At 72.8% G+C, this 56,960-nt stretch carries 48 protein-coding genes and 1 pseudogene (2 of these 49 cut by a window edge); 26 read left to right on the top strand and 23 right to left on the bottom strand.

Translation table 11 applies throughout. The annotated features are described in order from the left end of the window. A protein-coding gene (locus tag AQJ58_RS44850) for an NlpC/P60 family protein (RefSeq protein ID WP_067254954.1) crosses the window boundary here: on the top strand, positions 1–277 show its final stretch. It extends 2,219 nt beyond the left edge of the window; 277 of the gene's 2,496 nt are visible here — the last part of the coding sequence; the start codon falls outside the window, past its left edge; it ends in the stop codon at positions 275–277. 263 nt (positions 278–540) lie between these two features. Here AQJ58_RS44850 and AQJ58_RS43975 read toward each other — a convergent pair whose 3' ends face one another. Further along, positions 541–714: a hypothetical protein gene (locus tag AQJ58_RS43975; RefSeq protein ID WP_199844690.1), complete on the bottom strand. Its 174-nt coding sequence runs from the start codon at positions 712–714 to the stop codon at positions 541–543. 254 nt (positions 715–968) lie between these two features. Here AQJ58_RS43975 and AQJ58_RS41600 point away from each other — a divergent pair. Continuing rightward, positions 969–1,146, top strand: a pseudogene (locus AQJ58_RS41600) (class I SAM-dependent methyltransferase); the annotation flags it as partial. Positions 1,147–1,277: 131 nt separating this feature from the next. On the opposite strand, the gene AQJ58_RS27635 reads toward AQJ58_RS41600, so the two are convergent. The 5 genes from AQJ58_RS27635 to AQJ58_RS27615 form a co-directional block, all read right to left on the bottom strand. Further along, positions 1,278–1,850, bottom strand: a complete 573-nt coding sequence (locus tag AQJ58_RS27635; protein ID WP_067254951.1) for a phosphatase PAP2 family protein — start codon at positions 1,848–1,850, stop codon at positions 1,278–1,280. Continuing rightward, on the bottom strand, positions 1,843–3,189 hold the full coding sequence (locus AQJ58_RS27630) for a diacylglycerol/lipid kinase family protein (RefSeq protein WP_067254948.1): 1,347 nt from the start codon (positions 3,187–3,189) through the stop codon (positions 1,843–1,845). The genes AQJ58_RS27635 and AQJ58_RS27630 overlap by 8 nt, the downstream gene beginning before the upstream one ends. Positions 3,190–3,272: 83 nt before the next feature. Next, entirely contained in the window at positions 3,273–4,973 is a 1,701-nt protein-coding gene (locus tag AQJ58_RS27625) for a hypothetical protein (RefSeq protein WP_067254946.1), read from the bottom strand. A gap of 143 nt (positions 4,974–5,116) precedes the next feature. Next, a complete protein-coding gene (locus tag AQJ58_RS27620) occupies positions 5,117–7,207 on the bottom strand; it encodes a DUF1996 domain-containing protein (RefSeq protein WP_067255183.1) in 2,091 nt (696 codons plus the stop codon). Between the two features lie 198 nt (positions 7,208–7,405). Then, entirely contained in the window at positions 7,406–8,122 is a 717-nt protein-coding gene (locus AQJ58_RS27615; RefSeq protein WP_234360319.1) for a hypothetical protein, read from the bottom strand. Positions 8,123–8,505: 383 nt separating this feature from the next. Here AQJ58_RS27615 and AQJ58_RS27610 point away from each other — a divergent pair, with 383 nt between their 5' ends. From AQJ58_RS27610 to AQJ58_RS27590, 5 genes are all read left to right on the top strand, one after another. Then, a complete protein-coding gene (locus AQJ58_RS27610) occupies positions 8,506–9,168 on the top strand; it encodes a lipoprotein (RefSeq protein ID WP_067254943.1) in 663 nt (220 codons plus the stop codon). 495 nt (positions 9,169–9,663) lie between these two features. Beyond that, positions 9,664–12,156, top strand: coding sequence for a SpoIIE family protein phosphatase (locus tag AQJ58_RS27605; protein WP_079079270.1), 2,493 nt, complete (start codon positions 9,664–9,666; stop codon positions 12,154–12,156). Between the two features lie 102 nt (positions 12,157–12,258). Next, positions 12,259–14,967, top strand: coding sequence for a SpoIIE family protein phosphatase (locus AQJ58_RS27600; protein ID WP_234360315.1), 2,709 nt, complete (start codon positions 12,259–12,261; stop codon positions 14,965–14,967). A gap of 144 nt (positions 14,968–15,111) precedes the next feature. Further along, positions 15,112–16,476: an FAD-dependent oxidoreductase gene (locus tag AQJ58_RS27595; RefSeq protein ID WP_067254937.1), complete on the top strand. Its 1,365-nt coding sequence runs from the start codon at positions 15,112–15,114 to the stop codon at positions 16,474–16,476. Positions 16,477–16,543: 67 nt separating this feature from the next. Next, positions 16,544–17,509, top strand: coding sequence for a DUF1152 domain-containing protein (locus AQJ58_RS27590; RefSeq protein ID WP_067254934.1), 966 nt, complete (start codon positions 16,544–16,546; stop codon positions 17,507–17,509). 22 nt (positions 17,510–17,531) lie between these two features. Here AQJ58_RS27590 and AQJ58_RS27585 read toward each other — a convergent pair whose 3' ends face one another. Next, positions 17,532–19,307 carry a serine/threonine-protein kinase gene (locus tag AQJ58_RS27585; protein WP_067254933.1) on the bottom strand — a complete coding sequence of 592 codons (1,776 nt, stop codon included), beginning with the start codon at positions 19,305–19,307 and terminating at the stop codon, positions 17,532–17,534. Positions 19,308–19,487: 180 nt separating this feature from the next. On the opposite strand from AQJ58_RS27585, the gene AQJ58_RS27580 reads away from it, so the two are divergent. Beyond that, positions 19,488–20,096 carry a hypothetical protein gene (locus AQJ58_RS27580; RefSeq protein ID WP_067254930.1) on the top strand — a complete coding sequence of 203 codons (609 nt, stop codon included), beginning with the start codon at positions 19,488–19,490 and terminating at the stop codon, positions 20,094–20,096. Between the two features lie 90 nt (positions 20,097–20,186). On the opposite strand, the gene AQJ58_RS27575 is transcribed toward AQJ58_RS27580, so the two are convergent. Both AQJ58_RS27575 and AQJ58_RS27570 read right to left on the bottom strand, forming a co-directional pair. Then, entirely contained in the window at positions 20,187–20,669 is a 483-nt protein-coding gene (locus AQJ58_RS27575; RefSeq protein ID WP_067254927.1) for a roadblock/LC7 domain-containing protein, read from the bottom strand. A 198-nt stretch (positions 20,670–20,867) separates the two neighbouring features. Next, positions 20,868–21,293, bottom strand: a complete 426-nt coding sequence (locus AQJ58_RS27570; protein WP_067254925.1) for an ATP-binding protein — start codon at positions 21,291–21,293, stop codon at positions 20,868–20,870. 195 nt (positions 21,294–21,488) lie between these two features. Here AQJ58_RS27570 and AQJ58_RS27565 point away from each other — a divergent pair, with 195 nt between their 5' ends. The 4 genes from AQJ58_RS27565 (at position 21,489) to AQJ58_RS27550 (ending at position 26,003) form a co-directional block, all read left to right on the top strand. Continuing rightward, positions 21,489–22,256, top strand: coding sequence for an IclR family transcriptional regulator (locus tag AQJ58_RS27565; RefSeq protein WP_067254921.1), 768 nt, complete (start codon positions 21,489–21,491; stop codon positions 22,254–22,256). A 76-nt stretch (positions 22,257–22,332) separates the two neighbouring features. Further along, positions 22,333–23,847, top strand: a complete 1,515-nt coding sequence (gene glpK, locus AQJ58_RS27560) for a glycerol kinase GlpK (protein ID WP_067254918.1) — start codon at positions 22,333–22,335, stop codon at positions 23,845–23,847. Between the two features lie 143 nt (positions 23,848–23,990). Then, entirely contained in the window at positions 23,991–25,220 is a 1,230-nt protein-coding gene (locus AQJ58_RS27555) for a PP2C family protein-serine/threonine phosphatase (RefSeq protein WP_067255179.1), read from the top strand. Positions 25,221–25,319: 99 nt separating this feature from the next. Next, positions 25,320–26,003 carry a DUF4389 domain-containing protein gene (locus AQJ58_RS27550; protein ID WP_067254915.1) on the top strand — a complete coding sequence of 228 codons (684 nt, stop codon included), beginning with the start codon at positions 25,320–25,322 and terminating at the stop codon, positions 26,001–26,003. Between the two features lie 12 nt (positions 26,004–26,015). On the opposite strand, the gene AQJ58_RS27545 is transcribed toward AQJ58_RS27550, so the two are convergent. The 3 genes from AQJ58_RS27545 to AQJ58_RS27535 form a co-directional block, all read right to left on the bottom strand. Then, the gene (locus AQJ58_RS27545; RefSeq protein WP_067254912.1) at positions 26,016–26,849 is read right to left on the bottom strand and encodes a carbohydrate ABC transporter permease; all 834 of its coding nucleotides are present in this window, start codon (positions 26,847–26,849) and stop codon (positions 26,016–26,018) included. Continuing rightward, complete coding sequence (locus AQJ58_RS27540; protein WP_067254911.1) at positions 26,846–27,772, bottom strand: carbohydrate ABC transporter permease; 927 nt, start codon at positions 27,770–27,772, stop codon at positions 26,846–26,848. Before AQJ58_RS27540 ends, AQJ58_RS27545 begins: the two co-directional genes overlap by 4 nt. A 130-nt stretch (positions 27,773–27,902) precedes the next feature. Next, on the bottom strand, positions 27,903–29,180 hold the full coding sequence (locus AQJ58_RS27535; protein WP_067254910.1) for an extracellular solute-binding protein: 1,278 nt from the start codon (positions 29,178–29,180) through the stop codon (positions 27,903–27,905). Positions 29,181–29,539: 359 nt separating this feature from the next. Between AQJ58_RS27535 and AQJ58_RS27530 the strand changes: the two genes are divergently transcribed. From AQJ58_RS27530 to tgmB, 6 genes are all read left to right on the top strand, one after another. Then, the gene (locus tag AQJ58_RS27530) at positions 29,540–30,292 is read left to right on the top strand and encodes a DeoR/GlpR family DNA-binding transcription regulator (protein WP_067255178.1); all 753 of its coding nucleotides are present in this window, start codon (positions 29,540–29,542) and stop codon (positions 30,290–30,292) included. A gap of 36 nt (positions 30,293–30,328) precedes the next feature. Next, the gene (locus AQJ58_RS27525; protein WP_067254908.1) at positions 30,329–31,693 is read left to right on the top strand and encodes a 6-phospho-beta-glucosidase; all 1,365 of its coding nucleotides are present in this window, start codon (positions 30,329–30,331) and stop codon (positions 31,691–31,693) included. Positions 31,694–32,001: 308 nt separating this feature from the next. Further along, positions 32,002–33,201, top strand: a complete 1,200-nt coding sequence (locus AQJ58_RS27520; protein ID WP_067255176.1) for a hypothetical protein — start codon at positions 32,002–32,004, stop codon at positions 33,199–33,201. A gap of 94 nt (positions 33,202–33,295) precedes the next feature. Then, complete coding sequence (locus AQJ58_RS27515) at positions 33,296–33,586, top strand: DUF1232 domain-containing protein (RefSeq protein WP_067254906.1); 291 nt, start codon at positions 33,296–33,298, stop codon at positions 33,584–33,586. 204 nt (positions 33,587–33,790) lie between these two features. Further along, entirely contained in the window at positions 33,791–33,982 is a 192-nt protein-coding gene (gene tgmA, locus AQJ58_RS27510; protein WP_055632657.1) for a putative ATP-grasp-modified RiPP, read from the top strand. Positions 33,983–33,998: 16 nt separating this feature from the next. Beyond that, on the top strand, positions 33,999–34,985 hold the full coding sequence (gene tgmB, locus AQJ58_RS27505; RefSeq protein ID WP_067254903.1) for an ATP-grasp ribosomal peptide maturase: 987 nt from the start codon (positions 33,999–34,001) through the stop codon (positions 34,983–34,985). A 63-nt stretch (positions 34,986–35,048) separates the two neighbouring features. Here tgmB and AQJ58_RS27500 read toward each other — a convergent pair whose 3' ends face one another. Next, positions 35,049–35,279: a DUF5133 domain-containing protein gene (locus AQJ58_RS27500; RefSeq protein WP_067254900.1), complete on the bottom strand. Its 231-nt coding sequence runs from the start codon at positions 35,277–35,279 to the stop codon at positions 35,049–35,051. Between the two features lie 248 nt (positions 35,280–35,527). Between AQJ58_RS27500 and AQJ58_RS27495 the strand changes: the two genes are divergently transcribed. Both AQJ58_RS27495 and AQJ58_RS27490 read left to right on the top strand, forming a co-directional pair. Beyond that, on the top strand, positions 35,528–36,931 hold the full coding sequence (locus AQJ58_RS27495; protein WP_067254897.1) for a type III PLP-dependent enzyme domain-containing protein: 1,404 nt from the start codon (positions 35,528–35,530) through the stop codon (positions 36,929–36,931). Between the two features lie 84 nt (positions 36,932–37,015). Next, entirely contained in the window at positions 37,016–37,915 is a 900-nt protein-coding gene (locus AQJ58_RS27490; protein WP_067254896.1) for a Gfo/Idh/MocA family protein, read from the top strand. Here the strand turns inward: AQJ58_RS27490 and AQJ58_RS27485 are convergent, their stop codons facing one another. Beyond that, positions 37,916–38,803, bottom strand: coding sequence for a GNAT family N-acetyltransferase (locus AQJ58_RS27485; protein WP_067254893.1), 888 nt, complete (start codon positions 38,801–38,803; stop codon positions 37,916–37,918). A 234-nt stretch (positions 38,804–39,037) separates the two neighbouring features. Here AQJ58_RS27485 and AQJ58_RS27480 point away from each other — a divergent pair, with 234 nt between their 5' ends. After that, a complete protein-coding gene (locus AQJ58_RS27480; protein ID WP_234360314.1) occupies positions 39,038–40,126 on the top strand; it encodes a PP2C family protein-serine/threonine phosphatase in 1,089 nt (362 codons plus the stop codon). On the opposite strand, the gene AQJ58_RS27475 is transcribed toward AQJ58_RS27480, so the two are convergent. Then, the gene (locus AQJ58_RS27475; protein WP_067254889.1) at positions 40,086–42,326 is read right to left on the bottom strand and encodes an MMPL family transporter; all 2,241 of its coding nucleotides are present in this window, start codon (positions 42,324–42,326) and stop codon (positions 40,086–40,088) included. The two genes, AQJ58_RS27480 and AQJ58_RS27475, sit on opposite strands and share 41 nt — an antisense overlap. Before the next feature lie 131 nt (positions 42,327–42,457). On the opposite strand from AQJ58_RS27475, the gene AQJ58_RS27470 reads away from it, so the two are divergent. The 4 genes from AQJ58_RS27470 (at position 42,458) to AQJ58_RS27455 (ending at position 46,774) form a co-directional block, all read left to right on the top strand. After that, positions 42,458–42,664 (top strand): hypothetical protein, encoded by a 207-nt coding sequence (locus AQJ58_RS27470; protein WP_067254886.1) that lies wholly within the window; start codon positions 42,458–42,460, stop codon positions 42,662–42,664. A gap of 51 nt (positions 42,665–42,715) precedes the next feature. Continuing rightward, positions 42,716–44,122, top strand: a complete 1,407-nt coding sequence (gene sthA / locus AQJ58_RS27465; RefSeq protein WP_067254883.1) for a Si-specific NAD(P)(+) transhydrogenase — start codon at positions 42,716–42,718, stop codon at positions 44,120–44,122. Between the two features lie 202 nt (positions 44,123–44,324). After that, entirely contained in the window at positions 44,325–45,800 is a 1,476-nt protein-coding gene (locus AQJ58_RS27460) for an APC family permease (protein ID WP_067254882.1), read from the top strand. 14 nt (positions 45,801–45,814) lie between these two features. After that, positions 45,815–46,774, top strand: a complete 960-nt coding sequence (locus AQJ58_RS27455) for a hypothetical protein (RefSeq protein ID WP_067254879.1) — start codon at positions 45,815–45,817, stop codon at positions 46,772–46,774. Positions 46,775–46,781: 7 nt separating this feature from the next. On the opposite strand, the gene prcB is transcribed toward AQJ58_RS27455, so the two are convergent. From prcB to AQJ58_RS27435, 4 genes are all read right to left on the bottom strand, one after another. After that, positions 46,782–47,639 carry a proteasome subunit beta gene (prcB, locus tag AQJ58_RS27450; RefSeq protein WP_067254876.1) on the bottom strand — a complete coding sequence of 286 codons (858 nt, stop codon included), beginning with the start codon at positions 47,637–47,639 and terminating at the stop codon, positions 46,782–46,784. Positions 47,640–47,717: 78 nt separating this feature from the next. Then, positions 47,718–50,060: a glycoside hydrolase family 65 protein gene (locus AQJ58_RS27445; protein WP_067254874.1), complete on the bottom strand. Its 2,343-nt coding sequence runs from the start codon at positions 50,058–50,060 to the stop codon at positions 47,718–47,720. After that, positions 50,057–50,797: an HAD family hydrolase gene (locus tag AQJ58_RS27440; protein ID WP_067254871.1), complete on the bottom strand. Its 741-nt coding sequence runs from the start codon at positions 50,795–50,797 to the stop codon at positions 50,057–50,059. Before AQJ58_RS27440 ends, AQJ58_RS27445 begins: the two co-directional genes overlap by 4 nt. A 38-nt stretch (positions 50,798–50,835) precedes the next feature. Continuing rightward, a complete protein-coding gene (locus AQJ58_RS27435; RefSeq protein WP_420712187.1) occupies positions 50,836–51,264 on the bottom strand; it encodes a YybH family protein in 429 nt (142 codons plus the stop codon). 35 nt (positions 51,265–51,299) lie between these two features. On the opposite strand from AQJ58_RS27435, the gene AQJ58_RS27430 reads away from it, so the two are divergent. Continuing rightward, positions 51,300–51,947, top strand: a complete 648-nt coding sequence (locus AQJ58_RS27430) for a nucleoside/nucleotide kinase family protein (protein ID WP_067254869.1) — start codon at positions 51,300–51,302, stop codon at positions 51,945–51,947. A 32-nt stretch (positions 51,948–51,979) separates the two neighbouring features. Here the strand turns inward: AQJ58_RS27430 and AQJ58_RS27425 are convergent, their stop codons facing one another. The 4 genes in view from AQJ58_RS27425 to AQJ58_RS27410 are tightly spaced (at most 57 nt apart) and all read right to left on the bottom strand, a layout consistent with a single transcriptional unit that may run on beyond the window. Next, on the bottom strand, positions 51,980–53,815 hold the full coding sequence (locus tag AQJ58_RS27425) for a hypothetical protein (protein WP_067254866.1): 1,836 nt from the start codon (positions 53,813–53,815) through the stop codon (positions 51,980–51,982). 57 nt (positions 53,816–53,872) lie between these two features. Continuing rightward, the gene (locus tag AQJ58_RS27420; RefSeq protein ID WP_067254863.1) at positions 53,873–55,591 is read right to left on the bottom strand and encodes a hypothetical protein; all 1,719 of its coding nucleotides are present in this window, start codon (positions 55,589–55,591) and stop codon (positions 53,873–53,875) included. A 2-nt stretch (positions 55,592–55,593) separates the two neighbouring features. Next, positions 55,594–56,490: a carbohydrate ABC transporter permease gene (locus AQJ58_RS27415; protein ID WP_067254860.1), complete on the bottom strand. Its 897-nt coding sequence runs from the start codon at positions 56,488–56,490 to the stop codon at positions 55,594–55,596. Next, a protein-coding gene (locus tag AQJ58_RS27410) for a carbohydrate ABC transporter permease (RefSeq protein ID WP_067254858.1) crosses the window boundary here: on the bottom strand, positions 56,487–56,960 show its 3' portion. It continues 438 nt past the right edge of the window; only the last 474 of its 912 coding nucleotides appear in the window; its start codon lies off the right edge, out of view; its stop codon occupies positions 56,487–56,489. Before AQJ58_RS27410 ends, AQJ58_RS27415 begins: the two co-directional genes overlap by 4 nt.

Raw genomic sequence — 56,960 nt, 5'->3', positions numbered from 1 at the left:
GTACGACTGCTCCAGCCTCACCCAGGCCGCCTGGCGGGCCGCCGGGGTGACCCTGCCGCGGGCCGCGATCGACCAGGCGAAGGACTTCACCCGGGTCGGCCTCGACGCGCTCCGCCCCGGTGACCTCGTGTTCTTCCACGACGACCTCAGCCATGTCGGCCTGTGCACGGACGGCGGCATGATGATCCACGCCCCGGGTCCCGGCGCGACCATCCGCGAGGAGCCGATCACGGCCGTCGGCGAGGGCACGGTCCGGGGCGCCGTACGGCCCGCGTGACATGAGGTGACGGACCCCGGCGCGCGGCTTGGCCGGAAGAAGGCCCTCGTGCCCGCGGCCGCCCCGTCACACTGGCGTGGCCGTGTGCGCGAAGGGGGTCCGGTGGCAGACGTACCGGAGAGCGTGCCTCCGCCGTGCCGGCGTTCGGGGCGCTGGAGGGTCAGGACATCCGCCGGAGACTCCTCCCGTTCGGGAGGTCCATCCTGTGGGCCGCGTCCGCTGATCAGCTTGAAGCGGCGGGTTTCTCACATCTCCACTTCGGGTCAGCGCAGCGCGGAGCCGGTGCGCCCCTGTGCCCTGCGGGCGTTGTTGTAGGCGCGCAGGAGGAGCTTGGAGACCGCGCACGGCGACCGGTCGACATGGCACTGCCGGCAGGTGCGGGTGTGCGCCTCGTAGGCGGCTCGGGCCTGGTGCAGGGCGTCCTCGGGAGAGGGCATGGGGGTCCTCCGAACGGGATGACGGGTGGTCGGGGGCGGACCTACTGGCGAGTAGGTCCTACGTCGAAGGAAAGTGGATCATGTTACTCACGGTAGCGGAAAATGGGATTCCGGCCGTTTCGGGACCGGTCCGTGCTCACCTGGCGTGAACCGGCCGCCCCCGTACGGCGCATTCGCCGGTCCGACCCCGCCCGAAGTGCGACGATGCCCCGGATTCGCTCACCACGGGACACACGAGGCGAAGGGGCCGACTCGGCACGGGGCGCCCGACGGACGCGACCCTCGTGCGGGCGGGCCACGAGGTCCGCGGTGTCGACGTGTCCCCGGTCATGGTCCCCGGTCATGGTCGCGCTCGCCGAGCGGCAGGTGCCCGGCGCCGGGTTCCGGTGCGCCGACGTACGGGACCTGCCGCTGGAGGAGGGGCGGGCGGACCTGGGCGAGGTGGTCCGGCCGCGGGACTGACCGTGCCGGCCGGGGTGGCCACGCCGTTCACCGCCCGACCATCGGGACGCCGGGCCCGACCCCACCCCTTCCTGTACTGCGGCTGCTGCGGCAGCCGGTGATCAGCGTTCCGCGCGGGCGGCGAGGGAGAGCACCAGGGCCGCCGAGCCCGTGCCGAGGAGCGCGCCGGCGATGACGTCCCCGGGGTAGTGCACGCCGGTGTGGACCCGGGAGTAGCCGACGGCGCAGGCGAGCGCGCCCAGCGGGACGGCGGCGGCCGGGAGCGCCGGGCCGACCGCGGCGGCGAACGCGACGGCCGAGGCGGTGTGCCCGGACGGGAAGGACGCCGACGCCGGCATGGGCACATGACGGCCCGGGAACGGCGAGTCCTCGGCCCGGTGCGGCCGCCGGCGCCGCACCAGCCGCTTGCCGACCAGGTTCGCGGTCGCCGAGGCCACCCCGATGGCGGCCACGCCCAGGACGGCGGCGCGGCGCGAGCGGCCGCCGCACAGGGCCAGGCCGGCGGCGACCGCGAAGGACAGCTTGGAGTGGTCGGCGGCCGCGGACAGCCGGCGCAGCGCGGTGTCCAGGGTGGGGGTCCGGGTGATGGTGACCGTCTCGTAGAGCGCCTGGTCGAGGGTGGCGAGGTCGTGGACCAGGTCCGGGGTGGTGAGCTTCGGCAGGCGGTCAGACATCGTAGGCATCCTTGATCGTCTTGGGGTCGTGATGGCCGAGGGCGAGACGCACGATGCGCCGCCAGTCGACCGTCGGTGGCGCGTAGGCGGCGCCGGGGCGGTGCCGGGGCACCCGCACCCGGAGCACACTGGGCCGTACGGTGCACACCACCGGGGTGGGCAGTTCGAGCGCCTCGCCGTCGACGGCCACCGATATGCGGTCCCGGTCGGCCTCGACGACCACGCGGTGGGCTGTGAGCGTGGTGATGCCGCTGGCCCGTTCGCCGAGCACGGCGAGTTCGGCGGCATGGGCGGCGCCCTCCACGCGGACGCCGATCACGCCGAGCAGGCCGGCGTCCAGCCGGGGGCGGCGGCCGCCGCCGAACGGGTCGGCGCGGGCGTAGGCGTTGTTGCTGACCAGGAGGGCCTGCGGGGCGTGCAGCAGGGTGTCGTCGGCGCGGACGTCGAGGGTCGGCCCGGCGCCGCCCTGGAGCAGGTCGGGCAGGTGCTCCAGGGCGGTGGCGGCCTTGGCGTCGCGGTACTCGGGGTTCTGCACGATCTCGGCGTACGCCCCGAAGGAGACGGTGTTGACGAAGGGCCGCCCGTCGACGTCCCCGAGGTCCACGCGGAGTTCGACACCCTGGGTGAGGGCGCCGAGGCTGAGCGCGGGGTCGGCGCGGTCCAGGCCGAGATCCATCGCGAAGTGGTTGCGGGTGCCGGCCGCGATGACCACGAAGGGCACGTCGTGCTCGGCGGCCACGGCGGCGACGAGCGCCTGGGTGCCGTCGCCGCCCGCGACGCCGAGCAGGTCAGCGCCCTCGGCGACGGCCTTGCGGGCCTCCTCGGCCGGGTCGGTCCAGCCCTCGCCGGTGCCGAGCAGCACGACCTTGGCGCCCAGCGCCTCGGCGCGCGCGACCAGGCCGAACTTCTCGACCTTCCCGCCGCCCGACCGCACGTTCATGATCAGGACGGGGTGGCGGGGCGGTGGGACGCGGTGGCCGTGGGTGCCCTTGGGACGGCGCAGACTGCGCAGCGACTGACGGGCCGAGGCCAGGGCGGCTCCCCACAGGGCGACGGCGCCGATCGCGACCACCCAGAGTCCGGAGGTGGCGTACAGGACCAGGACGCCCACGGGCGCGAGGAGGGCGATCACCCCGCCCAGGAACCGGGCACCGCCGCGGTGGGCGAGCATCCACCACACGCCGGCCCCGGCGAGGGCGAGACCGGCGAGGCCGGTGAGCAGGACGACCCAGCCCCCGGACCCGGCGCCGCCCGCCACCACCGCCGCGCAGCCGAGGACGAGGACCAGGGCGAGGCGGGCCCATCTGCGTGCGCGGGCGACGGCGTCCTTGGCCGTCATCCCCACGGTCCACTTCGAAAGCGTCTCGTTCACCGTGCGCCCGCCATGCTCCGGGTCCCCTCGAGTATCTGGACAGCAGTCGGTCAATTGTCCATGGCACAGCAATCCGGAGTCGCCGCCGGGTCGTTGGAAGGCTCCAGACGGCAGAAGCAGGACGCCCGGACGGGTACGTCGGCCAGCGCGGCCGCGAGCTTCAGCTGCTGGGCGACGATCCGGGCCTCGGCGTCCTTGCCCCGGCGGACCAGACATTCGTGGAAGCCGTGCAGGGACCAGACGTTGCCCGGGTGCTGGGAGGGCCGCGGCAGGGTGTCGTCGAGCCCGAGATCGGCACGGTAGACGGCCTCCGCCTCGGCGACCCGGCCCTGTTCCAGGAGCAGCGCGCCGTAGGCGTGCCGGGTGGGCTGCATCCAGCCCCACGGCTCGTCGTACGGCAGCCCGTCGTCGAGGGCGATCGACCGTTCGAGGGCGGCGAAGGCGAGGTCGTGTCGGCCCTTGCGGTACTCCAACTCGCCGTCCAGCATCGCGTCGGCGATCGCGAGGATGTCCGCGCAGGTGTTGTTGAACAGCATGCGGGTCTCCTGGACCCGTCCGGCCGCCGCCCGGAACAGCCCGCGTTCCGTCTCGGCCTGCGGCACCCGGCCGGTGGCCGAGAGGGCGACCCCGCGGGCGTAGTGCAGCAGGGCCGTGGTGAAGCTGTAGAGGCCGGCGTCGGCGGGGAACGGCAGGGCGAGGATGTCGTCCCAGCGGCCGAAGCGGATCAGGACGTGGAACCGCATGCCGAGGAAGGCCTCCAGCCAGTCGGCCATGGGCGGGCTCTCCACCCGCAGCAGTTCCTCCGGGACGGTGGCCTCCAGACGGTCCACGGTCTCCAGGGCCGTCCCGCACTGGCCGAGGAACATCGCGCCGTAGATCTTGAAGTGGAGGTTGTGGCACCGGTACAGCGTGTAGAAGTTCATCGGGCCGGACCGGGCGAGCACCTTCGCGTCGGCGGCGATCGCGGCGCTGTTGTCGGTGACGACCCGCCGGTAGTCGCCGCAGAGCACGTCCAGGTGCGAGGGCATGTGCTGGAGGTGCCCGGCGTCCGGCACCAGTCCGCGCAGCCGGTCGGCGACCCGCAGGGCGGCCTCGGGGGTGGGCGACATCTCCATGAGGTGGACGTAGAAGTGCAGCAGTCCGGGGTGCGCGGCCGACGCCGGATCGGCGAGCGCCCGGTCGAGCACCTCCTGGGCCTGCCGGGTGCGGGCGCCTTCGGCGGGGCGGCCGGTGCGCACGTCCCACAGCTGCCAGGGGGTCAGGTTCATCAGGGCGTCGGCGTAGAGGGCGGCCACGTCGAGATCGCCGGGGGCCAGCTCGTGGACGGCGCGCATGGCGTCGGCGTACGGCTCGTTCCACACCGCGCAGTCCGGGGCGGGCCGGGTCTGCGGATAGCGGGCGCGCAGGGCACCGATCAGTGCCCGCTCCACGGGAGTCGCCCCGGCCGCCTTGTCGTGGGCGAGCTCCACGGCGGCGTGGGTACGGGCCACGGTCCGCTCCAGGTCCCGGTCGTCGAAGAACTCCCACGGCTTGTTGTAGTTGGGGCCGAGGGCGTAGGCGATGCCCCAGTACGCCATCGCGCAGTCGGGGTCGGCCCGGGCCGCCGCCTCGAAGCAGACCACGGCCTCCTCGTGGTGGAAGGCGTACGACCACACCAGTCCGCGGTCGAACCACAGCTGCGCCTTGGGCGAGGAGGTCGTCACGGGCCGGCCGTGGCTGCCGAGGTCGTAGTAGTGGTCCACGGATTCCATGGTGCTCCCCTCGTCGCGCGGCGGCTCGATCGACGTATACCGCGCGGACCGGTGCCGCGGCGGTGGGGCGGGGGCGGGAGCACCCGTACGGGGTGAGGGGCCCGTCGGCGCAACGACGGACCCCTCTGCCGTGACGCGGTGTCTCAGGCGGTGCGGCGGACGTTCCGGTAGAGCACGACGAACCCGGCGATCACCAGGAGGCCACCGGCGGCCGCGGGCCACAGGGAGCCGCCGGTCTCGGCGAGGCTGCCCGAGACGGCCTGGGGCTCGGTCACGTTGCCGGTGCCGCCGGGGGGCTGGGCGCCGCTGCCGGCGGGCGCCTGGGTGGCGCTGTCGGCCGGGGTCTGGGGAGCGCTGCCGGCCGGGGCCGCCGTGCCGGTGTCGTCGTCGCCCGTGTCCACCGGGGCCCGGGGCCGGTCCGGCGTCGTGGCGGCGGTGCCGACCTCGCCGACCGGCTCGGCGGCGGGGGCGGAGGTGGCCGCCTTGGGAGCGTCGGCGCCGGGCCTGGTGTCGGCACGGGTGTCCGTGCCGGCCGGGGCGCCTGCGTTGCCGGAGTTCCCCTTCTGGGGCTCCGTGCCGGCCGGCTCGGTCGCCGGGGACTCGGGGGCCTGGGACTCGGCGGGGGGCTGGGACTCGGCGGGGGGCTGCTGTCCTTCGCCACCCGAGGCGCCGTCCGAGCCGCCGGTGGATCCGCCGACGGAGCCGCCGTTCGCACCGCCGTCGGAACCGTTGCCGGAGCCGCCGTCGGAACCGTTGCCGGAGCCGTTGTCCCCGCCGGTGCCGGAACCGCCGTCCGAGCCGTTGCCGCCGGCCCCGTCGTCGCCCGGTCCCGCGCCGCAGTCGCGGCCCTCGTTAATGCAGTCGACCATCTGCTTCATCAGGCCCTCGTCGAAGACGTTGATGAAGTCGCCGTGGTCCGTCACCGGCTTGTGCAACTGCTCGGGGAAGGAGTCCACGGCGAACAGCGGCGTCGTACGGCCGCCGTCGTCGAGGCTCGGCGCGTCCACGTCGTAGACGATGCGCTGCACCAGCTGCGGGATGGCCTTGAAGCCGGTCGGGCAGGTGCCGTCGGGGGCGGCGAAGGCCACGTGGGTGCGGTGGTTGGCGCTGTCGATGTTGCTGCCGTCCCAGCAGCTCTGGAAGCGGAAGGTGCGCACCACGTCGCTGCCGGACGGGCACAGCGGGTACTTGTCCTTCAGCTGCCGGTCCTCGAAGCCGGTGCAGCTCCAGGAGGCGTTGGCGTTGCCCGGGCCGTTGACGAAGGCCTTGGCGTCACCGGTGATGATGCGCAGCAACCGGGGCATCTCGGTGACCTGGGAGACCGGGTTGCCGACGAAGGTCAGTGTCACCTCCTTCGGGGTGACGATCTCACCCGCGTTGCCCTCGATGCCGCCGCCGGGGCTCTTGGCGTCCTTTTCCTCGGTGCCGTTCTGGAGCCGCAGGACCGGCCAGTAGTACGTGGACTTGTCGCCCGGGTCCACACAGCTCGTCTCGGCGTTCGCCAGGTCGTCGTCGGAGGCGAAGGCGGTGTTGGACTGGTTGCCGACGTAGTCGTGGAAGTGGTGGGCGCCGTTGCTGACGCCGGGGGCCACGATGACGTTGTCCGAGTTGAACAGGCCGTTCTCGTTCACTCCGCAGCTGGTGACGAAGGTGCCGCGGGAGGGGCCGGAGCGGGGGTCGAGCGGGAGTGAGGCCGGGACGGTCCTGATGTCGACGTAGTCCCCGGCGACGGGACCGTTGCCGGCCTGCCCGCCGTTGCCCTGTTGGCCGTTCTGACCGGGCTCCTGAGCCGAGCCCTGTCCCTGGCCTGCGTTCTGCCCCTGCCCCTGTCCCTGTCCCTGCTGCTGGCCCTGCTGGTTCTGTTCGTCGGTGACGCGCAGGGAGCAGGCGGCGAGCGCGTCCAGGCCGTCCGGGCGGTCGCCGTCGCGGGCGACGGCCTCCGCGATCCGGCCGATCGTCGCGGCCCGCTTCTCCTTCAGCGGGTTCATCACCGCGTTGTCGGCGAAGCCCCGGTCCTGCCGTACCGCCTGCGCCTGGTCCTGGAGTTGCTGGTAGGCGGCGGCTATCTGCTGGTCCAGGGCGGCGAGTTCGCGGTCGACCTCGGAGCGGGCGCCGTCGGGGACGGAGGTGAGGCTGTTGCCGACGTCGGGACAGTCGATGGTGACCGAGCCTCCCCCGGTCAGTTCCACCGTGTCGCCGTTGGAGGTGGCCGAGGCGTAGACGTTCACCGCCATCAGCCCACCGCCGCCGAGGATCAGGGCGACGGCGGCGAAGGTGGCCCGCCGTCCGCCCGTCGGGCGTCTGCGTCTGTTCTGTACCAAGGAGTGCTCCTACGCGAATTCGTCGTCGGCCACCTGGACATGGAAATCCCCCGGCCCATACGCAGCCGGAGGCACAAGTGTTCAACCGACGCACGAATTCATAGCAAGATCTCAGGCGGAGCGCGTCGGCGGCCCCTCGGGAGCCGTGGCGGACAGCAGCGCGGGCGCCCTGAACAACCGCCGGAGGTGGGCTCGTTCGTGGTACAGGCCGAGCACCACGGCGGCGGCGACGGCTATCAGATGCTCACGGCCGGCCAGGTTGGGCTTGGCGATCGACTCGACGACCATCGAACCGCCGGTGAGGAAGAACACGACGGGGGCGCGGCGCACCACCGACAGGTAGGTGAACAGGCCCACGACGGCGGCGGAGGGGCCGGTGTCGAGCACCTGGCCCGCCTCGGGCGGCAGTCCGAGGCCCCACCAGCCGGGCCCCATCGCGATCATCACCCGCACGCTGAGGGTGCCGGCCAGGGTGGCGGCGTAGGCGACGGCGAGGGTCCTGAGCCGGCCGAGGGCGAGTTCGGCCAGGGCGAAGGCCAGGAAGAGCTGGGTGATGCCGGCCCATACCGGCAGGTCGAGGGCGGGGACGTAGAGGGAGACGGGGGTGCGCAGGAGGGCCAGCCACAGCGGGAGGTCGCCCTGGACGCCGCCGAGGATCCGCACGGCGGTGGCACCGGTCGGGTTCTGGGCGATGGCGTGGAAGAAGATCACCCCGCCGCAGGCCACGCACGCGAGGAGCAGCGCCTTGGGGCCGCGTCGCCGGAGCTGGCGGAGGGGGTCGACGACGATGCCGTACAGCTCGTCGCGCAGGGTGCGCCAGACGAACACGGCCGCCCGCAGGGGGAGGCTGCGGCGCGGCTTCCGCTCGCCGTCCCCGGCACGGCCGGTGCGGCGTCCCTCCACCTCTGGACGCAGGATCACCAAGGGGTCCCCCAAGAAACTCGTCGCACGGACGTCCGTGTCCGGGCCGGTCGGAACAACTCCCCCAGCGGTGCGCGGCGGGATCGGCGCACGTCACCGACGGGGGACGCCACCGGCGGGTCGGCCGGTGTCGCCCTTGTGAAGACGCAATGAAGGCCTGCCAGGATCACTCCGACGCCGGTCGCGACTGCTCGCACCCAAACGGCGACAGAGTGTTACGTCTTTTCCGCTGCGGGACCGTCGACCTCGCGCGTTACAGTGCACCGCCTGCATCGAGAGGAGATCGCGGAGTGCGCCACGGGGTGGGGAACGGACGGCGGGGGCTGGTCCTGGCGGTCATGCTGACGGCGCTGGTCGGCGGCTGTTCGACGGGGGACGGGGAATCCGCTCCGGCCGGGGACGGGCCGTCGTCCCGGGCCGGCGTAGAGGTCGCGCGGCGCGGGGCGCGTGTGGGTCCGGCGGGGTCGGCCTGCGAGCTGCCGGTCACCTTCGACGTCGCCGAGCCCTGGAAGCCGAAGGCGGTCGACGCCGAGGCGTTGCCGGCGGGCGTGAGCGAGGACCTTGCGGATCTGGCCGACGCGTTCCTGCGCCAGGGGCCGGTCACCTTGGCCTGCGAGATCGACGCCAAGCCCGCGGGTTACATCGGCTTCCTCCGGGTGTGGACCGGCGAGCCGGGGGACGCCGATGCCCGGGCCGTGCTGGAGGACTTCGTCACCGCCGAGAAGGGTGCGGCGCGGGAGGAGTACCGCGCCTTCGAGGCGGGCGGCCTGCCCGCCACCGAGGTCGAGTACACCACGCCCGGCGGCGGGGAGTCCCGGACGGCCCACGCCTTCGCCGTGGTCACCCCCGACGGCCCGGTCGTCCTGCACCTCGGCGGCCTGGACGACGAGGAACACGAGGCGATGCTCCCGGCGTACGAACTGGCGAAGGCGACCCTGCACACCACGACCTGACCCTGCCGGCAGGCCCTCGGCGCCGGGCCGAGGGCCCGACACCCCTCCGGCGCGCAGGCCCCGCACCACCACAGGCACCCCCGGGCCCGCGCACCACCCCTCCGGCACGCCGGCACCCCGGGGCAGGCACCCCACGTCACCGACCCGCCCCGGCCCGACGCCGCCGGACGGGGGCCGCCCCTGCCCCACGACAGCCCGGCATCTCCCGCCGACCCACGCCACGAACCGCCCGAGCGCCGGTCAGCCCGCCTCCGCCCGCTCCCACCACCACACGCGGTACCCGCCCCTGCCGACGAGCCCGCCCCACCACCGGCCCCACGCCCCGCACCACGTCGTCACGCCGCCCGCCCCCGCCCGGCCCGTCCCGGCCCGCCGAGCGCCGGACTCCGCCCGTTCGCACCACCCCAATCGCCCCCGCCCGGATGCACAGCACCGCAGGTGTGGCGCATTCTTGCTGTGTCGACCACGCGGCGGCGCACGGACGAGGTAGGGCCGATGACTGGGAGCGCCGGGGACGAGCGGAGGCAGTCCGGGCCGCCGCCCGCGCCGCTGGTCGCGGCCTCGGTCGACGCGCTGCGGGCGGCGGACGGGCGGGCCTCCGGCGTGTACCTGCGCTCGCGAGCCCCCGGGATCATGCGGCTCGCGGTGATCGCCGGGCTGCCCGGCCGGCTGTTCCGGCCCTGGTGGCGGGTGCACGCGGAGCGGCCGTTCCCGGTGGTGGACGTCCAGCGGACGGGCGTACCGGTGGTGCTGGCGAACGCCACGGAGGCGATGCGCCGCTATCCGCAGCTCGCGGCGGGGCTGCCGTTCCCGTTCGGCTCGCTGTACCTCCCGGTCGCGGCGCAGGGCCGGTCCTTCGGGGTGCTGATCGTGCTGCGGGCGGCTGTCGCCGACGCGGCGGCGGTGCTGTCCGAGCAGGAGCGGCTGGCGCGGGTGGCGGACCGTCTCGCGGCGGAACTGGTGCGGCTGGAGGCCGAGGGCACGCCTGTCACCTGGGACGACGCCCCCGTGTGCGTGCGGCCGCCGGCGGCCGGGCCCGCGCCGGGCCGGGTCGGCCGGTTCTCGTGGGACCCGGTGTCCGACACCGTCCACGCCGACGACCGGGCGCGGGCGCTGTTCGGTCTGCCGCCGGGGGGCGTCCCCGGCACGCTGGGGGAGCTGGCGCGGGCCGTCGACCCGACGGACGCCCACCGCCTTCCCGACCTGCTGCGGGAGACGGCGCGGGGCAGCCCGCCGCCGCTGCCCCTGGAGGTGCGCACCACCGAGGGCGGGCTGCGGCTGCTGGAGCTGTGGGCGGCGGCCGAGGCGCCGGCCGGGTCCGTCACCGGCGTCCTGCTCGACCCGGGGGCCGGCGCCCTCGCCGACGGCGCGGCGGACCTGCTGCCGGAGGGCGTGTTCTGCCTCGACCGGCTGGGCCTGGTCGTGTACGCCAACGCGCGCGCCGCGCACTTCCTGGGCGTGGACCGCGAGGAGCTGGTCGGCCGGCCGCTGTGGGAGGCCGTACCGTGGCTGAACCAGCCGGCCGGCGAGGAGCATCTGCGGGGCGCCCTGCTGTCGCCGGAACCGGTGCACTTCCATGTGCGGCGGCCCGCCGACGGCCCGCGGGTGTTCGAGGGCGACTGGCTGAGGATGTCCGTCTACCCCGGCCCCGACCTGCTGACCTGCACCGCCGTCCCGGCGAGCCGGGTCCCGCCCGAAGCGGCCCCCGAACCGGTGGACACCGAGACACCGGCGCCGGACCCGGCCGCGCAGACCGCGCCGCTGTACCGGCCGATCGTGCTGGCGATCGCGCTCACCGAGGCGGTGACCGCCCGCCAGGTGTCGGAGGTGGTGATGCATGAGCTGCTCCCCGCCTTCGGCGGCCGTCGGCTCGCGATCTACCTGCTCCAGGAGCGGCATCTGTACCTGGCGTGGGAGAGCGGGTTCCCGGACGGGTTCCTCTCGGCGTTCGAGGGGGTGGGCCTGGACGCCCGGCTGCCCGGCGTGGAGACGCTGACGACGGGCCGTCCGCTGTTCTTCGACTCGATGCCGCAGCTGGCGGCCGCCTACCCGGGCATCGAGCTCGACGCGAGGGAGGGTGCCCGCGCCTTCCTCCCGCTGATCGCCTCGGGCCGCCCGGTCGGCTCCTGCATCCTCGGTTTCGACGGCCCGCGCACTTTCAGCCAGAAGGAGCGCACCGTGCTGACGGCGCTCGCCGGGCTGATCGCCCACGCCATGGAGAAGGCCCAGCGCTACGACACGGAGGCGGCCCTCGCGCGCGGTCTCCAGCAGGCCCTGCTCCCCCGGCGGCTGTCGCAGCACGCACGCGTGGAGACCGCGGGGCGCTACCTGCCGGGCACCGAGGGAATGGACGTGGGCGGCGACTGGTACGACGTGGTGGAGGCGGGCGACGGGCTCGCGCTGGTCATCGGGGACGTCCAGGGGCACGGGGTGCAGGCCGCGGCCACCATGGGACAGCTGCGCAGCGCGGTGCGGGCGTTCGCGCTCAGCGACCGTCCGCCGCAGGAGGTCCTGTCGGGCACGAACCGTCTCCTCATCGACCTCGACCCCGGCCAGTTCGCCAGTTGCTGCTACGTCCGGCTCGACCCGGCGACGGGCCGGGCGCGGGCGGCCCGGGCCGGTCATCTGCCACCGCTGCTGCGCGGGCCCGACGGCCGTACGACGGCGGTGGAGCTGCCGGGCGGGGTGGTGCTGGGGGTCGACCCGCGCGCCCGGTACCCGGTGACGGAGCTGCGGCTGGAGCCGGGCGCGATCCTGGCGCTGTACACGGACGGGCTGGTGGAGCGGCCCGGGCACGACATCGACGAGGGCATCGCGGCCCTGCGCGCGGCGCTCGACGGGGCGGGCGACGGGGCGGGGGGTTCCCTGGGGGAGGTCGCCGACCGGCTGACCGCGTCGGCCCGGCGGGCGGTGGACCGGGCGGACGACATCGCGCTGCTGCTCGCCACCCTCCCGCCCCGCCCTGAAGATCACGCAGAGGGAGCATGAGCAGCCGATCCGGTGACCCTTTGTGACGTTAAGGCGGGGCGTCTCCTGTGACCCTGTGCGACGCCTCTCGCCTCACGGGGCCGGGCAGTGTAGGAATGGCACATGGCACGTGTCCTGGGGCGCCCGAGTGCCCGGCCCGCCCGTCGTCCCCGGGGCCCGGGAGTCCGGCGTGCGCCGGAGTCCGCGCTGGGCGGGCGCAGTCTCGCGGCGCAGGTGTTCGTGTTGCAGGTGGCGATCGTGCTGCTGCTGGTCGTGGCGGCGGTCGTGGCGCTGCTGCTCCAGGTGCGCCACGACACCACGCAGGAGGCCCGCAACCGCTCCGTCGCCGTCGCGCAGACCTACGCCAACTCCCCCGGGATCGTCGAGGCGTTGCGCAGCCCGGACCCCACGGCCATGCTCCAGCCGTCGGCCGAGGCGGCCCGCAAGGCCGCCGACATGGACTTCATCGTCGTGATGAACACCGACGGCATCCGCTACACCCATCCCAAACCGGACCGCATCGGCAAGAAGTTCGTCGGGAACATCAAGCCCGCGCTGGAGGGCGGCACCGTCGTCGAGGAGGTCAACGGGACCATCGGCCGGCTGGTGCAGGCCGTCGTCCCGGTGAAGGCCCCCGACGGGACGGTCGTGGGGCTGGTGTCGTCGGGCATCACCACCCGGCACGTCGGCGGCAACGCGGACCGTCAGCTGCCGCTCCTCCTCGGCAGCGCCGCCGTGGCCCTCGCCCTGGCCACCGCGAGCACCGCGCTGGTCAGTCGCCGGCTGCTGCGGCAGACCCACGGTCTCGGGCCGCGCGAGATGACCCGGATGTACGAGCACCACGACGCCGTGCTGCACGCCGTGCGCGAAGGGGTGATCATCGTCGGCGGGGACGGCGAGCTGCTGCTCGCCAACGACGAGGCGCACCGGCTGCTCGACCTGCCGCCGGACGCCGAGCGCCGTCAGGTCCTGGACCTGGGCCTGGACCCCGGTACCGCGGAACTGCTGGCGTCGGGGCGGATGGTCACGGACGAGGTGCACCTGGTCGGCGACCGGCTGCTGGCGATCAACCAGCGGCCCACCGATCTGGCGGGCGGCCCGGAGGGGAGCGTGGCCACGCTGCGTGACTCCACCGAGCTGCGGGCCCTGTCCGGACGGGCGGAGGCGGCCCGGGAGCGCCTGGACCTGCTGTACGCGGCCGGGGTGGGCATCGGCACGAGCCTGGACGTCACCAGGACGGCGGAGGAGCTGACCGAGCTGGCGGTGCCGCGGTTCGCGGACTTCGTCACCGTCGACCTGTTCGACGCGGTGCTGGCGGGCGAGGAGCCCGAGGCGCGGGGCGCGCTGCGGCGCACGGCGGTGAGCGGCGTCCGCAAGGGTTCGCCGCTGTACGCGGTGGGCGAGCGGATCCGCTTCGTGGACTCGGCGCCGCAGGCCCGCGCGCTGGAGACGGAACGGGCCGTGCTGGAGGCGCGCCTCGCCCAGTCGCCGGGCTGGCGGGCGCAGGATCTGGAGCGGACCGAGCAGATCGTGGAGTTCGGCATCCATTCGCTGATCACCGTGCCGGTGCGGGCGGGGGCCCTGGTGCTGGGCGTGGTGAGCTTCCTGCGGTCGGAGCGGCCCGAGCCGTTCGACCCGGAGGAGGTGGCGCTGGCGGAGGAGCTGGTGGCACGGGCGGCGGTCTCCATCGACAACGCGCGCCGCTTCACCCGTGAGCACGGCATGGCGGTCACCCTCCAGCGCAGTCTGCTGCCCCGCACGTTGCCCGAGCAGAACGCGCTGGACATCGCCTACCGCTATCTGCCCGCGCAGGCCGGTGTGGGCGGCGACTGGTTCGACGTACTGCCGCTGTCCGGGGCGCGGGTGGCGCTGGTCGTCGGGGACGTGGTGGGGCACGGGCTGCACGCGGCGGCCACGATGGGGCGGCTGCGCACCGCTGTGCACAACTTCTCCGCGCTGGACCTGCCGCCGGAGGAGCTGCTCGGGCTGCTGGACGAGCTGGTGACCCGTATCGACCAGGACGAGGCGGCGGACGGGACGGCGGACGGGGCGCACGGTCCGGTGTCCGGGGCGACCTGTCTGTACGCGATCTACGACCCGGTGTCGCGGCGGTGCACGGTGGCCCGGGCCGGGCATCCGCCGCCGGCCCTGGTCCATCCCGACGGCCGGGTGGAGTACCCCGAGGTGCCGACCGGGCTGCCGCTGGGGCTGGGCGGGCTGCCGTTCGAGACGGCCGAGCTGGAGCTGGCCGAGGGCAGCCGGCTGGTGCTGTACACGGACGGGCTGGTGGAGGACCGGCAGCGGGACATCGACACCGGTCTGGAGCTGCTGCGGACGGCGCTGGAGCGCAGCGCCGACGGCACGCCGGACGAGGCCTGCCGCAGTGTCCTGGAGGAGCTGCTGCCGGCGCGCCCGAACGACGACATCGCGCTGATCGTGGCGGGCACCCGGGCGCTCGGCGCCGACCGGGTGGCCGAGTGGGACGTACCGGTGGATCCGGCCGCGGTGGGCGAGGTGCGCTCGGCGGTCGCGCGGCAGCTGGCCGAATGGGACCTGGAGGAGCTGTCGTTCACGACGGAGCTGATCCTGAGCGAGCTGGTCACCAACGCGATCCGCTACGGCATCGCGCCGGTCCGGGTGCGGTTGCTGCGCGACCGCACGCTGATCTGCGAGGTGTCCGACGCGAGCAGCACCTCGCCGCATCTGCGGTACGCGGCGATGACGGACGAGGGAGGCCGCGGGCTGTTCCTGGTGGCGCAGCTCACCGACCGCTGGGGCACCCGGTACACCCCCACGGGCAAGGTCATCTGGGCGGAACAGCCGCTTCCGTGAAGGGGTTTGTGCGCAGTGGTGCGCGCCCACTGGCTCATAAACGACGTTGATGAGTCCATAGACCGGACCCGCGTACCGACTTAGGTATGCCTCAGTTTAGGCTTCCCCCGAGTTGATCCGTCACCGCTCGAAGGGAACCTGATCATGACCCGCCCCCTGCGGGTAGCCATCGTCGGAGCCGGCCCCGCCGGGATCTACGCCGCCGACGCGCTGCTCAAGTCCGATGTGGCCGCCGACCCCGGTGTCTCCATCGACCTCTTCGAGCGGATGCCGGCCCCGTTCGGACTGATCCGCTACGGCGTGGCGCCGGACCACCCCCGGATCAAGGGCATCATCACCGCCCTGCACCAGGTCCTCGACAAGCCGCAGATCCGCCTGTTCGGCAACGTCGACTACCCGGCCGACATCTCGCTCGACGACCTGCGCGCCTTCTACGACGCCGTGATCTTCTCGACCGGCGCGATGGCCGACCGCGAGATGTCCATACCGGGGATCGAGCTCGACGGCTCCTACGGCGCCGCCGACTTCGTCTCGTGGTACGACGGCCACCCCGACGTGCCGCGCACCTGGCCGCTCCAGGCGGAGAAGGTCGCCGTGCTGGGTGTCGGCAACGTCGCCCTGGACGTCGCCCGCATCCTCGCGAAGACGGCCGACGAACTGCTGCCGACGGAGATCCCGCCGAACGTCTACGACGGTCTGAAGGCCAACAAGGCGCTGGAGATCCACGTCTTCGGCCGCCGCGGCCCGGCGCAGGCGAAGTTCTCCCCGATGGAGCTGCGGGAACTGGACCACTCCCCGAACATCGAGGTCGTCGTCGACCCCGAGGACATCGACTACGACGAGGGCTCGATCGCCACCCGGCGCGGCAACAAGCAGGCCGACATGGTCGCCAAGACGCTGGAGAACTGGGCGATCCGCGACACCGGCGACCGCCCGCACAAGCTCTTCCTGCACTTCTTCGAGTCGCCCTCGGAGATCCTCGGCGAGGACGGCAAGGTCGTCGGCCTGCGCACCGAGCGCACCGCCCTCGACGGCACCGGGAACGTCAAGGGCACCGGCGCGTTCAAGGACTGGGACGTCACCGCGGTCTACCGGGCGGTCGGCTACCTCTCCGAGAAGCTGCCCAAGCTGCCCTGGGACATCGACTCGGGCACGGTCCCGGACGAGGGCGGCCGGGTCATCGAGGAGAGCGGGGCGCACCTCCAGTCGGTGTACGTCACCGGCTGGATCCGGCGCGGCCCGATCGGTCTGATCGGCCACACCAAGGGCGACGCCAACGAGACCGTGGCGAACCTGCTGGCCGACCACGCGGGCGGCCGGCTGCACACCCCGTCCTCGCCGGAGCCGGAGGCGGTGGACGCGTTCCTCGCCGAGCGCGCGGTCCGCTTCACCACCTGGGAGGGCTGGTACAAGCTGGACGCCGCGGAGAAGGCGCTGGGGGTGCCGCAGGGCCGTGAGCGCGTGAAGCTCGTCGAGCGCGAGGACATGCTGCGGGAGAGCGGCGCATAGGCGCCCTCGTGACGGGAACCCCGGGTTCCGGGTGGGCGGCATGATCGCCGCCTGCTAGCTTCCCGGGGTGTTCTCCCTCCACGAGCCTCCCCTGTTCACCCGTCTGCGTGAGGCGCGGCGGGTACTCGTCGCCGGTGCCGGCGGCGGTTTCGACGTGTACGCGGGCCTTCCGCTGGCGCTCGCGCTGCGGTCGGCCGGCAAGGACGTCCACCTGGCGAATCTGTCCTTCACCGAGCTGTACGCCCAGCCCGACGAGGTGTGGCTGGAGCCGGACGTGGCGGCGGTGCGCCCGGACACCCCGGCCCGCGGCGACTACTTCCCCGAGCACGCCCTGGCGCGCTGGCTCGACGGCCAGGGACTGCCCGCCACCGTGTACGCCTTTCCCCGCACCGGCGTCGCCCCGCTGCGCGACGCCTACCGGAGGCTGGTGGACCGTCTGGGCGGGGTCGACGCGGTCGTCCTCGTGGACGGTGGCACGGACATCCTGATGCGCGGCGACGAGCACGGGCTGGGCACGCCCGAGGAGGACATGGCCAGCCTGGCGGCCGTGCACGCCCTGGACGGGGTGGAGCACCGGCTGGTGGCCAGCCTGGGCTTCGGCGTGGACGCCTACCACGGCGTCAACCACGCGCTCGTCCTGGAGAACCTGGCCGCCCTCGACCGCGAGGGGGCCTACCTCGGCGCGTTCTCCCTTCCCCGGGAGAGCCGTGAGGGGAGCCTGTACCTGGACGCGGTGGCACACGCCCAGGCCTGCACGCCGGGGCATCCGAGCATCGTCCACGGCTCCGTCGCCGCCGCCGTGCGCGGCGAGTTCGGCGATGTGCGCTTCACCGAGCGCACCCGGGGCAGCGAACTCTTCGTCAATCCGCTGATGGCGGTGTACTTCTGCGTGGACGCGGTCGGTCTGGCCCGCCGCAACCTCTATCTCGACCGCCTCGCGGACACCGTCCTCGTGCGGCAGATCAGCACCCGCATCGAGGAGTTCCGCGAGGAACTCCCCGTCCTGCGGCAGCCCCGGGCGTTCCCGCACTGAGGCGGCGGCCCGGGCGCCCGGGTCAGCCGCCGTCGCGCGGGTGGGCCTCGATCACGTTGCCCTTCTGGTCGGCCTCCAGATAGGCACCGCCGTAGTCGTCGACGAGGTAGATGTTCATCGTCGGCGGGTCGTTGAAGATCGTGGACGCCGGATTGATCACCAGGTAGCGCATGGTCGGGTGGGGGATGTTGAGCACCTTCTTGGCCTTGGTGAGCAGTGCGGGCACCTTGTCCCAGTCGAAGCTGTCCAGGTCGACCGGGGTCTCGCCGCTGAACACGGTGCCGCCGGGACCGTTCTTCACGGCCACGTCCCCGCCCCGGTACTCGTAGCGGTCGTAGAGCTTGGGGTTGCCGGCGACCGGGGCCGCGGCGATGGCGTACTCCGGGTAAACGGTGAGGTCGGTGACCTTGGAGCCGCCCATGGCGGCCTTCAGCTTCGTCACGACCGTGTGCACGCCGTCCGCCGAGAGCAGGTCGAGCTTCTGCCCGGACTGCCCGCCGGACGAGGAATCCGTGGCGGAGGAGCCCGGGCGGGGGCTCGCCACGGCGGAAGCGGAGGCGGACGACGAGGAGGACCCGGAGGTCCTGGGGGACCCGCCGTCACCGGCGCCGCCCCGCAGCAAGGGGCTCACGTACCACGCCAGCACACCGGCCAGGACGGTTCCGGTGACGGCCGAGGCGACCACGAGGGCGCCGCTGCGGCGCGGCCGGCGGGGAAGGCCGGAGCCCGGGACCGTGACCGCGCCGGGCGCGGGCGCGGGGAACGGGGCCGGGGTGGGGCCGCCGGCGGGCGGGGAGATCGGGTAGGAGGTCGGCGCGCCGGTGAAGGCGGGGGGCTGCCCGCCGTAGGGCGAGGGGCCGTAACCGGTGGGCGCCGGGCCGAACCCGGTGGGCGGGCCCGGCACGGCGGCGTCGCCGGCCGGCGCGCCGAAGGCGCCCGGCGTCACGTCCCCCGGTGCCTCCCCCGTCACCGCGGCGAGCAGCCGGTCGACCTCCTCTGCCTCGGGGCGGGCCTGCGGGTCGCGCACGAGGAGCGCGGTGAGGAGACCGGCCAGCGGCCCCGCCTGCCGCGGGGGCGGAACGTCCTCGGCGAGTACGGCGGCCAGGGTGGCGAGGGTGCTGGAGCGGCGCAGCGGATGGTGGCCCTCCACGGCGACGTAGAGCAGCATGCCCAGGGACCAGAGGTCGGCGGACGGGCCGCCGTCCTTGCCGCTGACGCGCTCCGGTGCCATGAAGTCGGGCGAGCCTATGACGGAGCCGGTCGCGGTGAGGCTGGTGGCCTCGCGCAGGGCGGCGATGCCGAAGTCGGTGAGGACGGGCCGTCCGTCGGGGCGCAGCAGCACGTTGGCCGGTTTCACATCGCGGTGCTCGATGCCGACGGCGTGCGCGGCGCGCAGCGCGGACAGCACCTCGCGCCCCAGCCGTGCGGCCTCCACCGGCGTCAACGCGCCCTGCTGGAGCCGGTCCTGGAGCGAGCCGCCCGTGACCAGCTCCATCACGATCCAGGGATACGTGTTCTCGCCGCCGTCGACGATGTGGTGGATGGTGACGACATTGGGGTGGTGGACGCGGGCCAGGGCACGGGCCTCCCGCAGGACGCGCTCCCGGAGGGTGCGGGCGCCCTCGGGGTCGTATTCGGCCAGTGCCGGATCCGGTGGCCGTACCTCTTTCACGGCCACGTCGCGGTGCAGAGCGAGGTCGCGGGCGCGCCACACCCACCCCATGCCTCCGCCTCCGAGCCGGTGCAGCAGCTCGAATCGGCCGTCGATGACGCGTCTGTCGGGTTCCCCGGTGTTCATGGGGGGAGCTTAGGGGTAGACGCGGACAGTGGTGTGTCCGCCAAGGGGGGCACAGCGCGAATGGTCCGCCCCGGCACGGGCATGCTGTGAACGAGGTCACTTTCTTCCGGCGGGCCGCCGTGCCGGAACCACTCCGGACTCGTCGCCCTCCCCCCACGATCGCCACGAAGGACATGTGCTTTGGCTCTTACGTACCCTGACGCCCCCTCGGCCCGCCGCCCCGGCCGCTGCTGGACGATCCGCGTGGTCGGGCACCGGGACCGCACCGCCTCGGTCACCTGCTCGTCGGCGTGTGCGATGCCGCCGCGGTCCCGGGACCTCGCGGCGCTGCGCCGCTTCGCGGAGGCCCACGCGGCCGCGCACGCCAGAGCGGCGGCGGTGCATCACGACGCCGCCTGCTGGTGCCGGCGCCAGCGGTGCGCGCTGCACGAGGGCACCCGGGTCACCTGCGCGGGCACGGTCGTCCTCGTGCTGCGGCACGATCCGGCGGTCGCCCAGGTGTGGACGCTCACCGAAGTGTGCTCCGCCTGCGCCCCCTTGATGCCGCACGCGCGGGTGATCAGCCGTGCCGTTCCGCCGCCGCCCCCGCCCCGGGACGGGGAGCGAGAGGGCCACGCCCGTCCCCCTTCGCCCGTGCCCGTGCCCGCGTCCCCGACGGTGGCGCCGCCCCGGACGGTCCCCAGCGGCTTCAGCGCTCCCGCGAACCTCGGCCCCGGCCCGGAACGGGTGGGAACCCGCCGACGTGCCACGGCCCGGCGCCGCGGCCGCGCGGAGGGCCCCACCGGCTGAACCGCCTCGGCGGCCGGTGCCTCCGCGCCACCCGGCACCCCCGCACGCCCGGTACCCCGTACGCCCGGTGCGGTTTCCCGCCCCGCGCGCTCAGGAGCCGTAGCGGGACTGCGGGGGGATGCGCAGGGGCAGGGAGCCCAGGCTGCGGGGCGGGAGAGCGGGGGGCGGCGGCTCGTCCGGGAGGCGGGGGCGGTCGGGGGGCGCGGAGGTCGTCATCAGTTCGGCGATACGGGTCCCGCTGCGCCGCCCTTCGAGATGGAGCCGGCCGACGTTGACCCGGTCGTCCGCGAGCAGCGTGAGCACGGCGGACGGGCCGGCCGCGTAGGTCGCGACGTATCCCCCGGCACCCCGGACGAGCAACTCGCGGAACTCCCCGCGCGCCGCGAGGTCGGCCATCCGGCGGCCGACGCCCAGCGCCGCGGCGGTCAGCGCCGCCAGCGCCTCCGCCTCGACGTCGGGCATGTCCCTGGCGAGGACGAGCCCGTCGGCGCTGGCCGCCAGCGCCCCCCTCAACTGCGGCACGCATGTGCGCAGCCGGTGCAGTTCGTGCAGAACCTCGGCCTCGACGGCCATGACCGTGTCCTTTCGGCGCGTGGGCGGCAGGAGCGGTTCAAGTGCGGGGCGGGGAAGGGTCGTTGAAGCGACCCTGAGCGTGCGGGTGAGACCGAGGTTACGGAAAGTACCGGCCACGGGGGACCCCTTTGGCATTTTCCGCTGGAACATGCTGCCGTCGATCACGCGCGCCGACGCGCGATCAGGAAGAACGCCCGTTCACGCGGCGACGAGATCCGCCCACCGCGTGACCCCGCCGGAGTGCACCCGCTTGCCGTGTGCCGTGGCCAGGGCGTGCACGATCTGCTCGCCGCGGCCGTGCTCGTCGGGGTCGATGTCCGCGCGGACCTGGCCGGGCACCAGGGCGGGACCCGCGTCGGTGACCTCCACGCGCAGCGTGCCGGGCCCCTCGCCCCGCATCCAGGAGAGTCGCAGCTCCGCCGGGGGCAGGGCGTGCACGATCGCGTTGGTGAGCAGCTCCGACACCACGAGGAGCGAGTCGTCGACGATGTCCTCGGACACCTTCCAGGCCGCCAGGACCTCCCCCACGCGCCGGCGGACGGCTGCGACGGCCCCGGGGACGGGCGGCAGCGGACACACGTGTTCCACTGTCTCCCGGGGCAGTATGCCGAGCTGTACCGCCATCTTCTCTCCTCCGGTGAATGCCGTCTGCCGATACCGGGCACCGGCACCACTGCCGGACCCCAGTGCACGTTAGGGACGACGGCGGAGGAGGGTCAACGAATCGCGGTCGGCATTGCCGAACGCCACCGACCGGGAGGTGATCGGGGGCCGGGCGCAGCGGGGGCGAGCGGCTCGCCGCGGTAATAGGCTCGGCTCATGACCGGCCCGGTCCAGTCGATCGAACGGGCGGCGGCGATCCTGCGTCTCCTCGCCGGCGGACCCCGTCGTCTCGGGCTCGGCGAGGTGGCGGCCTCGCTCGGGCTGGCGAAGGGCACCGCCCACGGCATCCTGCGCACCCTGCAACACGTGGACTTCGTGGAGCAGGACCCCGCCACCGGAAAGTACCAGCTCGGGGCAGCCCTGCTGCACCTCGGCACCAGCTACCTCGACGTCAACGAACTGCGCTCGCGGTCCATCAACTGGGCCGACGCGCTCGCGGCCCGCAGCGGGGAGTCGGTCCGGCTGGGCACCCCCCTGGAGGGCAGGGTCCTGGTCGTCCACCATGTGTTCCGGCCGGACGACACCTTCCAGACCCTGGACGTGGGCTCACTGCTGCCGCTGCACGCCTCCTCCCTCGGCAAGGTCCTGCTCGCCTTCGGTACCGCGCCGCTGGACTCGGCCCTGGATTCGGGGCTGGAGGCCTACACCCGGCACACCCTGGTCGAGCGGGGCCGGCTGACCCGGGCGCTGGCCGAGATCCGGGAGCGGGGCTGGGCCGCCGAGGTGCAGGAGATGAGCATGGGAGAGGCCGGGGTCGCCGCGCCGATCCGCGGGCACGGCGGGCTGGTGGTCGGCGCGATCGGCCTGTCCGGCCAGCTCGAACGGATCTGCGACAGCCAGGGGCGCCCCCGGTCGAACCTGATCAACCTGCTGCGGGAGGCCGCACGGGCGATCTCCCGGGACCTGGGCGCGAGCCGCTGGTGACCGCGTCCCGCGTCCAAGAGCCCGGATCCGCAAGCGGCCGGACAGCCCGTCGAAGAGTCGGAAGGGAGACCCGATCATGGTCGAGCGCTATGTGATGTCCATCGACCAGGGCACCAACTCCACCCGATGCATCCTCTTCGACCACCACGGACGGCTCTCCTCGGTCGCCCAGCGCGAGCACCAGCAGCACTTCCCCCGGCCCGGCTGGGTCGAGCACGACGCCGTCGAGATCTGGCGCAACCTCCAGCGGATCGTCCCCGAGACGCTCTCCGGCGCCGGCGTCGGGGCCGAGGACGTCGCCGCGATCGGCCTCGCCAACCAGCGCGAGACCATGGTGGTCTGGGACCGCGGCACGGGCGCCCCGCTGGGCCGCGCGATCGTCTGGCAGGACACCCGCACCGAACCCCTGGTCACGGCCCTGCGGACCGATCCCGGGGACGAGTTCTTCCTGGAGCGGTGCGGCCTGCCCCCGTCGACCTATTTCTCCGCGCTCCGGCTGAGCTGGCTGTTCGACCATGTCGACGGGCTGCGGCGACGCGCCGAGAACGGCGAGGTGCTGTGCGGAACGATCGAGAGCTGGCTGATCTGGAACATGACCGGCGGCCCGGACGGCGGGCTGCACATCACCGACGCCACCAACGCCGGCCGCACCATGCTGATGAACATCCGCACCCTGACCTGGGACGAGGAGCTGCTCGCCTTCTTCGGGGTGCCGCGCGCCATGCTGCCCGAGATCCGGTCCTCAGCCGAGCACTACGGCACCGCCCGGTCGCTGCTGCCCGGCGTGCGGATCACGGCGGCCCTCGGCGACCAGCAGGCCGCCCTGTTCGGCCAGACCTGTTTCGCCCCGGGCGAGGCGAAATGCACGTACGGGACGGGCAGCTTCCTGCTGCTCAACACCGGCGGCGACCTGGTGCGGTCCCGGCACGGGCTGCTCTCCACGGTCGCCTACAAGATCGGGGAGCAACCGCCGGTGTACGCCCTGGAGGGCTCCATCGCCGTCACCGGCTCGCTGGTGCAGTGGTTCCGCGACCGGCTGGGGCTGATCAGCAGCGCGCCGGAGATCGAGACGCTCGCCCGCACCGTCGAGGACAACGGCGGCTGCTACATCGTCCCCGCCTTCTCCGGGCTGTTCGCGCCGCACTGGCGCAGCGACGCGCGGGGAGTCATGGTCGGTCTGACCTCGTACATCACCAAGGGCCATCTGGCCCGGGCGGTGCTGGAGGCCACCGGCTGGCAGACCCGGGAGGTGGTGGACGCCATGAACGCCGACTCCTCGGTGCCCCTGAAGCAGCTCAAGGTGGACGGCGGGATGACGGCCGACAACCTGCTGATGCAGTTCGTGGCCGACGTCCTCGACGTGCCCGTGGTGCGGCCCATGGTCGCCGAGACGGTCTCCCTCGGCGCGGCCTACGCCGCCGGGCTCGCCGCCGGCTACTGGCCCGATCTGGAGGGACTGCGCCGCAACTGGCACCGGGCGGCCCAGTGGATCCCGGACATGGACCCGGCGCGGCGCGAGGCGGAGTACGAGAACTGGAAGCGCGCCGTCGAACGGTCACTCGGCTGGGTGACACCGCCGAGGGCGCCGTGACCGGAGCGGCCCTCGTCCCCGGCACGGCGTCGCCGGCGGACGGCTCCGCCCGCCGGGACTCGTCGTCGGGCTGACCGGGCCGGGTCCGCACTCCTATCGTGGAACGGCACATCGACGCCCGGCGCGAACCAGACAGGCAGGACATGAGGAAACCGCGGATCGACTACACGGCGGTGTTCCGGGCCCTGCCCGGCATGGTGGCCCTGCTCACCCCGGACCTGGTCTACGCCGACGCCAACGACGACTTCGTACGGCTGTCCGGGCGCACCCGTGAGCAGCTGGTGGGCCGCTACATCTTCGACGTCTTCCCCGAGAACCCCAACGATCCGGCGGCGGCCGGCCGGCAGGAGACCGAGACGTCGATGCTGCGCACGGTGGCCACCGGCGAGCGGGACACGATGGCGCTGCTGCGCTACGACCTCGAGGACCCCGACCGGCCCGGTCAGTGGCAGGAGCACTTCTGGAGCCCGGTCAACGCACCCGTCCGCGGCCCCGACGGGCAGGTGGAACTGATCGTGCACCGGGTGGAGGAGGTCACCGAGCTGATCCGGGCCTTCGGCGGGCCGGGCGACGACAGCCGGGCCCGGGTGCTGGAGGCCGAGCTGTACACCCGTGCGCGGGAGCTCCAGGAGGTCAACGAGCGGCTGCGCCGGGCGCACGCCCATGAGCGCGAGGTCGCCCTGGCCCTCCAGGCGGCGATGCTGCCCGCGCCGGGCCCGACCGGGGAGCACGCGGCGGCGGTGCGCTACCGGCCCGCGATCGGGTCGCTGAACGTGTGCGGCGACTGGTACGACCTCGCCGATCTGCCGGACGGGAACCTCGCGGTCGCGGTCGGTGACGTCGTCGGACACGGTCTGGCCGCGGCCTGTGTCATGGGGCAGCTGCGCAGCGCGCTGAGCGCGGCCTGCCGGGTGGCCGACGGTCCGGGCCAGGCCCTGGAGGCGCTCGGTCTGTACGCCCGCTCGGTGGACGGCGCCGAGTCCACCACGGTCGTGTCGACGTTCATCGACTGGGCCGAGCGGACCGTGACCTACAGCAGCGCGGGCCATCCGCCCCCGGCGCTGCTGGACCCCGACGGCACGGTCCGCTTCCTCGACGAGGCCACGGACCCGCCGCTCGCGGCCCGTCCCCGGCACCTCGCGCGCCCGCAGGCCCGCACGTCCTTCACGGAGGGCTCCACGCTCGTGCTGTACACCGACGGGCTGGTCGAACGGCGTACGGAGGACATCGACACCGGTCTCGACCGGCTGGCCGACTCCCTGGTCCGGCACCGCGAGGACGACCCCGAGCAGCTCGCCGACGCCCTCCTCGCGGATCTCCTCCCGGCGACCGGCAACACCGACGACACCGCCCTGATCGTCATCCGCCTCTGATCCCCGCGCTGCCCCGGATGGCCCCGCGCCCCCTGCGCCATGGAGCCACAGGGGGCAGAGTGGAAGAAGAAGCACAGGTGACGTCAGGAGGCGGGAGCAATGACGCATCCCCTGCCCGCGCCGGTCCGGGTGACCGCACGGCTCGACGCACCCCTGTCGCGCTGGCTGTGGCTGGTGAAGTGGATCCTGGTCATCCCGCACGTCGTGGTGCTGTTCTTCCTCTGGATCGCCTTCTCGGTGGTCTGGGTGATCGCCTTCTTCGCGATCCTGTTCACCGAGCGCTACCCGCGGGCCCTGTTCGACTTCAACCTCGGCGTGCTGCGCTGGAGCTGGCGGGTCACCTACTACGCGTACGGGGCCCTGGCCACCGACCGCTACCCGCCGTTCAGCCTGGGCGAGGAGCCCGACTACCCGGCCCGGCTGGACATCGTCCACCCCGAGCGGCTCTCCCGCGGCCTGGTCCTGGTGAAGTGGTGGCTGCTGGCCATTCCGCACTACATCGTCGTGGGCTTCTTCGTCGGCAGCTGGGGGTACGGCTGGTGGAACGGCGGTCTGGTGACCGTGCTGGCGATCATCGCCGCCGTGATCCTGCTCTTCACCGAGAAGTACCCCCGGGACCTGTTCGACCTGATCACCGGGCTGAACCGCTGGGTCCTGCGGGTCGCGGCGTACGTCACCCTGATGACGGACGTGTATCCCCCGTTCCGTCTCGACATGGGCGGTCCCGACCCCGCCCCCGAGCCCGGCCCCGAGCCGTCGACGCGTACGGGACCGCCCTGGTGACCTCCGCGCACCTCAGCGCAGGGCCCCCTTGGTCGCGTCGGCGATGAAACCGCGGGCGAAGAAGGTGAACACCATCACCAGGGGGATGACCGACAGCAGCACCCCGGACATCACCATGCTGTAGTCGGTGGAGTGCCCGGCGTACAGCTGGGCGAGCGCCACCTGGAGGGTGAGCCTGTCCGGGTTGACCAGCATCACCAACGGCAGGATGTAGTCGTTCCAGGCGCCGATGAAGGTGTAGATGCCGAGGAACGCCAGCGCCGGACGGACGCAGGGCAGCACCACGTGCCAGTACTGGCGGAAGAACCCGGCGCCCTCAATCCGGGCGGCGTCGAGGAGTTCGTCCGGGACGCTGGTGGAGGTGTACTGCCGCATCCAGAAGATGCCGAAGGCGTTGGCCGCGGCGGGCACGATCAGCGCCTTCAGGGTGCCCAGCCAGCCCAGCTGCACCATGATCTCGTACTGCGGGATGATCGCCAGCTGGGTCGGCAGGATGTACATCGACAGCAGTACGCCGAAGAGGAACTTCTTCGCGGGGAACTCGTACTTGGCGAAGGCGAAGGCGGCCAGCGAGTCGAAGAACAGCACCAGCACGGTCGTGGAGACCGCGACGATCATGGTGTTGGCCAGTGACCCGAAGAAGTCCATCCTGGCGAACAGGTGCCGCAGATTGGTGAGCAGGTTGTCGCCGAACCAGAGCTTCGGCGGGTAACGGTAGATGTCCTGCGAGGTGTTGGTCGCCATGACGACGATCCAGTAGAACGGGAACACCGAGACGACCACGCCGGTCATCAGGATCGTGTGGACACCGAGGCCCCTGAGGCGCTTGCGGTTCAAGCCGTTCATGGCCGTCGCTCCTTACGCTGCACCAGGCGCCAGTTGACGAGCACGATGAGCAGGATCAGCAGGAAGAAGGCCCAGACGATCGCGGCGCCGTAGCCGAAGTCGTTGTTGTCGAAGGCCTGGTGGTAGAAGTACAGCAGCGTGGTCAGGCCCGCCTGGCCCGGTCCGCCGGAGTTGGGGTTGGTGGCCGCGTCGCTGCCGAACAGCACCTGGGGTTCGGTGAAGCTCTGCAGACCGGTGACGGTGGAGATCACGACGGTGAACAGGATGATCGGCCGCAGCAACGGGATCGTGAGGGAGAAGAAGATCCGCACCGGGCCCGCCCCGTCCATCCGGGCCGCCTCGTAGAGCTCCGAGGGGATCGCCTGGAGGCCGGCCAGATAGATGATCGCGTTGTAGCCGGTCCACTGCCAGGTCATCAGCGCCGCGATCACCAGCTTGATCGTCCACTCGTTGCTCATCCAGGGTACGGCCGACAGGTGCAGGCCCCTGAGGATGGCGTTGATCAGGCCGAAGTTGTTGCTGAAGACCGCGCCGAAGAAGATCGCGATGGCCACCAGCGAGGTGATGCTGGGGATGAACAGGCACACCCGGTAGAACGCGGTGAACCGCTTGGTGGAGTTGACCAGGACCGCGAGGACCAGGGCCATGAAGAGCATGGGCACGGTCGACAGCACCCAGATGATCAGGGTGTTGCGGATGGACATCCAGAACACCGGGTCGTCCCACAGGAAGCGGAACTGCTGGAAGCCGACGAACTGCATCTCCCCGATGCCGTCCCACTTCTGGAACGCCAGGTAGACGGTGTAGAGCACCGGGAAGAGCATGAAGACCGAGAAGATCAGGTAGTACGGCGAGATCGCGAGGTACTGCGGCCAGTGCCTGAGGACCCGCCGGCGGGGCCCCGGCCGGGCCCCGGCCGACACCGGCCGGATCCGGGGGGCGCGTCGCCCCGGACCGCGCGAGGGGTCCGGAGCGGGCTGCCCGAGGGGTCCGGTGTCGGGTCCGGAGGTCGGTCCGGTGGCTGCCGGACCGGCTACCGGGCTTGACGACATGTCACTTCACTCCCTGCCGCTGAGCGATCTGCTTGGCCTGGCTGACCGCGTCCTTCCAGGCCTCGTCCGGGTCCTTGCCCTTGGCCTCGATGCTGGTCAGCTCGCTGTAGTAGGGCGCGGAGACCGCCGCGTCGGCCGGGGCCTCGTAGGCGGCGGGGATCTTCTGGGCCGCCGGGCCGAAGATCTCGATGGTCTTCTGGCCGCCGAAGAAGGCGTCCCCGCCGGTCAGCGCGGGCAGCTTGTAGGCGGCCGGCGCGGTCGGGAAGAGGGCGGCGTCGGTGAAACCGCGGGCCTGGTTCTCGGGGCTGAGGATCCAGCTGATGATCTTGAAGGCTTCCTCGGGGTTGCCGCTGGTCGCGGGGATGGCGAGGAAGGAGCCGCCGAGGTTGGACGGTCCGCCGGGCAGGCCGGCCACCCGCCACGCGCCCTTGGTGCCGGGGGCGGCGTTGCTGATGTCGAGGGCGTGCCAGGCGGCGCCGATCTCGGTGCCGAGGGTGCCGTTGCCGATGGCGGCGTTCCAGGTGTTGTCGTTGATCTTGGCGTCGATGCCGAGGGTGTAGGGCTTCACGGCGGTGGTCCAGGCGGTGCGGATGTGGTCCTGGTCGCCGATGAACGTGTTGTCCTCGTCGATGAAGCGCCGGGTGCCCTGGCCGACGATCATCGAGAACACGGAGCCGATGTTGTTGATCAGGTAGGTCTTGGGCACGGCCTTGTGCAGTTCGACGCCGGCCTTGAAGTAGTCGTCCCAGGTGGCCAGTTGGGCGGAGACCTGGGTGGGGTCGGTGGGCAGGCCCGCCTTGGCGAAGAGGTCCTCGCGGTAGAACGTGGCGCAGGGGCCGATGTCGATGGGGAAGCCGATGAGCCTGCCGTCCCGGGTGGTGGCCTGCTTCAGCTTCCACGCCAGGTAGTCCGGGGTCAGCTTCTTCGCGCCGACCGTGTTGAGGTCGACGAACCGGTTGGCGTTGGGCAGGAAGGAGGCGATGTCCTCGCCCTTGATGCCGGTGATGTCGGGGGCGGTCTGCGCGGCGCGCAGTCCGGTGAGCAGCTTGGTCTTGAAGTCGCCGCCGACCACGGAGGTCTTCAGGGTGATGTCGGAGAAGTGGGTCTTGGCGTCCGCCACGACCTTGTCGCTCAGTCCGCCGGCCCAGTACCAGAACGTCAGGTTCTTGCTGTCCTTGCTGCCGCTCGACGCCGAGCCGCCGCCGCACGCCGCGGTGGCGCCGGCCGCGGCAGCCGTCAGTACGGCGGCCTGCAGGAATCGTCTGCGGGAAAGGTCCACGATCTTCTCCTAGATCTCGGCGGTTTCGGCGTGTCCGGCATGTCCGGCAGGACCTGTGGGTCGGGGTCCGCGGTGGGGGCGCGGCGGGGAGGCCGGGTGGCTGAAGGGCATCGGCGTGAGTGGGAACCCTTCAGCCACCCGGGGTGTACGACCTGGCCCTCTCAGACGGTGCCGACGCGTCCGGGACGGCGGAATACGCCGTTCATCCGCTTCGGCCGACCGGAGTGGGGTCCGGGCCTGCTCTGAATTACGCAAGAGAGTGCACCCGGTGAGCGGGTTTGACAAGGGTCAAGCGAATATCGAGACATTCATGCGCGACTTTGCTTGAGTTTGGCGAGTTCGCGAGTATGGTCTGCCGCATGCTCCCTGACCGAAGACATCAGCTGATCCTTCGCTCCCTGCGTGCGGACGGGCCGACCTCGGTGTCCGTCCTGGCCGAGACGGTCGGGGCGAGCCAGGCCACGATCCGCCGTGACCTCGCACAACTGGAGGACGAGGGCCTGCTCAAACGGGTCTACGGCGGTGCCGCGCCCGTCGTGGGCGAGGACGATCCGTTCGCCGACGTCGCCGGGATCCGGGTCGAGGCCAAGGACGCCCTGGCGGCCTGGTGCGCAAACCTCGTCAAGGACGGGGAGACCGTGCTGCTCGACATCGGCACCACGGCCCACCGGGTGGCCCGGCATCTGCACGGCCGGTCCCTCACCGTGATCACCAGCAACCTGGCGGTGTACGAGGAGCTCCAGGACGACAAGGACGTCCAGCTGATCCTGCTCGGCGGGGTGGTCCGGCGCGACTACCGCTCGCTGGTCGGCTTCCTCACCGAGGACAACCTGCGCCAGGTCCACGCCGACCGGCTGTTCCTCGGGACCAGCGGGGTCCGCCCCGACGGCCAGGTGCTGGACACCACCGCCGTCGAGGTGCCGGTCAAGCGGGCGATGATCGCCGCGAGCGCCCAGGTGGTGCTGGTGGCGGACGCCGGCAAGTTCCCCGGCACCGGGATGGCCCGGGTGTGCGGGCCCGAGGACCTCGACGTCGTGGTGACCAACGCGCCGGGCGAGGAGAAGACCTGCGCACGACTGCGCGAGGCGGGGGTCGAGGTGGTCGAGGTATGAGCAAGGTGATCCACGGATGAACGAGGTGGTCGGCGTATGAGACTCACGATCCTGGGCGGCGGGGGCTTCCGCGTCCCGCTGGTCTACCGGGCGCTGCTGGGCGACCGCGGCGCGGGCCGCGTCACCGACGTGACCCTCTACGACCTGGACGCCTCCCGGCTGGCCACCATCCGCAAGGTCCTCGCCGACCAGGCGGCCGGGCATCCCGACCCGCCCACCGTGACCGTCACCACCGACCTCGACGAGGCGGTCACCGGAACCGACTTCGTCTTCTCCGCCATCCGCGTCGGCGGACTCGCCGGCCGGGCGGCGGACGAGCGCATCGCCCTGGCGGAGGGCGTCCTCGGCCAGGAGACCGTCGGCGCGGGCGGCATCTCCTTCGGGCTGCGCACGGTCCCCGTGGCCGTGGCGATCGCCCGCCGGGTCGCCGCGCTGGCCCCCGACGCCTGGGTCATCAACTTCACCAACCCCGCCGGGCTGGTCACCGAGGCGATGACCGCGCACCTCGGCGACCGGGTGATCGGGATCTGCGACTCGCCCGTGGGCCTCGGCCGCCGGGTCGCCGGGGCGCTCGGCGTCGAACCGGCCCGGGTCCGCCTCGACTACGTCGGGCTCAACCATCTGGGCTGGCTGCGCGGGCTGTACGCCGAGGGCCGCGACCTGCTGCCGTCCCTGCTCGCCGACGACGGCGCCCTGACCTCGTTCGAGGAGGGCCGGCTCTTCGGCGCCGACCTGCTGCGCACCCTGGGCGCACTGCCCAACGAGTACCTGCACTACTACTACTTCAGCCGCGAGTCGGTCAGTTCGGCCCGGGCCGCCGAGCAGACCCGGGGCGCCTTCCTCCACTCCCAGCAGCAGCGCTTCTACGACGCCCTGGCCCTGCCCCCGTCAGCGGGCCGGCCGGTGGCGCGCACCGCCTGGGACGCCTGGGACGCGACCCGGCTGGAGCGCGAGACGACCTACATGGCCGAGAACCGCGAGGCCGTCGGCATGGGCGAGCGGGACTCCTGCGACCTGGAGTCCGGCGGGTACGAGCAGGTCGCCCTGGCCCTGATGCGGGCCATCGCGCTCGACGAGCGGGCGACGCTCATCCTCAACGTGCGCAATCGCGGACGGATCCCCGTCCTGGACGACGACGCCGTCGTGGAGGTGCCCTGCCATGTCGACGCCAACGGCGCCCACCCCATCGCCGGGGCCGCGCTGCCCGACCACGGCACGGGGCTGGTGTGCTCGGTCAAGGCCGTCGAACGGGCGGTGATCCACGCCGCGACGGCCGGTGAGCGCGAGCACGCGGTGCGCGCCCTGACCATCCACCCGCTGATCGACTCGTACGCCGTCGCCCGGCGTCTCCTGGACGCCTACCAGCGGCACTTCCCGGAACTGGCCTACCTGGGCGGCTAAAAATCAGGGGCGGCCAGGGCCCGCCCCGACGCGGATGACGGGCGAGTCCTGGCCGCCGAGAGCGATTCTCGGGGGCGCGGCCCGGTGTGCCCACCGGTGTGCGGGGGGCGGCCCTGGTGAACGGCGGCCACCCCGTGCGCCCGGCGCACACCCCGGACGCGGGTGCGGGGCGAGGAGTGACGGCGCGCCGCGCGGGGAAGGCGTGATGCCAGCAGGCCGGGCCCCGGCCCCGCGTGATCAAGCACACCCCGCGGCGCGCGATACTGGGGCTCGGCTCATCGCCCTCGTCGACCGCTCACGAACGGATCATGCACATCTCCGCGACCGCCCCGCCCACCACCCCCTCCACGGTCTGGCTCGGCCGTGGCCGCCACACCGGTCCCACGGCACCGGAGGTCCTGCGCACCCGTCTCGGGGCGCTCAAGGACGGCGAGAGGCTCCAGGACTTCCGGGAGCTGCCCGACAGCGAGACCGCCGAGGGCGAGTCGGCCTTCGAGGCCCGCTGGCAGGTACCCGACAACATTACCGTGCGGGCCCGGCTGAAACTGTCGGAGTGGTCGGGCCGGGGCCAGGAGTGGACGCTGGTCGCCGAGGCCGAGCGGCCCTGGGACCTGCGCTGGCCGTCGCCCGCCGAGGTGTTCTGGCCGTGGGAGACGGACACCGCCTGGGGCCAGGAGACCGTGGCCGGCCAGCGGTTCCTCGACGCCAACCCGCTGCCCGCCGACGACAAGGACCTGCGCCGCGTCCTGCGAGCCGCCCTGCGCGACACCTGGACCGTCGACGTCGTCGTCCACGAGGCGATGACGCCGGACGACCGGGGCCGGCGCCCACTGGTCTCCCTGCTGCCCCCGGGCCTGCACCACCGGGTGGTGGAGCACCGGGCGGCGCCGCACCAGCTGCGGACCGTGAACTGGGCGCTGAAGGACTTCGGCGTCGAGGTGCCGCGCGGCGGGGCGCTGGTCCTGCCCGGCAGTCCCGCCCCGGAGGGCTACGACGCCGAATCCTTCGCGGTGCGCAGCGTCTTCCTGGACGGCTCGCACCCCACGGAGGTGCTGGACGCCGTACGCCGCTACGTCGCGCTGCCCACGCCCCTGCCGGAGGGCGGTGACGCCGCGCTCACCCTGCTCCGGGAGACGTGGCAGCTGCTCACCCTGGAGGAGGAACTCGCCCGGGAGCGCGAGCTGGTGGCCATGTACAAGGAGGCCCTGGAGGCGATGACCGAGTCCCGGGACCTGTACCGGGAGGCCGCCGAGCAGGCCCACGAGGCGCTGGCCGCCTACCGTGAGGCGGCGGCCGAGGCGGGCGTCGAGCCACAGCGTCCGGCGCCGGCGAAGAAGGGCGGCTCGCCGTTCCAGCAGTGGGGCCGCACCCTGGAGCGGCTCAAGGAGAGCACCATGGGCCTGCTTCCGGCGTCGGCCGCGCTGCCGGCCCCGGCGTCGTCCCGGGACGACGAGGACGGCAAGGGCGACGACTGCGCCCACCCGGCCGGGGAAGCCTCCGACGTGTGAGGTAATCCCGCCGGAAAACGGGAATTCGGAAACCGGGATCGGGGAAATCGAAACAAGGGCGGCACACCGCGCGACGGACCCGGAGGGAGGGCCCGTGGACACGACCACCACGCTCCTCGTCGTCGCCGCGGTACTCGCGGCGACCCTGCTCGCCTGCGCCGCCGCGGTGCTGGTGCGGCTGGTCCGCACCCGCCGGGACCTCAGACGCGCCGGCCTGCCCACCGGGCCGCGCTGGATCTTCTGGGGCGCGGTCCTGTACTTCGTGCTACCGACCGACCTCCTGCCCGACCCGGTCTACCTCGATGACATCGGTGTCCTGCTGCTCGCCCTGCGCTCCCTGCGCCGTCTCCCCGACCCCGCGGGGACCCCAACTGACCGTATGTGAAGACGTTTTCACCCCCGGTTCGACACATCTCCCCTGCTCCGCGCCCTGTTGGGACCCCGACTCGCCGATGATCACGGAGAGTAAGGAAACCAACCACCCGTTCGATTCGTATAAGTGACTGAAGGTCGCACCTAACGCAGCGGGCCCAAGTGACGTCGCACAGCGGCACCGCTTGATCGAGGCAGTACCGACGAGGGAGAGAACATGCAACCGTTCGCGCTCAACTATGCACGCCCTGCGGCGGAGTTGGAGTTCGCAACTCCGTACGCCTATGACCCCGGACTGCAGTTGAACGTACTCCTCGACGGCAGAGTCGCCGCTCGTGACCACGCCCTGCTCAGAGAACTGGGGACCACCACCTCCACCGCGGGTTCCAAGACCCACTTCGACGACTGAGCACGGGCCGCGCAACATGACCGTGCTCATCCTGACCTGCGAAGAGGACGTCACGGCGGACATGGTGGTCGTGCACCTGAACGCCGCGGGCGTCCCGGTCGTCCGGCTCGACCCGGCCGATCTGACCAGCACCGTCGCCCTGTCGGGCGAGTTCGTCCACGGTGCGTTCCGGGGCCATCTGTCCTCGGCCGGCCGGCTGGTGAGCCTGGAGGGACTGCGGTCCGTGTGGGTCCGCCGGCCGGGCGCCGCGGCGGCGCGGGCGGCCCAGCCGTCCGCGTGGCTCACGGAAGAGGCCTCGCAGGCCCTCTACGGCATGCTCCGGGGCACCGGAGTGCGCTGGATGAACCACCCGGACGCCTCCGTGCGCGCCCGGCACAAGCCGTGGCAGCTGCGGCTGGCGCAGCGCAGCGGGCTGCCCGTGCCCGCGACCCTCATCACGACCTTCCCGCAGGCCGCGCGGGATTTCGCTGAGCGCTACCCGGACCTGGTGGTCAAGCCGGTGTCCGGGGCGCATCCGCAGGACCCGCCGCGCGCGGTGCCCACCACCCGGGTACCGCCCGGCGCCGACTTCGCGGCCGTGGCCTACGGTCCGACCCTGCTGCAACGCCGCGTCGCCAAAAGGGCGGACATCCGGCTGACCGCGGTGGGCGAGCGGATCCTCGCCGCCCGCAAGGACACGGCCCCGGACGCCGATCCGGACGTGGTGGACGTGCGCTACGCACCCTCGACCACACCGTGGCGCCCCGCGGACGTACCGCCCCGGCTGGCGGACGCCGTACGGACGTATCTGCGCGAGGCTGAACTGGCCTACGGCGCCTTCGACTTCGCGGAGGACGCGGACGGCACCTGGTGGTTCCTGGAGTGCAACCAGTCGGGGCAGTTCGGCTTCGTGGAGGTGGACACCGGTCAGCCGATCGCGCGCACCATCGCGGAGTGGCTGGCCGGTCCGGCGCCGCGCCCGGGCCCCCGGTCCGCCGACCGCTGCGGTTCGGCGGCCTCCTGAGAAGACCCCGGAACGCACCCGCGGGGCCGGGACCCCACCGGGTCCCGGCCCCGCGGTCACCGCTCAGACGGCGAGCGGCAACCCCCTGTCGGTCGTGGCCCGGGAGTCCAGCAGGGAGTCCGCCGCGGCCACCGCCTCCCGGACGTCGGACGTGCCCATCAGCACACAGAGCGTGTAGGTCACGTCATGCAGTTCACGGGCCGTCTCCGGCCGCTCCTGCTCCGCCTGAGCGATCCTCAGCGTCGCGTACCGGGTCAGCAACGTCCTGGCGACCTTGGGGTCCGGAACGATCACGAGCGCCCCTCTCTACGGTTGTTGCGCTGCGTGTGCCCGGACCCGGGCGATCCATGCACACGAGGCACACACGTCACCCTCCGGGGGCACGATCGCGCCACGCGGTTCGTGCCGTACGTAACGCCGGGGTGCACGCTGAGTCACGCGCGTCCCGCGAGCCCGCACGGAAAACGACGAAGAGGACACCCGTACGGCCCTTCGGGGCGACCCTGGAGGTGTCGCACCCCCGCCGCGAAGGAGCCCCGGACGTGTCGTTCTCCACCGACAAGGTCGCGCGCGCCGTACGACAGGCGGTCACCGACGGTCTGCTCGCCGAGGACCGGCCCGTGGCCGGTCTGCTCGACGTCGGGGGCGTGCGCGAGAGCGTCAGCGCGCTGCGGGGGGCGTTCGCGGGGGTGCCGGAGGTGCTGCACGCCTTCGCCGCCAAGGCCTGTCCGCTGGTGCCGGTGCTGCGGCTGCTCGCCGACGCCGGTCTGGGCTGCGAGGTGGCGAGCCCCGGGGAACTGCGGCTGGCGCTGGACGCGGGGTTCGCGCCGGAGCGGATCGTGCTGGACTCCCCCGCCAAGACCCGCGGCGAGATCCGCGAGGCGCTCGCTCTCGGTGTCGCGCTGAACGCGGACAACCTCGGCGAGCTGGACCGGATCGACGCCCTGCGCCCCGAACACTGCTCCTCCGTGCTGGGGCTGCGGGTCAATCCGCAGGTCGGCGGCGGTTCGATCGGGGCGATGAGCACCGCGACCGCCCAGTCCAAGTTCGGTGTGGCCCTGCGCGACCCCGGGGCCCGTGAGCGGGTCGTCGAGGCGTTCGTACGCCGTCCGTGGCTGACGCGGCTGCACGCGCACGTCGGCTCCCAGGGCTGCCCGCTGCCGCTGATCGCCGAGGGGCTCGCGGCGCTGCACGGACTCGCCGAGGAGATCGACGCGCGCGCCGGCCGCCGTCAGGTCACCAGCCTCGACCTGGGCGGCGGGCTGCCGGTGAACTTCGCCGACGACTCCGTGACACCGACCTACGCCGCGTACGTGGCGGCGCTCACCGCCGTGGAGCCCGCCCTGCTGGACGGCCGCTACGGGGTGGTGACCGAGTTCGGCCGCTCCCTGCTCGCCAAGAACGGGGTCACGGTCGCGCGCGTCGAGTACGTCAAGGAGGCGGGCGGCCGCCGGATCGCCCTCACCCACGCGGGCGCCCAGGTGGCGACCCGGACGGTGTTCATGCCGGCGTCCTGGCCGCTGCGGGTCAGCGCGTACGGCCCCGACGGCACACCCAAGCAGGGCCCGCTGACGCCCTACGACATCGCCGGACCGCTCTGCTTCGCCGGGGACGTCGTCGCACACGCGCACCCGCTGCCCGAACTGGCCGAAGGCGACCTGGTCGTGCTGCACGACACCGGGGCGTACTACTTCTCGGCACCCTGGGCGTACAACAGCCTGCCCCGCCCGGCCGTGTACGGCTGCCTTTTCGAGGAGGACGGCGAGGACGGCCGCGAGGTGGGCGAGGAGGAGGGCGAGGAGAGCGCACGGGACGGCCGCCGGGGCGCCGGCGTCCTGTTCGCCACCGTCCGCGCCGCCCAGTCGGCCCGGGAGATCTCCCTGGAGAACGGCGCGGACCGGGCCGACGCCCTGCTGGCGGGCTTCGCCGCACGCCCTCGCGGCTGAACCGGGGGTGTCCCCGGGCCGGATCGTTGTGCGAAGCTCGCCCGTGTTCGGCACGGCTTCGCACAAGCAGGGGAGATTCCGCGTATGCGCATCGGTCTGCTCGGTACCGGCCCGTGGGCCCGGATGGTGTACGGCCCCGTCCTCGCCGCCCACGACGACCTGGACTTCACCGGGGTGTGGGGCCGCCGCCCCGAGGCCGCGAAGGAACTGGCGGACCGTCACGGCACCCGCACCTACGACGACGTCGACGCGCTCCTGGAGGACGTGGACGCGGTCGCCGTGGCGCTTCCGCCGGACGTCCAGGCGGAGCTGGCGGTCCGGGCCGCACGGGCGGGCCGGCACCTCCTGCTGGACAAGCCCGTCGCCACCACCGCGGCCGGGGCCCGGGCCGTGGTCACGGCGGTGGAGGAGGCCCAGGTCGCCTCGGTGGTCTTCTTCACCTCCCGGTACCTGACCGAGACCGCCGACTGGACAGCGGCGCAGCAGCGGGCGGGAGGCTGGTTCACCGGGCACGCCCGCTGGCTGGGCTCGGTGTTCGCCGAGGACGGCGACAGCCCGTTCGCCACACCCTGGCGGCGCGCGAAGGGCGCCCTGTGGGACGTGGGCCCGCACGCCCTGTCGGTGCTGCTGCCGGTCCTCGGTGACGTCCGCCGGGTGAGGGCCGCCGCACGCGGCCCCCGGGACACCGTCCACCTGGTCCTGGAGCACGCCAGCGGCGCCTCCAGCACCGTGACGCTCAGTCTGACCGCCCCGCCCGCGGCGGCCGGGGCGGCCGTCGAACTGTACGGCGACAGCGGTGTCGTCCGGCTGCCCGAGCCGGCCGGCAGCGCCGCCGACGCGCTGACCCGCGCCGCGGGGGAGCTCCTCGCCGCGGCCCGGGACGGGCGTGCGCACCCGTGCGACGCCGCCTTCGGGCTGCGGGTCACCGAGATCCTCGCCGATGCCGAGGCGCTGCTGGGCCCGGGCACCGGCGAGCCGCGCTGATCAGCTCGGTGCGAAGTTGGCCCGCTCCCTCACCACGGGGTAGCCCGCCGTGGCGAAGTGGGCCGCCATGGGGAAGTTGCCCTGGTCGGTGGCCGCGGCGATGAACTGCGCGCCCCGCTCGACGAGGTAGTGGGTGCACTCGGCGAGCAGGTCGTAGGCGTAGCCGTGGCCGCGGTGCTCGGGCAGGACGCCGATGAAGCCGACGCAGGGCCCGGAGGGGTTGTGGGCCGGGATGTGGATCCCGGCGAGGTCACCCTCGGGGGTGCGGGCGACCTGCCACCACTCGCGCGGGGACGGGCACCAGCGGAAGAAGTCCATCTCCTCCTGGGCGGCCTGGTCCGGCCCGCCCTCCGCGACGGCCTTGCGGGCGTGGGCGTCGAGGGTGACGGAGTGGATGCGGCGCAGGGCGTCGAAGAACACCGCGTCGTCGGGTTCGGGAGCGAAAGCGAGCCGGCCGGGGCGCTCGGGCAGTCCGCACGGCGGCGTCCAGCGGTAGACGAAGCGCTCCACGAGCAGGCTCTGGCCGGCCGCGCGGGCGGCGGCGTACCGGGCCTCGGCGGCCGCCCGCAGGGCCGGGTCCTCGCGCCAGCCGCCGGGCAGCACCAGTTCCAGGCCGACCTGCCAGGGCGCGGTGCGCAGGAGTTCGGCGCCCGCCTCCTCCTCGCCGTCGGCGAAGTCGAACCACTCGACGGTGACCGGTTCGCTGTCGTCGGGCCCGCCCCACCACGCGGCACGGGCGACGACCCGGCCGTCGCGCAGGGCCACCCGCTTCCAGTGCGGGCGGTAGGTGGCGGCGTGGTACGCCTCGGCGTTGCCCAGCGGGTCGGGCAGGGTGTCGAAGAGAGGGATGTCGCGCTCGTCGAGCGCGCGGATGACCAGATCGGTCACGGGTGTTTCCTCCGGGATACGAATGAGGTGAGGCGCTCCCGGGCGTCGGACGAGGGTCAGACGCGGCACGCCGGGGTCACGGAACGGGAGCGCGGGATGTGTGAGAGGTTCATCGGCGCTCGCCTCCTTCCGTGGTCTTCGGGCGTGCGGGAACACCGTAGAAGATCGTCTGACGGGGCGTCCACCCGTTTTTCCCGGCGTGCGGGCGGTGGTGCCGGGGTGGAGCGTGGTGGTGTGGCACGAGTGGACGGGGAGCGGCGGGGCTGGCTGCGGGGCGCGCCGCCGCCGCGCTGGGTGCGGGCGCTGCCGATCGCGCTGATCGCGGGGGTGTGCGTGGCCACGCTGGCGAGCCCGGACCCGCTGGACATCGGCTTCCTGCTGGGCGCGATCCCGCCGCTGGCGGTCCTGTCGTACGGCCCGGTGGCGACCGGGGTGCTGGGCGCGGTGGTGGTCGTGATGCTGAACGTGCCGGCCTTCCGGCTGGACGATCCGGGGCAGACGGACCTGCTGACGGTCTGTTTCGTCGCCCTGCTGAGCGTGTTCGTGGCGTTCGTGCGCAGCCGCCGGGACGTGCAGCTGGACGTCGAGCGCACGATCGCCGAGGCGGCCCAGGAGGCGGTGGTGCCGCCGGTGCCGGAGCGGGTGGGCGAGGTGGCCTGCGCAGGCCTGTACCGGGCGGCGGAACGCGGCACGCTGGTGGGCGGCGACTTCTTCGACGTACGGGACAGCGCGCACGGGGTGCGGGCGGTGCTGGGGGATGTGCAGGGGCACGGGCTGGCGGCGATCGCGACGGTGGCGTCGCTGATGGGGGCGTTCCGGGAGGCGGTGCTGGACCAGCCGTCGCTGGAGGCGGTGGCGGCCCGGCTGGACCGGCGGCTGGCGGTGGACTCGGCCCGGGTGCCGCACGCGGAGCTGTTCGCGACGGCGGTGCTGCTGGAGTTCACGCCGGGCGCGGACGCCGTGCGGGTGGTGGTGTGCGGGCATCCGCCGCCGGTGCTGCTGCGCGACGGCACGGCGACGGAGGTGGCGGTCACCCCGGGGGCACCGCTGGGCCTGGACCTGCCGGACGCGCCGCGGCCGGGCGGGCGGGTGCTGCCGCTGTGCGCGGGTGACCGGCTCTTCCTCGCCTCGGACGGGGTGTGGGAGGCGAGGGACGGGGCCGATGCCTTCTATCCGCTGACGGAACGGCTCCCCGGCCTCACGGCGGGGGCCGATCCGGCGACCACGGCCGTCCGGGTCTGGGCCGATGTCGTACGGCACTCCCCCGAGGTCCGGGACGACGTCACGATGCTCGTCCTCGCGCCCCGGCGTCGGGGCCGCTGAGGGTCTCCGCGTCGCCCTCGGCGTCGATGTGCGGCAGGATCCGGTCGAGCCACCGGGGGGTCCACCAGGCCTTCTCGCCGAGCAGGGTCATCACGGCCGGCACCATGAGCAGCCGGACGACGGTGGCGTCGATCAGCACGCTGACGGCGAGGCCGAGGCCCAGCATCTTGACGACGATGTTGTCGCTGATGATGAACGCCGCGAACACGCTCACCATGATCAGGGCGGCGCAGGTGATGACCCGGGCGGTGATCTCCAGGGCGTGGGCGACGGAGTCCTTGGCGTCGCCGGTGCGCAGCCAGGCCTCGTGGACGCGGGAGAGCAGGAAGATCTCGTAGTCCATGCTGAGGCCGAAGATGATCGCGAACATCATCATCGGCACATAGCTCTCGATGGGCACGTCGCCGTGGACGCCCAGCGCGGGCCCGCCCCAGCCCCACTGGAAGACGGCGACGACCACGCCGTAGGAGGCGGTGATGGACAGCACGTTGAGGACGGCGGCCTTGACCGCGACGAGCAGGCCGCGGAAGACGGCGAGGATGATCAGGAAGGCGAGGCCGACGACCACGCAGATGATCAGCGGCAGCCGGCTGGCCACGATGTCACGGAAGTCGACCTGGGCGGCGGTGGTGCCGGTGACGTAGCCCTTGGCGTCGTAGCCGGAGACCGCGTCGGGCAGGGTGGTGTGCTTGAGCCGGTTGACCAGGTCGGTGGTGACGGCGTCCTGCGGGGCCTGGGTGGAGTAGACGGTGCCGATCAGGACGTCGCCGTCCTGGGTGGCCGTCAGCGGGGTGACGGTCGCCGCGTCGGGCACCGCGTTCAGGGTCTTCTGTGCCTGGGACTGGAGGTCGGCGCGTTTGTCGGAGGGGACGGACGTCTGGTCGACGACGACGGTGAGCGGCCCGTTGGAGCCGGGGCCGAAGGCGTCGGTCATCAGGTCGTAGGCCCGCCGGTCGGTGAAGGAGGTCGGGTCGGCCCCGTCGCCGATGTGGCCGAGCTGGATGGAGAACACGGGGATGGCCAGGATGGCGATGACGGCGAGACCGGAGGCGAGGTAGCGCCAGGGCCGGCGTTCGACGCGTTTGGCGTAGCGGTGCCAGGTGCCGTGCGGGGTGGCGCCGGGTTCGGCGTCGGTCTCGGCGACGGGCCTGCGCACGTGCCAGCGGTCGATGTGGCGGCCGATGAGTCCGAGCAGGGCGGGTACGAGGGTGAGGGCGCCCGCGACGGCGGAGATCACGGTGATGGCGGCGGCGAGGCCGAGTTTGCCGATGAAGGACACCCCGGACGCGTACAGGCCCATCAGCGCGATGATCACGGTGGTACCGGAGACCAGGACGGCGCGTCCGCTGGTGGCGGTGGCGTGTCCGGCGGCCTCGGCGGGATCGGCGCCGTCCATCAGGTTCTGCCGGTGCCGGGTGATCAGGAACAGGGCGTAGTCGATGCCGACGCCGAGACCGATCATGGTGGCGAGGGTCGGCGAGACGGTCGCGAAGGTGAACGCGGCGGCGAACAGGCCGAGGACGGCGAGTCCGCCGACGACACCGATGAGGGCGGTGACGAGGGGCAGTCCGGCCGCGATGACACTGCCGAAGCCGATCAGCAGGACGACGACGGCGACCGCGAAGCCGATCGCCTCGCTGAGGTAGTCGTTGGCCTTGGGCCGGGCCAGTTCGCCGAGCGAGCCGCCGTACTCGACATCGGCGCCGGCGGCCCGCAGCGGCTGCACGGCCTGGTCGACGCCGTGGAGGTAGTCGTCGCCGAGGGTGTTGGGCTGTTTGTCGAAGCGGACGGTGATGTAGCCGGTCTTGCCGTCGCTCGAGACCGGGCCGACCTTGGTCGGGGTCTGCGAGAGGGGGTTCTGCGCCGACAGGACGTGGGGCAGTTTCTGCAGGTCGCCGACCGTGGTGGACATCTGCGAGCTCAGCGCGCTCAGGGGCTGGTCGTCGTGCAGGACGATCTGGGCGCTGTATCCGCCGGCCTGCGGGTCGTGCTCCTGGAGGACGTCGAGGCCCTTCGCGGACTGGGTGTCCGAGAGCTGGAAGTTGTCCTCGTAGCTGCCGCCGACGGCGCGGTCGACCAACTGGAGGGTGACCAGGGCCACCAGCCAGGCGAGGATCACGACCAGGAAGTGGCGGGCGCACCAGGCGCCGAGTCTGCGCAGTCCCCCGCGTCGTGGGGTCCCGGCGGTGGTGGGTGCCATGGGCCCATTACACGCCCGCCTGATCTTCCCGGCATCTCGGACGTCATGCGCATGAAATGATCGGGATTGCAGGGTGCGCCGGGAGGATGAATGGTGTTAGTACATTCCTTCGGACGCGAGGAGCAGACACCATGCCGACCTCACAGCCGGGCGGCGCCCGGCCCGCCGCGGACCGCGTCACCCCGGACGACCTGCTCCACACGCGCACGGGCAGCGAGGTGTCCCCGGAGGACATGGTCCTGGCCACGGGCCGGGACCTCACCCCGCGCACCCTCGAATGGGCCCGGCGCAAGCTCGCCGAGGAGGGCCCGAGCGCGATCGAGAAGCTGCTGCCGTAGATCCTTCTCCGCTCTTTCGCCGCGGCACCCCTCGCTGTCACACTGCGGAGGGTGCCCGACTTCGACATGCTCGTCCTCGGTTCAGGTCCCGGCGGCCAGAAGGCCGCCATCGCCGCGGCCAAACTGGGCCGCCGCGTCGCCGTCGTAGACCGCCCCGACATGGTCGGCGGGGTCTCCCTCCACACCGGCACCATCCCCTCCAAGACCCTGCGCGAGGCGGTGCTGTACCTCACCGGTCTCACCCAGCGCGATCTGTACGGCCAGAGCTACCGGCTGAAGGAGGACATCACCGTCGCCGATCTCACCGCGCGCACCCAGCATGTGGTGAGCCGTGAGACCGATATCGTCCGCAGCCAGTTGTCCCGCAACCACGTCTCCCTGTTCTCCGGCACCGGGCGGTTCGTCGACGACCACACCGTCGCCCTGCGCGAGGCGGGCGGCGGCCGGGAGCGGACGATCAGCGCCGAGCACATCGTCATCGCCACCGGGACCCGGCCGGCGCGGCCGGAGAGCGTGGAGTTCGACGGGCGGACCATCCTCGACTCGGACAACGTCCTCACGGTCGAGCGGGTGCCGCGGTCCATGGTGATCGTGGGTGCGGGGGTGATCGGCATGGAGTACGCCTCCATGTTCGCCGCGCTCGGCAGCAAGGTCACCGTGGTGGAGAAGCGCGCCGGGATGCTCGACATGTGCGACGTGGAGGTCATCGAGTCGCTCAAGTACCATCTGCGCGATCTCGCCGTCACCTTCCGGTTCGGGGAGACCGTCGCCGCCGTGGAGCGGCATCCGCGGGGCACCCTGACGGTCCTGGCCAGCGGCAAGAAGATACCGGCGGACGCGGTGATGTACTCGGCGGGCCGGCAGGGCCTGACCGACGAGCTCGATCTGGGCCGGGCCGGGTTGGCGGCGGATCCGCGGGGCCGGATCGAGGTCGACGAGCACTACCGTACGCGCGTGCCGCACATCTACGCCGTGGGGGACGTGATCGGCTTCCCGGCGCTGGCGGCGACCTCGATGGAGCAGGGCCGGGCGGCCGCGTACCACGCCTGCGGGGAGCCGGTGGCGCGGATGCACCACCTCCAGCCGATCGGGATCTACACCATCCCGGAGATCAGCTTCGTGGGGCGGACGGAGGACCAGCTCACCGAGGACAGCGTGCCGTTCGAGGTCGGGGTGGCCCGGTACCGGGAGCTGGCCCGCGGGCAGATCATCGGCGACGCGCACGGGATGCTGAAGCTGCTGGTCTCGCCCGAGGACCGCAGACTCCTCGGAGTGCACTGCTTCGGGACCGGCGCCACGGAACTGATCCACATCGGGCAGTCGGTGATGGGCTGCGGCGGCACCGTCGACTATCTCGTCGATGCGGTGTTCAACTATCCGACGCTGGCGGAGTCGTACAAGGTCGCCGCCCTGGACGCCACCAACCGGCTGCGTCAGCTGGACCGCATCGGGGAGTGAATCACGTTACCCACCCGTCAATCTTGAAAGCTCAAGAGGTGGGGTTATCATCACACGCACACTCGGTGTGACCGTCCCGCGACTCCTGGCGGAACGGTAACCGCCGTGGCTTTCCCCCGCCGACGTTTTCCGAGGCCGACCCTTCGGTGCCCGGCGGCGCTCGACCCACATCCCCATGTGCACGACGGAAAGCAGCGCGAGCATGAGCAACAGCACCGGAAGAGGGCTGCAGGCGAACGTCCTCGGCACCTTCGACACGGTGGTGATGGCGGTCGCGGGCAGTGCCCCGGCGTACTCCATCGCCGCCACGACGGCGGTCCTCGTCGGCGCGGTGGGCCTGGCCGGCCCGGCGGCGCTGCTGTACTGCGCGATACCGATGCTGGGCATCGCGCTCGCGTTCAGCCGGCTCAGCCGTATCGACGTGAACGCGGGAGCCAGCTACTCCTGGGTGGGCCGGAGCCTCCACCCTTTCCTGGGCTTCCTCAGCGGCTGGGCGCTGGTCGTCTCGGCGACGATCTTCATGGTGGCGGGCTCGCTGCCGGCCGGCTCGATGACCCTCGCCCTCTTCGACGAGGGCCTCGCCGACGACACCGCGCTGTCGACGGTGGTGGGCGCGGCCTGGTTCGTGGTGATGCTGGCGGTGGTGCTGGGCGGGGCCCGGCTCACCGTGCGCGCCCAGCTGATCATGTCGGGTGTGGAGCTGGCGATCCTCGCGCTGTTCGCGCTGCTCGCCTGCTTCCACACCCAGGGCAACGCGCTGGCCTTCGACTGGTCCTGGCTCGGCTTCAGCCACTTCGACGGGGTGTCCGGCTTCGCCTCGGGCGCGCTGGTCGCGGCGTTCTACTACTGGGGCTGGGACGTCACCAGCAACCTCAGCGAGGAGACCCGCAACAGCCGCCGCACGACCGGACTCGCGGGCCTGATCGGCGTCGGCATCGTGTTCCTGCTCTTCGAGGTGTTCACCATCGCGGTGAACGTCGTCCTCAGCGCCCGGCAGATCGACGACAACGGCGCCAACGTGCTCGCCGCGCTCGGTGAGGAACTGATCCCCGGCTGGGGCGGCAAGCTGCTGATCGTCGCGGTGATGCTGTCCACGATCGCCACCCTGGAGACGACGCTCATCCAGGTCACGCGCTCGCTGTTCGCGATGGGCCGCGACCGTACGATGCCCTCGGCGCTGGGCCGGGTGCACCGCACCTGGAACACACCGTGGATCGCGATCGCGGTGGTCGGCGGGGTGGCGCTGGCGATGTTCGTGGCCTCCAACGCGCTGGGTTCGGTGGGCGACATCCTCGCCGACGCGATCTCGGCGATCGGTCTGCAGATCGCCATCTACTACGGCCTCGCCGGGCTCGCCGCGGTCGTGGCCTACCGCAAGACCCTGCTGCGGTCCCCCTCGGACTTCCTGCTCGGCGGGCTGTGGCCGCTGTTCGGCGCGGTGTTCATGTTCTGGGTCTTCGTGGAGTCGCTCGGCGAACTGGAGCCCGCGGCGATCGCCATCGGCATCGGCGGGCTCGCCGTCGGGCTGGTGCCGATGTTCTGGTACTGGCGCAAGGGCAGCGACTACTACCGTCCGGCCCGGCTGGACGCCTCGCGGACCGTCGAGGCCGACTACGCGCCCGACGGCCACGCGGCCGCGCCCTCCACCGCCTACGAGGGTCTCCCCACCGACTTCTGAGGGGAACCCGAGCGATGGCGCGTGACCGCTTCACTCCCGAGTTCGACCCCGACTGCGGGGACGTGTCTCTCTCCTCCGCACGCCATGACATCGTGATCGGCCGCTGGCAGGGCCTGCGCGAACTGCTGGGCGCGACCGGCCCGGACTGGCTCGCCCGGGGCCACCGGGTACGGCTGCTGGCGCAGGGCTGCGCGGGCAGTTCGACCGTGGAGACCTGGCTGGCCGCCGAACCGCAGAGCGCGGACGCGCTCGTGCTGCGGGCGGCCACCGAGACCGCCAGGGCGTTCAACCTGGCCATCTCCGCGGGCCGGGGCGTGGCGATCGACCAGCAGCGGATCGACGCGGCGGTGCTGGCGTGCCTGTCGGCGGCCGAGGCGTACCCGGCGGACCCCACGCCCTGGGTCTCGCTGATCTCGGTGGCCCGGCTCTATCCGGCCGGGGTGCGCCGGCAGGAACTCGCCCGCTGGTGGGACGAGTTGCACCGGCGCGACCCGTACAGCATGGAGGGCCACCTCCAGGTGCTGCACTACTACTCCGCCCGCTGGCACGGCTCGCACGGCCTGATGTACGACTTCGCGCGTGACGCGGCGGGGGTGGCCCCGCCGGGATGCCCGCTGCCGGTCCTGGTGCAGTACGCCCGGGTCGAGGAGTACCGGTACGCCGCCGACACCACCCAGGGGCGGCCCGCCCGGGTGGGACTCGCCCAGCACTGGGACAACGACGGGGCGGTGAGCGACGTACGGCGTACCTGGGAGCGGTGGATCACCGGCCGGCCCGACTCGGTCGTGGCACCCGGTGAGCTGCGGGATTTCCACTACCTGGCGCACGCGGCCTGCTGGGCGGACGTGGCGGATGTGGCGGCCCCGTTGCTCCGGATGCTGGGGCGGCGGGCGACGCGTACGCCGTGGTGTTACACCGGGGATCCCGAACAGCAGCTCGTGCGCTGGCGCAAGGAGTGGGTGGTGCGGGCCTGAGGGGTGCTCACGGGATGGCGTGGGGGCCGTCCGGCCTCCTGCCGCGGTGTTCCACCATCTCCCGGGTCAGCTCCTCCGTCTCCGCCTGAGGCAAGCGGGCGAAGCCTTCCTCCGTGATGACGGAGACGATCGGGAAGATCCGGCGGCCGATGTCGGGGCCGCCGGTGGCGGAGTCGTCGTCGGCCGCGTCGTAGAGGGCCTGGAGCGCGGTGAGGGCCGCCTGACGGCGGGACATGTCCGGGCGGAACAGCTTCTTCAGGGCGCCCCGGGCGTAGGGGGAGCCGGAGCCCTCGGCGTGGAAGGGGGCCTTCTCGTAGAGGCCGCCGGCCACGTCGAAGCTGAAGATACGGCCCCTGGCGCCCTCGGGCGCGGCGAAGTCGTAGCCCGCGAGGAGGGGGACGACGGCGAGGCCCTGCATGGCCTGGCCGAGGTTCTGCCGGATCATCGTGGCGAGCCGGCGCGCCTTGGCGCCGAGGGTCATCGGGATGCCCTCGACCTTCTCGAAGTGGGTCAGCTCGACCTGGTAGAGCTTCACCATGTCCAGGGCGAGGCCGACGGTGCCGGCGAAGGCGACGGCGGTGTGGTCGTCCGCCGGGTGCACCTTCTCCAGGTCGCGCTGGGCGATGAGGTGGCCCATCGTGGCGCGGCGGTCGCCCGCGATCAGGACGCCGTCGCGGTAGGCGAGGGCGAGGACCGTGGTGCCGTGCGGGAAGGCGTCGGGGGCGGCGCGGACGCCGTCGGGGAACGGCGGACGGGTGGGAAGCAGTCCGGGGCGGTGTGCCGCCAGGAACTGCGTGAAGGACGAATTGCCCGGTGTGAAGAACTCCGGGGCCGGCCGGCCCTCGTGCCCACGGTCCGCCGTCATGCCACTCCCCCTCGCCCGCCCGGTCGCCGACACCCGACTACCTACCTGCCCGAGGCGGCCGGGAAACCCGTGTACGGCTCAACGGCTCTTCGGTGACCGGTGCGGCGGCTGGGCGGGCGCCGTGCGGACCGGCGCGGGCGGCAGCGGGCGCACCACGGGGCCGTCGCCGTTCACCGTGAGGGGCTCGCCGTGGTGGCGGATCGTCAGGGGGCCGCCGGAGAGCAGGGTGTACGTCGCCTTGTCGGGCCCGATCTCCACCCGCAGCCGGCTGCCGCGGAGCTGGACGCTGAACGAGAGCCGGCTGAACCGCTCGGGCAGCCGGGGCGCGAAGCGCAGGCCGGTGCCGTCGCGGCGCAGTCCGCCGAAGCCGGCCACCAGGGCGGTCCAGGTGCCGGCGAGGGAGGCCATGTGCAGCCCGTCGCGGGTGTTCTCCTCCAGGTCGGCCAGGTCCATGAGCGCGGCCTCGGCGGTGTAGGCGTAGGCGAGGCGCAGATGGCCGGCCTGGGCGGCGATCACGGCCTGGCAGCAGGCGGACAGCGAGGAGTCACGGACGGTGAGGGGCTCGTAGTAGGCGAAGTTGCGGGCGAGCTGTTCGTCGTCGAAGCAGCCGTCGCAGGTGTACATCGCGAGGACCAGGTCGGCCTGTTTGACGACCTGCTTGCGGTAGAGGTCGAAGTACGGGAAGTGCAGCAGCAGCGGGTACTGGTCGGGTCGGGTGCCGGCGAAGTCCCAGCGCTGGTAGCGGGTGAAGCCGGCGTGCTGTTCGTGCACGCCGAGTTCGTGGTTGTACGGGAGGTGCACCGCCTCGGCCGCGTCCCGCCAGGCGGCGCTCTCCTCGTCGTCCACGCCGAGCCGGGCCGCGGCCTCCGGATGGCGTTCCACGGCGTCGGCGGCCGCGAGGAGGTTCGCGCGGGCCATCAGGTTGGTGTACGTGTTGTCGTCGGCGACCGCGCTGTACTCGTCGGGGCCGGTGACACCGTCTATGTGGAAGGTGCCGTGGGTGTCGTGGTGGCCGAGGGAGCGCCACAGGCGGGCGGTCTCCACCAGCAGTTCGACGCCCGTTGCCGCTTCGAAGTCCAGGTCGCCGGTGGCTTCCACGTACCGGACGACGGCGTCGGCGATGTCGGCGTTGACATGGAAGGCGGCGGTGCCGGCCGGCCAGTAGGCGGAGCCCTCGGAGCCCTCGATGGTCCGCCAGGGGAAGGCGGCGCCGCCCAGGCCCAGTTGGGCGGCGCGTTCGCGGGCGGCGGGCAGGGTGTTCTGCCGCCAGCGCAGTGCCTCGGCGACCGCGTCGGGGGCGGTGTAGGTGAGCAGGGGCAGCACGAAGGTCTCGGTGTCCCAGAAGGCGTGTCCGTCGTAGCCGGAGCCGGTCAGTCCCTTGGCGGGGATGGCGCGCTGCTCGGCGCGGGCGCCCGCCTGGAACACGTGGAAGAGGGCGAAGCGGACCGCCTGCTGGATCTCCTCGTCGCCGTCGACCTCGACGTCGGCGCGGGCCCAGAAGTCGTCGAGGCAGGCGCGCTGTTCGTCGAGGAGGCCCTGCCAGCCGCTGTGCCCGGCGGCGGCGAGCGCGGCCTCGACCTGGTCGCTCATCGCGGGCCGGGAGCGGGCTCCGGACCAGCCGTGCGCGACGATCTTCTCCACCCGCAGCGTCTGGCCCGGTTCCAGCACGGAGGTGACGGTCAGCCGGGCCACGTCCGTATTGCTCTCGCTGCTCGTCGTGGTCCGGCCGGGGCCGGTGACGGTGTGGTCGGCGGCGACGGCCACCCGCAGTCCGCTGCGTTTCGTCCGGTGCACCAGGCGCAGCCGGTTGCCGACGGCGACGTCCTCCTCGGGTTCCAGCGGGGACTTCAGGGCGCGGGCGGCGCGCGGGTCGCCGTCGGGGTCGGGCAGGCTCTCGTTGGCGACCAGTTCGGACTGGATCACCACCCGGGAGCGGCCGCCGACGGCCTCCACCTCGTAGGCGACGGCGGCGACGGCCCGCTGGGCGAGGGAGACCAGCCGGGTCGAGCGCACCCGGACCGTGGTGCCGGCCGGGGAGGTCCACTCGCAGCTGCGCTCCAGGACGCCGCGCCGCAGGTCCAGCACGCGCTCGTGGGCGACGAGGCGGCCGTAGCGCAGGTCGAAGGGCTCGTCGTCGACGAGGAGCCGCAGGACCTTGCCGTTGGTGACGTTGATGACGGTCTGCCCGGACTCCGGGTAGCCGTAGCCCGCCTCGGCGTAGGGCAGGGGGTGCAGTTCGTGGACGCCGTTGAGGTAGGAGCCGGGCAGGCCGTGCGGTTCGCCCTCGTCGAGGTTGCCGCGCCAGCCGACGTGGCCGTTGGACAGGGCGAAGACCGACTCGCTCTGGGCGAGGACGTCGAGTCCGAGCGCCGTCTCGCGTACGCACCACGGTTCCACGGTGTACGAACGGTGGGTGATCACGCCTGCCCTCCCAGCTCGGCGAGGTCCTTGACGACGACGTCGGCGCCGTGCGCGTACAGCGCGTCGGTCTGTCCGACGCGGTCAACGCCCACGACGTACCCGAAGTTCCCGGCCCGTCCGGCGTCCATCCCGGCCAGCGCGTCCTCGAAGACGGCCGCCCGGGCCGGCGGGACGCCGAGGTCGCGGGCGGCGGCGAGGAAGGTGTCGGGGCGCGGCTTGCCGGGCAGTCCCCGTTCGGCCGCCACGACCCCGTCGATCCGTACGTCGAAGAGGTGCTCGGCGCCGATCGAGCGCAGCACGTCCCGGGTGTTGGCGCTGGAGGAGACGATCGCCGTGCGCAGTCCCCGCGCGCGGACGGCCTCGATGAAGTGGAGGGTGCCGTCGTAGGGCTGGACGCCGTCGGTGCGGATCCTCGCCAGGAGGATCTCGTTCTTGCGGTTGCCGAGGCCGTGGACGGTGGCCGCGTCGGGCGGGTCGTCGGGCCGGCCCTCCGGGAGGTGGATGTCCCGGGAGGCGAGGAAGGTGCGCACCCCGTCCGCGCGGGGGCGGCCGTCCACGTACTCGTCGTAGTCGTCCGCGTCGAACGGGCGGAATCCGTCGCCCACGCGCGCGTGCAGGAAGGCGTCGAAGGTCTCCTTCCAGGCGGCCGCGTGCACCACCGCCGTCCGGGTGACGACCCCGTCGAGGTCGAAGAGGCAGGCCTGGATGGTTTCGGGGAGGCCGAGCGTCGTCGTCATACAGGGTCCGGTTCCCCGGGATCGGCGCCGGTATGACGTCAGTCGTGGGGGAAGGAGTGGTGCTCGTGCGCGATCAGCCAGCGACCGTGCTCCTTGCGCAGGCCGAAGGTGAGGCGCAGCCGCAGGGTGGGGCTCTCGGCGAGTTCCCGCGGTGTCCCGCAGCGCAGCAGGGCGTGGGCGTAGGCGACGTCGCGCCCGGCGGTGACGTCGAGGGTGTCGATGTCGAAGCGGGCGCCCTGGGCCTGCCAGGCGAAGAACGGGGGCCAGCAGGCCCGGTAGGCGGCCAGGCCGCGGATGCCCTCGTGCGGTGCCGGCACGTCGTACATGACGAGGTCCTCGGCGTGGCCCGCGAGGACCGTGTCGAGGTCCCCGCGGTGGACGGCGTCGGCCCAGCGGGTGATCAGGGTGCGGATCTGCGTCTCGTCGTCGGACACGGTCGCCCTCCTTCCCTCCCTGTCGGTCTCCATGGGTCTCCTCCCAGGAGACTGCGACACTCTGCTGTGTGCTCACTTTCGACGATCTGCTGCGGCGGGCCCGTTCCCTCGCCGGGCCCGGCCGGCCGCGCGCGCTCCTCGGGATCACCGGCAGCCCCGGCGCCGGCAAGACGACCCTCGCCGAGCGCCTGGTGCGGGACCTGAACGCCGACGGCGGCCGATGGGCGGCGCACGTCCCGATGGACGGCTTCCACCTCGCCGACGCGGAGCTGGAGCGGCTGGGCCGCCGGGACCGCAAGGGCGCGCCGGACACCTTCGACGCCGCCGGGTACGCGGCGCTGCTGCGGCGGCTGCGGGAGGACTCCGGCGACCTGGTGTACGCGCCGGGGTTCGAGCGGGTGCTGGAGCAGCCGATCGCGGGAGCGATCCCGGTGGAGCCGGCGGCCCGTCTGGTCGTCACCGAGGGGAACTACCTCCTCCTCGGCACGGGCCCGTGGGCGCGGGTGAGGGGCGAGCTGGACGAGGTGTGGTTCGTCGAGGCGGACGAGGAGGAGCGCGTGCGCCGGCTGATCGCGCGGCACGAGGAGTTCGGCAAGGGCCATCAAGAGGCGGTGGCGTGGGTGACGCGCAGCGACCAGCTCAACGCCGCACTGGTGGCGGCCACCCGGGACCGCGCCGATCTGCTGGTCGGGGCCGATGTCGGTGGCCCGGGTTAGCTTCGGCGTACCCCCTGCGGGGCGGGACGCGGTCAGCTGCCGACGGCGGCGCGCAGGGTCAGCTGCGGCTCGGCGTGCGCGTCGTCGGGTCCGAGTACGGCGGTGAAGGCGTCCGTGGTCACGGTCAGTCCGTCCGGCGTCCAGGCCGCGCGGACGCCCGACGGCTCCTCGGTGCCGTAGCGCACCGCGAAGACGTGCAGGTCGTCGGGGGCGTCGGCGATCGGACCGGCCTCCAGGGCGCTGGAGCGCACCAGATGGGCCCAGCCCTGGTCCGGGTTGCCGTAGCCGCGCGGGTCCTCCGCCAGGGCGAAGGCGGCCTGCTCCTGCGTCAGCGCGGCACGGGTGTCGAAGTGGTCGGCGCCCGTCGCCTCGGGGTGGGTCAGGCGCAGGGTGCCCGCCGAGGAGACGGGCGCGTGGGCCGTACGGCGGACCCGGTCGCCGTCGTCCTCGGCGTACGGCAGGCCGGCCAGCAGATAGGGGCTGCCGTCGAGGCGTTCCACGGCGACCGTCGTCCACAGGGTGCTGCCGTCGGTGACGTACAGGGACCGCACATGGCGCAGGACGTGGTCGCGGCCGACGACCGGCTTGGTGACCAGCTTGGCGGTCAGTCCGTCGGCGCGGACGTCGCGGACGCGGACCTCGCCCATGGGCCGGCACAGCAGGAAGCCGTCGGTGACGGGGCCGAAGCCGTGCTGGCGGTCGACCGCGGCCGGCAGGAGGTAGGTGCCCGCCGCCTCGATCACGGCCGGGGTCATCCGGTCGTCGAAGGCGACGGAGACGGTGCCGGCCCGCAGCTGGTGCCGTGCGGTCCCGGTGGACGGCTCCCGGTGCCAGGGGGTGGTGTCCTGGATCTGCCAGACCAGCATCCACGCGAAGTGTCCGTCGACCCCGCCGTCCGGCTTGACGGCGTGCCGGGCCCAGCGGCTGTCGCCCCGGTAGCGGCCCAGGTCGGAGCCGATGCGGGCGCCGAAGTAGCGCAGGCCGAGCACGGACTCGAAGGCGGAGTGCTGCTCGCTGTAGCGGGGGCCGCCGTTGTCGAAGCCGCCGTTGGTCAGCCGGGCGTCGAGGTAGCGGGCGAGGGCCTCGCCGTCCTCGGCGAAGACGTCCTCGCCGCTGATCCGGTGGGCCTGGGCGAGGAAGGAGAGGGAGATCGGGCCGTAGTTGTTGTCGTAGGCGCCGCCGTGCTCGGGGGGCAGCAGGGCGCCCCGGTCGGCGACCCGGTGGGCGCGGATCTTCCCGTCGTACAGCGCGAGGGCCCGCGCGCGGACCCGCTCGCCCTCCTCGGGTGCGAGATGCCGGGCCAGCATCAGACCGCCCACCACACAGCCGATGGCCTGGTTCCCGGCCTCCTGCGGGTTGAAGAAGGTGGCCTCGGTCAGCCAGCTCCAGTAGCCCCGCGCCACCTCCAGCAGCTCGGCGCGCTGGTCGTCGGGCACGAGGCCGTCCGCCGTGTCGAGGAGGGTGACGGCCTGGAGCAGGGCCCACACCGTGCTGGGCCAGTCGCCGATGGGGTGGGCGCCCGGCGCGAGGACGTAGCGGGCGTAGGGCAGTCCCGAGTCGCGGACCGTGCGGTTGGGGTAGCCGGGGTTGTCCTCCCGGTACACCCGCTCGCGCAGATGGAAGGCGAGGCTGCGGTGCACCGCCTCCGGCAGCCGCGGGTCCTTGCCCCGCTGCCAGGCGAGGGCCAGCAGCGCGGTGATGCCGAGGGAGGTGTCGCCGATGTCGTCGTCGCAGTCGGGGTGTTCGAGGTTGCCCTCCGGCGTGAGCCGGGCCAGGGCCTGCTCGACGACGTCGGCGAGGACGGCGTCGTACGCCTCCGGGGTGTCCGGGAGGTCGTGCAGCGGGGCACGCTGGTGGAGGAGGTGCACGGGGGTCAGCCCTTCATGCCGGGGACGGCCATGGCGTGGGTCGTCGAAGTCGTCGGGTCACACGGCCGGCGCCGGCCGGCGGGCGCGCAGTGCGACGGTCACCGTGTGCGGGCCGAGTCCGCCGAGGTAGAGGCGGTCGCCGGTCGTGGCGTCGGTGCCGCCCACGACGGTGTGGTCCTGACCCGGGTCGTAGCGCAGGACGTCGCCCCGGTCGGGCCCGGCGAGGGGGTCGCCCGCCTCGACGTGGGCCTCGATCCGGATCTCGTCGTCACCGGCCCGGTAGGTGACCGGCCCGGTGGTCAGGCACCAGCGCCCGTCGCCGAGCGGTACCGCGCCCTCGGGCACGCCACCGGGCCGGAAGGTCAGTTCGAGGGCCCAGGGCACCGGTGGTCCGCTGAGGTCGATCCGCAGGTCGGCACCGTCCTCCCGGAGCTCCACATCGACGCGGGTCGTGTGCGAGACGTCGTCGCGGGGCCGGTCGGGGAAGGCCATCGCGGCCGAGAAGCGTCCCTCGTCCGCCATCCGGTAGGCGCCGTCGTCCCGTCGCCGCTCCGGCGGCAGCGGCTGGTAGTAGGCGGCCGTGAGGGTCTCGGTGAGCAGGTACCGGTCGTCGGCGGACGCCTGCATGTCGGCGGCGCGGAACGGGCCCAGGTCGAAGAAGCCCCGGGAGAGACGGACCGCGTCGAGGACCGCGTCGCCCGCGAACAGACGCAGGAAGGTGGGGTTGCAGGCGAGGCCGGAGCGGATGCGCCGGTGCGCGGGCACGTCGGAGCCGCCGTACACCACCGTGTGCGCGGCGGCCGAGGCGTGTGCGGCGAGGCGCGCGGTGGCCAGGTACCGGGTGCGGGGGAGGGTCTCGGCGGTCGGTGCCGGCAGGACCCGGCACAGGTCCGGGGTCAGGAGGGTCTCGGCGAGCAGGCCGGGGTCGTCGATGCCCCCGGCGGCGGCGAGCCGCGCCGCCCGGCTGAAGTCGCCCCGGCCGGTGCGGATCGCGAGCAGCCGGTAGTGCGCCAGGTAGGGCGCCAGCGGGTACGGGTGGTGCTGGTCCTGGCGCCGCGAGTGGACGGTCTCCACCGTGCCGTCCGGTCGGATGAGGTCCAGCGTGGCGGCGAGATTGCGTTCGACGGCGTCCAGCAGGTCGGCGCGGCCGAGCACGCCGGCCAGCAGGAGCAGCGAGGGGTTGGACACATGGGCCGCGTAGACGGCGCTGCGTTCCGAGTACAGGCCGTCCGCGTCGATGTCGACGCCCTCGGCGAGCCACTGCTCGACCCGGTCCGCCAGCCGGTCGTCGGGGAACGACCGGTGCAGCCGGGCCAGCGCCGCGCACAGCTCCCAGCGGTGGTTGGGGGTGTGCACCCCACCGGTGAGGAGCGCGCCGGTGGCGGCGTCGGCGATCTCGGCGAGCGCCGCCGTGACGTCCCGCAGCTGCGGCCCGGCGCCCGCGGCGAGGACATGCGCGTCGCACACGTCGTTGACGGTGAACGCGGAGTCCGGCGGTGACTGCACGTTGTCGCCGCCGGCGAAGAGGCCGGTGGTGGTCTGCGCGGCCCGCAGTTCGCGCAGGTGGACCGTGGCGGCGTCGACGGCCCGCTCGCTGCCGTGCAGGACCGACTCGGGGGAACGGTACGCCGCGACCAGCGTCTTCACCCGCCGGGCCAGTTCGCGGTGGGTCGTGCCGGCGGGCTCCCCGGCCGGGTCGGCCGCCAGGGGTGCGGCCGACCGGTCGGCGGCGCGGGCGACCGCGCGGACGAACTCGTGGTCGAGCGGGATGGGCAAGGTCAGTCCTTCAGTCCTGCGTTGATGTCGGCGCCCATGACGTAGCGCTGGAAGACCAGGAAGATGGCGATCAGCGGGATCATGGAGATCACCGAGGCGCCGAGCAGGACCGACCAGTTGATGTTCTGCGCGCCGACGATGCTCTGGATGCCGATCTGCACCGTGAACTTGTCGGGGTCGTTGAGCATCAGCAGCGGCCAGATGTAGTCGTTCCACCGCCACTGGAAGGACAGGATGGCCAGGGTCAGCATGATGGGCCGGGAGAGCGGCACCATGATCCGCAGGAAGATCGACAGTTCCCGGGCGCCGTCGATGCGCGCGGCTTCGACGAGTTCGTCGGGAACCGTCAGGAAGAACTGGCGGAACATGAAGCAGCCGGTCGCGGTGAGCACGGCCGGGAGGATGATGCCGGCGAAGGAGTTGTAGAGGCCGAGGTTGCGGACCACCAGGAACTCGGGGGCGAGCATGACCTCGCCCGGCAGCATCGTGGTGGCCAGGATGCAGAGGAAGAACGCCTTGAGCCACCGGTTGTCGTACTTGGCCAGCGCGTACCCTGTGCAGCAGCTGACGCCCACCGTGAGGATCGTGGTGATCACGCACACGAGGGCCGTGTTGATGAAGTACTGCGAGAAGTTGGCGCTGTCCCACGCCGCCTCGAAACCCGACAGGGTGGGGTTGTGCGGAATCAGGGTCAGCGGGTAGGAGAAGAGGTCGCTGGCCGGCTTGAAGGAGCTGAGGACGAACCACAGCAACGGAAACCCGTACAGGCACGCCATGATCCACAGCAGTGTCGTCGCCGACACCGCCTGTCGGAGCCCACCGGTGGTCGCCCCGCGGGGGCGCTTCTGGGAGACGGGTCGGCCCTTGTCGACCGGGCGGGGGATGTCTGTGGTTGTCATCGGTTCTCCACCCGTCGGTTGACGATCAGCTGGATGATCGCGACGGCCATCAGGATGATCATGAGCACGAACGACGCGGCGCTCGCGTAGCCGATCTGGCCCCGTTTGAAGCCGGTCTCGTAGATGTACTGCACGAGCAGGTTGTTCGAGGTGCCGGGTCCGCCGTTGTTGAGGGCGACGAACACCGGGTATTCCTTCATCGCGTTGATCGTGTTGAGCAGGATGACGATGAACGAGGTGGGCGCGATGCTCGGCAGCGTGATGCTGAAGAACTGGCGCCAGGGTCCGGCGCCGTCGAGCGAGGCCGCCTCGTAGTACGACACCGGTACGTTCTTGATCGCCGCGATGAACAGCAGCATCGTGAAACCCGTCCAGGTCCAGGACGCCGCCATCACCACCACGAGCAGCGAGAGATCCGCGTTCGACTGCCACGGGACGGCGCTTCCGCCGAGCTTCTCGATGACGTAGTT

The sequence above is a fragment of the Streptomyces sp. DSM 15324 genome, from assembly GCF_001514285.1.
GTDB lineage: Bacteria > Actinomycetota > Actinomycetes > Streptomycetales > Streptomycetaceae > Streptomyces.
Note: the sequence above shows the minus strand (reverse complement) of the source record. Positions and strands in the feature narration are given on the sequence as shown.

What these genes read in the sequence shown, in the direction of transcription:
- AQJ58_RS43975 (WP_199844690.1), bottom strand. Translation starts at nt 714, where the DNA reads ATGCCCTCTCCCGAGGACGCCCTGCACCAGGCCCGAGCCGCCTACGAG.
- AQJ58_RS27635 (WP_067254951.1), bottom strand. Translation starts at nt 1,850, where the DNA reads ATGTCTGACCGCCTGCCGAAGCTCACCACCCCGGACCTGGTCCACGAC.
- AQJ58_RS27630 (WP_067254948.1), bottom strand. Translation starts at nt 3,189, where the DNA reads ATGACGGCCAAGGACGCCGTCGCCCGCGCACGCAGATGGGCCCGCCTC.
- AQJ58_RS27625 (WP_067254946.1), bottom strand. Translation starts at nt 4,973, where the DNA reads ATGGAATCCGTGGACCACTACTACGACCTCGGCAGCCACGGCCGGCCC.
- AQJ58_RS27620 (WP_067255183.1), bottom strand. Translation starts at nt 7,207, where the DNA reads ATGGCGGTGAACGTCTACGCCTCGGCCACCTCCAACGGCGACACGGTG.
- AQJ58_RS27605 (WP_079079270.1), top strand. Translation starts at nt 9,664, where the DNA reads ATGACTGGGAGCGCCGGGGACGAGCGGAGGCAGTCCGGGCCGCCGCCC.
- AQJ58_RS27600 (WP_234360315.1), top strand. Translation starts at nt 12,259, where the DNA reads ATGGCACGTGTCCTGGGGCGCCCGAGTGCCCGGCCCGCCCGTCGTCCC.
- AQJ58_RS27595 (WP_067254937.1), top strand. Translation starts at nt 15,112, where the DNA reads ATGACCCGCCCCCTGCGGGTAGCCATCGTCGGAGCCGGCCCCGCCGGG.
- AQJ58_RS27585 (WP_067254933.1), bottom strand. Translation starts at nt 19,307, where the DNA reads ATGAACACCGGGGAACCCGACAGACGCGTCATCGACGGCCGATTCGAG.
- AQJ58_RS27575 (WP_067254927.1), bottom strand. Translation starts at nt 20,669, where the DNA reads ATGGCCGTCGAGGCCGAGGTTCTGCACGAACTGCACCGGCTGCGCACA.
- AQJ58_RS27570 (WP_067254925.1), bottom strand. Translation starts at nt 21,293, where the DNA reads ATGGCGGTACAGCTCGGCATACTGCCCCGGGAGACAGTGGAACACGTG.
- AQJ58_RS27565 (WP_067254921.1), top strand. Translation starts at nt 21,489, where the DNA reads ATGACCGGCCCGGTCCAGTCGATCGAACGGGCGGCGGCGATCCTGCGT.
- glpK (WP_067254918.1), top strand. Translation starts at nt 22,333, where the DNA reads ATGGTCGAGCGCTATGTGATGTCCATCGACCAGGGCACCAACTCCACC.
- AQJ58_RS27555 (WP_067255179.1), top strand. Translation starts at nt 23,991, where the DNA reads ATGAGGAAACCGCGGATCGACTACACGGCGGTGTTCCGGGCCCTGCCC.
- AQJ58_RS27550 (WP_067254915.1), top strand. Translation starts at nt 25,320, where the DNA reads ATGACGCATCCCCTGCCCGCGCCGGTCCGGGTGACCGCACGGCTCGAC.
- AQJ58_RS27545 (WP_067254912.1), bottom strand. Translation starts at nt 26,849, where the DNA reads ATGAACGGCTTGAACCGCAAGCGCCTCAGGGGCCTCGGTGTCCACACG.
- AQJ58_RS27530 (WP_067255178.1), top strand. Translation starts at nt 29,540, where the DNA reads ATGCTCCCTGACCGAAGACATCAGCTGATCCTTCGCTCCCTGCGTGCG.
- AQJ58_RS27525 (WP_067254908.1), top strand. Translation starts at nt 30,329, where the DNA reads ATGAGACTCACGATCCTGGGCGGCGGGGGCTTCCGCGTCCCGCTGGTC.
- AQJ58_RS27520 (WP_067255176.1), top strand. Translation starts at nt 32,002, where the DNA reads ATGCACATCTCCGCGACCGCCCCGCCCACCACCCCCTCCACGGTCTGG.
- tgmA (WP_055632657.1), top strand. Translation starts at nt 33,791, where the DNA reads ATGCAACCGTTCGCGCTCAACTATGCACGCCCTGCGGCGGAGTTGGAG.
- tgmB (WP_067254903.1), top strand. Translation starts at nt 33,999, where the DNA reads ATGACCGTGCTCATCCTGACCTGCGAAGAGGACGTCACGGCGGACATG.
- AQJ58_RS27490 (WP_067254896.1), top strand. Translation starts at nt 37,016, where the DNA reads ATGCGCATCGGTCTGCTCGGTACCGGCCCGTGGGCCCGGATGGTGTAC.
- AQJ58_RS27475 (WP_067254889.1), bottom strand. Translation starts at nt 42,326, where the DNA reads ATGGCACCCACCACCGCCGGGACCCCACGACGCGGGGGACTGCGCAGA.
- AQJ58_RS27470 (WP_067254886.1), top strand. Translation starts at nt 42,458, where the DNA reads ATGCCGACCTCACAGCCGGGCGGCGCCCGGCCCGCCGCGGACCGCGTC.
- AQJ58_RS27460 (WP_067254882.1), top strand. Translation starts at nt 44,325, where the DNA reads ATGAGCAACAGCACCGGAAGAGGGCTGCAGGCGAACGTCCTCGGCACC.
- AQJ58_RS27455 (WP_067254879.1), top strand. Translation starts at nt 45,815, where the DNA reads ATGGCGCGTGACCGCTTCACTCCCGAGTTCGACCCCGACTGCGGGGAC.
- prcB (WP_067254876.1), bottom strand. Translation starts at nt 47,639, where the DNA reads ATGACGGCGGACCGTGGGCACGAGGGCCGGCCGGCCCCGGAGTTCTTC.
- AQJ58_RS27440 (WP_067254871.1), bottom strand. Translation starts at nt 50,797, where the DNA reads ATGACGACGACGCTCGGCCTCCCCGAAACCATCCAGGCCTGCCTCTTC.
- AQJ58_RS27435 (WP_420712187.1), bottom strand. Translation starts at nt 51,264, where the DNA reads ATGGAGACCGACAGGGAGGGAAGGAGGGCGACCGTGTCCGACGACGAG.
- AQJ58_RS27415 (WP_067254860.1), bottom strand. Translation starts at nt 56,490, where the DNA reads ATGACAACCACAGACATCCCCCGCCCGGTCGACAAGGGCCGACCCGTC.